We start from the raw sequence: 48,275 nt of genomic DNA on the forward strand, positions 1-48,275 counted from the left end.
TCCGCCGCCGAGCACGTCACCCTCTACCCCGACGCGAGCGTCTCCTGCGCCGGCCCGCCGCGCCCCGGCCCCACCACCGCCGACTGGCTGACCGGCCCGCTGCACGACGGCGGTTACGCCGCCCGCCGCGACCAGGGCCGCTATCTGCGCCACTTCTTCGAGACGGTGACGGCCGGGCGGCCCTCCTCGGTCCGCCTGTACGTCCACCGGGCCCGGGCGATCGACCTGCGCCGGACGCCGGTGGACGGTGCGGCACCGGGCACCCGGCAGCAAGTGGTCCTCGACTCCGCCGAACCGCCCTTCCTCGCCGACCGGGTGGTCCTCGCGCAAGGACATCCGGACGTGCGTACCGGGCCCGCACCGTCCGGCCTGACCCGCATCGGGCCGGGCCCCGCCGACCCCGCCGCGCTGGCCGCGATCCCGCCCGGCGCGCCGGTCGTCGTCCGCGGCCTCGGCCTGGTCTTCATCGACTGCCTGGCCCTGCTGACGGAGGGCCGCGGCGGCCGCTTCGACCGCACCCCGGACGGCCGGCTGCGCTACCTGCCCTCCGGCCGCGAGCCCCGCCTGTACGCGGGCTCCCGCCGCGGTGTCCCGCTCCCGCCGAAGCCGGCCCGCGCCGCCGCACCGTCCCGTCCCGCCGCCCCGCGCTTCGCCACCGCCGAGGCCTGCCGCGCCCGGCTGTCCCGGCCCGGCGCCACCTTCGGCCGCGACATCTGGCCGCTGGTCCTGGCCGAGCTGGGCTGGTGCCACTACCGCGCCCTCTTCGCCGACCAGCCCGCCCGCACCCGGATGACGTGGGCCGACTTCGACGCCCAGTACGCGCTCCTGCTCACCGACGCCGACCGCCTCGCCAAGCTCGCCCGCGAGGCCGTTCCGGACCCCGCCGACCGCCTCGACCTCGACCGCCTGTCCGCCCCGCTCGCCGGCCGCCGTTTCCCCGACACCGACGGCCTCCAGCGCTGGCTGCACACGCACCTCGCCGAGACCCACCACCACCGCACCGGCCCGGCCCGGGCCGTCACCACCGCCCTGGTGGACGGCCTCCAGCGCACCGGCGCGGTCATCGAGGACCTGTGGCGCTCCGGCGACCTGGCCGGTGACCAACTGGCCGACGCGCTCACCCGGTTCGCCCTCGGCACGTACCTCAGCTCCGGCCCCCCGCCCCTGCGCGCCGAGCAACTGCTCGCGCTGGCCGAGGCGGGGGTGGTGGTGTTCGTGGGCCCGGAGATGCGGGTGGAGACCACGACGTCCGCCACGGACGCCACCGTCCCGGTCTTCCGCGCCACCAGCCCCGCCGTGCCCGGCGCCGCCCACGAGGCCGCCCTCCTCCTCGACGCCCGGTTGTCGGCCCCCACGCCGGACCGCATCGCGGACCCCCTGCTCCGCGCCCTCCTCTCCCGCGGCGAACTCACCGAGGCCCGCGCGGAGGACGGCACCCCGACCGGCGAACTGCGCCTGTCCGGCCCGGACCTGCACCCGGTCGATGCCGACGGTGTCGTGCATGCCGACCGCGTCATCGTGGGGCCGGCGCAGTTCCCCCGCCCGGGGACGGACGCGATCTTCTTCCGGCAGAACGATGCGATTGCGCGGCGCTTGCTGGCCGACGGTTGACGTCCCTGCGTACTCGGCTGCAGCGCCGCGGTGGTTGCTCGCCGTTGCGCTTTGCGGCGCCGCTTACGTAGCCGGCTGTCCCGGCGCGGGTGTTGCTCGCCGTTACTCCCCCACTGCCTAAAGGGCGTGGGAGGTACCCCCAGCGGCGGGCGTTTGTTGTCTGGGTGCGGTGACAGCCCTCCGGACTTCGTCCTCCGGTCTGTCCCCTCCCGTTGGGGGTGGGGAGGGGCCGGTGGGGGTGCAGGTGATCCGTCCACCTACTGCGCGGGTGCGGGGTGGGCGCCGGACGGCCATTGGGTGTCGGGGAAGGCGGCGACGTCGGAGTCGGTGTCGGGCATGAGGCTGGTGAGCATCTGCTGGGCGGTCTTCGCGTTCTCGGTGGCGCGGGGCAACATGACGCTCTCGTAGGCGTCGAGGGCCTGGTCGAGGGTGGGGTGGCCGATGACGGCCCGGGCGAGTTCGGCGCCGTCGAGCAGGGCGAGGTTGGCGCCGACGCCGACGGGCGGCATCAGGTGGGCGGCGTCGCCGAGCAGGGTGATGCCGGGGACCCGCTGCCAGCTGTGGGGAACGGGAAGGACGAACATCGGGCGGTTGACGAAAGCGCCCTCGTTGTCGCGCAGAATGTCCAGCAGGCTCTCGTCCCAGCCCTGGTACTGGGCAAGGAGGCGGGCGCGTACGGCGTCGGCGTCGGCGAGGTCGAGGCCGTCGTGCCAGTCCTGGGGCCCGCGGAAGATGACGTAGCCGCGGACGTGCCCGTTGCTGTTGCGCTGCAGCACCAGACTGCGGCGGCCCGCCTTGGCCGACATGGTGCCGGCGCCGACCAGGCGGGCGATGCCGGGGTGCCGGTGGTCGACGTCGTCGAAGTGGATCTCCACCATCGTGATCCCGGCGTAGGAGGGTTGGGCGTCGGAGAGCGCGGGGCGTACCCGGGACCAGGCGCCGTCGGCGCCGACGACCAGGTCGAAGTCCTCGGTGGTGTGGTCGTGGTGGTGCAGGCGGGCGGTGCCGTCGGGCAGCGGGGTGACGGCGCTGACGCCGTGGCCCCAGCGGACGGTGCCGGGGGCGAGGGAGTCCAACAGGAGGGCGCGCAGCCGGCCGCGGTCGATCTCCGGCTTGCTCAGATCGCCCTCGCCGGCCCGGTCGTGACGTATCAGCGCCGCGTGCCGGTCGTACAGGCGCCACTGCTGGCCTTCGGGCCGGGACAACGCGAGGAACCGGTCGAACAGGCCGGCTGCGCGCAGGGCGACCTGGCCGGTCTCTTCGTGGATGTCGAGGGTGCCGCCCTGCGAGCGGGAGTGGGGGTCGTTCTCGCGCTCGAAGACCGTGACCGGCACGCCGTGCCGCTGCAGGACACGCGCGCAGACGAGACCACCGGGACCGGCGCCGACGATCGCGATGCGGGGGGTGGTGGACGTGATGGACGTCGAGGACTTGCTGGACATGAGGGCCAAGCTCCGTTCCACGGATAGAGAGGGTGCGTGCTGCCAGCCCCGGGCTCCGGCAGTGAGGTCCGTTCCGGTGGCTCACCCGACCCACAGAAGCACAGCAGCTCCAAAAGTACAACCGCTCCGATTTCCGATCTGACTGCCTTTCCAATCGAATCCCCTTAGGTGGGGTAGGGTGGGAGCCATGGCCGAGACGACGACCGGGCGCCGTGAGCGCAAGAAGGCCCGGACCAGGCAGGCGCTGGCGGATGCCGCACTGCGGCTGTTCACGGAACGCGGCTTCGACAACGTCGGCGTCCGCGAGGTGGCCGAGGCGGCCGACGTCTCGCTGAGCACGCTCTTCAAGCACTTCCCCAGCAAGGAAGCCCTCGTCTTCGACCTGGACGCGGACATCGAGAGCGCCCTGGTCGCCGCCGTCCGCGACCGGGCCCCCGGTCAGCCTGTCCTGCACGCCCTGCGCGACCACCTGGTGCAGACCCGTACGGCGCTGCGGACCGACGACCCCATGTTCGTCCTCGTCGAATCCACCCCCGCCTTGCGGGATGCCGCCCGGCGCATGTGGTCGCGCCACGAGAAGGCACTGGCCGCCGCTCTCGCCGACGCCACCGGGCTGCCCCCGGACGACCTCGCCATCACCGGCCTCGCCCGCTTCGCCCTCGAAATCCCCAGCCTCGCCAGCACCAGCCCTGACCCGGCCCAGGCCGTACGCGACCTGTTCGCCCTACTGGAACAGGGCTGGGCCACTACCCCTCTGGCACGCGGGGGAGAGCACGGCGGGGAGGGGAAGGGGTAGGGGCGGCCTTGCGCTGCGCTGCGCGGCGTCGCGTACGTAGTGGGCTGTTCCGCCGCGGTTGTTGCTCGCCGTTGCGCTTTGCGGCGCCCCGTACGTTGTCGGCCGTCCCGCCGCGGGTCTCGCCCGCCGTTGCGCCTGGCGGCGGGCGTTTTGTGTCGGGTGCGGTGCCAGCCCTACAGACTTCGTCCTCCGGTCTGTCCCCTCCCGTGAGTGGGTGGGAAGGGGCCGGTGGGGGACACGTGATCACTTACGCGCGCGCCGTGGGCGGAGGGCTCGCGCCTCAACGGGCGGCAGGCCGGTAGCCGCACCAGCGTGTGCAGCTCCCTGCGGCGTACGTGGGCGGGTAGAACCGCGTGCGCTGAGCAAGCGCTCCACCCCCACCACCCACCCCTACCATTCGGTCAACGATGTATGGGACCGGGTCAGTAAGGTGCTCGCATGATTCGGGCTGTGGTGTTCGATGTCGGGGAATGTCTGGTCGACGAGACGCGGGAGTACGGAACGTGGGCCGACTGGCTCGGTGTACCCCGGCACACGTTTGCGGCGATGTTCGGTGCAGTCATCGCGCAGGGCCGGGACTACCGGGAGACGTTCCAGGAGTTCGCGCCCGGGTTTGATCTTTACGAGCAGCGGCAAGCCCGGGCGGATGCCGGTCAGCCGGAGCACTTCGACGAGAGCGACCTCTACCTGGACGTGCGGCCCGCGCTTGCGCAGCTGCGCGCAGAGGGGCTGTGGCTCGGCATCGCAGGCAATCAGACCGTACGGGCGGGAAAGATCCTCCGGGAGTTGTTCGCGGAGGATGTCGACCTGATCGGCACATCGGACGACTGGGGTGCCAGTAAGCCGGACCTGCTCTTCTTCGAGCGGGTCGCCGAAGTCGTGCCGTACGAAAGCTCCGAGATCCTCTACGTCGGCGACCGGGTGGACAACGATCTGCGGCCGGGCGCGGCGGCGGGGATGCACACTGCGCTCATTCACCGCGGCCCGTGGGCGACGATCCAGTGGAACACGGCGGAGGCTCGCGATCTTCCGACGTTCCGAATCGAGTCTCTTGCTGACTTGTCAGAGCTGATCGCGAAGTTCAACGGGCAAGAGCACTGACCGTCGTGGTCCACCCGTAGAGCCGGTCGTCCAGGTCCCGGACGCACTGCTCGTGCTGGTGTGCAGCCAGCGCCCGGCGCACTTCCCGGACCCGGTCCATGCCCGTCGCGTACCAGGTCGTTTCCAGCTGATCGAGGGCCAGACAGGCATACCGGCAGGCTTCCTCCGGCTGGCCGGCTGCTGCCTCTACAGCGGCCAGATCGCCGTAGACAACGGTGCGTTGTTTGTCCTCGGAGGCCGGCAGCTTCTCCAGGACGCTGAGCAAGGTGGTGCGCGCTTGAGGCAGGTGCCCTGCCTTCAGCTGGGTGTTTCCCTTGAACGCTGCCAGTCGTACCGGGCTGAACCAGTCCATCCAGGCCGGTGTGGGGTGCTCGGACCCGGCTTTGAGGGTGTCCTCGGCGTGGTTGATCAAGTGCAGAGCCGTGCGTGCATTACCGCACCTCGTCTCGCACTCGGCTTCAACGGCGTCGAGCCATGCCAGGAACTCGGCCGAGGCCGGGCCACGACGGGCGTACGTACGAGCGGCCACCATGCGCTCTGCCGAGGCCTCGCGGTTTCCGGCCCAGCCGGGGATGAAGGCGGCGTGAGCGAGGATCGCTGCGCCGAGCAGGGCGTCGTCTGCCTCGCCGGCAGCTTGCAGCGCCCGAAGTAGCGTAGCGCCGGCTTCTTCGGGTTCTTTGAGGTCGAGGTCGAAGAACTCGATCCGGCCTGCGAGCAGCCATGTCTCCGCCAGAGCGGCGGCCACGGTGCGACGTGTCCGGCCGGCGGTTTCGGTGAGCAGGGAACAGCCGAGCTCCGCGTGGGCAACGATGCCCGCGTGCAGGGCAGCTGGGGCTAGGGACCAGTACATGCGACGGTGAGAACGGGTGATGCTTTCGAAGTCGACCGCCACCGAGGCAGGCTGCATCGGCACGGGGGACTGGGAAGGAACGACCGGTCGGTGGCTGCCCCAAGACCGCAACGGGAGAGGCTGGAGCCGCCGTTGCCCGTGCGGGTGGTCACGGCCGGTGGGTGGAGTGAAACCGAGAGCTTTCACGTCCTGGCCGGTGAGGTCCGTGAGGCGCTGTTGCATGTCCGGGTGCGGCCATGGTGGTTTCTGGGACTCCCAGCGGCGGACCTGTCGGACGTCGACGCCGAGCGCCTCGGCGAAGGCCTGCTGGGTGGGGTAACCAGCCGCCAGACGGGCGGACTTGAGTCGGGAGTTTCCTGCGGCACGCGGCACAGTGCACCTCCATCGTGGGTGTGAGTCAGTGTCCCTCTGGAGTCCTCGTGCTGGCCACTCATCACCCGTTCAAGGGAACGTAAGTCCCCTTTGCCGCAAGCAAAAGTCCTTTGGAAGTCCTCGATGCGCGGTGCCAACAGGACGATTCTTAAGGGACGTTGAGCCGAACGACGGTGCGCCCAGGAGCCGCTATGCCTTCCAGTCGAAATATCGCCCCGCCCGGTGACCGAGCACCGCTGGCGTTCGTCTACGACCGGTGCACGAGCCGTGGGGTGCGCGCTCGCGATGAGTTGGACATGCGTCTGACCGGCTGCCACACCTATGCGGACGGCATGGGGTGGGTGCTTGCGAGCCGCTGGGTGGACCTCGGCGCCGAGGCGATGCGAACGGAGCGACCGCAGCTCGCCGTTTTGCTGGACGCCATGCGGAAGGAGCGCGGGCGCCGAGAGGTGCTGTGTCTGGTCCACACCTGGGGCCGGCTGGCGACCGATGACACCCACCGGCAGTTGCTTCAGCGGCGCATCGTCGAGGCTGGCGGCTGGACGTGTACGACGTTCGGCGAGAGCGACCATCACAGTGCCCGCGCCGCGCTGGTGGACAGGCTCGCATGACGCCGTGTCAGCGTGCGATCGCAAGGATTGTCACGCACGTGACATACCTGGCTGCTCTGGTGCTCGTGCTCGCCGTCGGCATCACCGGAGGCGGACGGTGACCGACTCCGCGCGCTGCGACTGCGGCAGCACGGTCGATCTGCGGGACGTCATTATCGACACCGCTACCGGCCCCTGCGTCATCAAAACCCTCTGCGGGAATTGCGCTCCCCGGCTCAGTGCGGACGTAGCGGAGACCGTTGCTCGCGTCTTCGGCCGGCGCGCTGGTAACCGCGGTCAGTAGGAGACCCCCGTCCCGGCGGAATTCCTTGGCCGGACAGCTCGACCGGGACGGGCACGGGCCTCACCGAGAGGCATCACACCCCACCGAAGGAGAACCACATGGGTAAGTCTGCCCGTTCCTTACTGCGCCCTGACGAGTTTGCGTCCGTGTGCGCCACCTTCCGCACCGACAATCCCGACGTTGAGGCGGATGACGCTCCGGCGATCGTGGCCGAGGCGTTGGCGTTCGTCGCTGCCTGCGCCCAATTCCCCACCGCGCGCCTCGTACCTTCCCGCGTGGTCGACGCCGGCTGGCATGCCCTCATCCTGCACACGAACACCTACGCCGATCTGTGCCGATCCCTCGGCTGCTTCGTTCACCACAGGCCCGAGTCGCCGGACCCCAGCCGCTACAACAAGGACGCCATCGGGCGCTCCACGGCCCTGATCGAGGAGGCCGGATACAGCGTCGACCTCGATCTCTGGGGCCCGCCGGACGACGACCTGGTGGCCGTGGCCGCTTCCTGCCAGCATTCGGACGACAGCGGCCCCATCGTTCCGATTCCGAAGCCCAAGGGTTAGGCCGCCAACCCCCGACGAAAGGAACGCCATGGAGTGGACCCGTCCTGAGTACGCCGATCTCGTGGCCGCCATGAAGGCCGCGGAAGGTGCGGTCGGTGGTGAGGATCGGCCACCGTTGCGGGGCTTCATCGTCGGGGAGCCGGCGTCCGAAGAGGACTGACAGCCCGAGACCCGACGAGGCGAACGGGTGTGGGTGAGGGCGCGAACCAAGGAAGTGAATCCGGCCGCGGGATAGGGCGGGCCCCAGCCCCCACCGGCCTCCTCCCATCCCCCAACGGGAGGGGGCAGACCGGAGGACGAAGTCTGGAGGGCTGGCACCGCACCCGACACCCACCCAGCCCGCCGCAGGCGCTACGGCGAGTGAGCCCCGCGGCGGGACGGACAGCTACGTACGCGGCGCCGCAAAGCGCAACGGCGACCAAGCCCCGCGGCGGGAAAGCCAGGTACGTGCGGCAGAGGCCGGAGGCCAGCGGCCAGCCGCTAGAGGCCCTGTTGTTGGGCCAGGATCGCCGCCTGGACCCTGCTGCGGAGGTTCAGTTTGGACAGGATGCGGCTGGTGTGGGTCTTCACCGTGCCCTCGGCGAGGTTGAGGGATGCGGCGATGGCGCTGTTGGGGAGGCCGCGGGCGATGCAGGCGAGGACTTCGCGTTCGCGTTTGGTGAGGGTGTCGAGGGCCTGGGTGGTGCCGTGCGGCAGGGAGGGGCGGGCCGACGGGGGGCGGTGGGCGAATTCGGTGATCAGGCGGCGGGCGATGGCCGGGGTGAGGAAGCCCTCGCCGTGGGCGACCTCGCGTACGGCGCCGACCAATACGGTCGGCTCGGCGTTCTTGAGGATGAAGCCGCCGGCGCCGGCGCGCAGGGCGCCGAAGATGTACTCGTCGATGTCGAAGGTGGTCAGGACGAGGACCTCGGCGAGCTGCCGTTCGACGATCCGGCGGGTGGCGGCGACGCCGTTGAGCAGCGGCATCTGGATGTCCATGAGCACCACGTCGGGGCGCAGCTCGGCGGCCATGCGGACCGCCGCCTCGCCGTCCCCGGCCTCGCCGACGACGGTGATGCCGGGGTCGGTCTGCAGGACGAGGACGAGGCCGGACCGGACGGCGGCCTGGTCGTCGGCCACCAGGACCCGGATGCACGACGGCCGCTCGGGCGCGTCCCGCAGCTCCTCCGCTGCCACCAAATCCTCCACTAGATCCTCCACTGTCGGTCCACCTCTCGTCCTCCGGATCTCGCGTGATCGCCCCCGTTGCGGTTCGTTACGTGTTCTGGGTCAGCGGGAGCACCGCGCGTACCCGCCAGCGTCCCGGGGCGGTCCGGTCGGGGCCCGCGTCGAAGATGCCGCCGACCAGGGCGGCCCGCTCGGACATGCCGGTGAGCCCGGCGCCCGCGCCGTTGGTCAGCGGGGCCACCGGGCGCTGCCGGGTGCGTCCGTCGGACGGGGCGTCGGGTGGGGCCAGCGGGCTGTCGACGGAGATGGTGAGCTGCTCGGCGCCGGCCTCGCAGCGGATCCGCACCCGGCCCGACGAGGCGTGCTTGAGCACGTTGGTCAGCGCCTCCTGCACGATGCGGTACGCGGTCACCTCGATCACCGATGAGACCTCGGGGAAGCTCTCGGGGAATTCGGTGTGGAGGGTCAGCGCGGCGGCGTCGGCGGCCGGGCGGGCCTGTTCGACCAGTGCGCCCAGGGCGTTGAGCTGCGGCCGGTCCCAGTCGTCGTCGACGCCCCGGTCGGAGCGGAGCAGCACCACCATCCGGCGCATTTCGGCCAGCCCCTGCACGCTGTTCTCACGGATGACGGCGAGGGCGCGCAGGACCGGGTCGTCCTCAGCGGGGGCGGTGGGGGCCGCGGTGGCGGTGGTGCTGGGCCCGGCCGTCCCTGCTGCCCCGGTAGCCCCGGCCGCCCCTGCGGACCCGGCCGCCCCTGCCGCCCCGGTGTCGCCGTTCTCCGCCCGCCGGGCCTCGGTCAGGGAGAGCACCGCGCTGGAGTGGATGGCGATCGCGCTGAGGTGGTTGGCCACCAGGTCGTGCAGCTCGCGGGCCATCCGGGTGCGTTCGGTCTGCAGGACGGTCTTGCGGTCCAGTTCCGCGAGCCGGTTGATCTGTGCGGCGCGCTCCCGCTCGGCGTCGGCGCGCTCCTTGTGGTTGCGTATCAGGATGCCGGTCCATACGGGGGAGATGAGCAGCATCGCGACGATGACGCCGGTGGTCACGCCCTCCGAACGGTCGCTGAGCGCGATCAGGGTGATGGTGGTGGCGACGGTGACCGCGACCGTCCCGAACTGCAGCACCCGGCACAGCCAGGGCGCGCCGTACAGCGCCGCGGCGTAGAGCAGGTCGGTGTAGACCAGGACCGGGCCGAGGCCGCCGCTCGACGTCATTTCCACGAGGACGGTGACGGTGCCGACCGAGACTGCGGCCGTCGGCAGGGTGCTGCGGAAGGCGCTCGCGGTGCACAGCACCACCACCGGCAGGACGGCCTGCCAGACGGGGATGTCGCCCATCACCCGGGACCCGCCCAGGACGTAGAGAATCAGACAGGCGGCGAAAAAGCCCACGGCCAGCCTGAGGTCACGGAGCGGCAGGGGAGGGCGGCGCGCGTTCGTACCTCTGAAAAGACGTAACCACACACGAGGACAGTACTTCCGGGCGTTGCCCGTTCTCTTGGCCCTGGCGCCCGAATTTGGGTCGGTCTCCCGTACATCGAAGTATGTAGCCGGACATCAGCAGGAGGGATGACTCGAAGGATCCGGAGGATCTGCAAACCTTGGGCTGTCTGTATCGATCGATGTAGGTGGAATAGGGGGAGACTCCAGCTGTTTGACCGGCTGCCACTCACCCAGGGCAGTCTTGGCACCGCTCACCAGTGGAGGACGGAAAGTACGTGGAAACGAACGCCGCTCTTCTCGAACTCTGTCCGGGGCACCTTGACCAGGATGTCCCCGGCCGCCCGCACCACCCCGCCCGGCCCCGCCTGGCGCCCCTCGCCCCCGTCCCCATATTCATCGTCCCGATCGGCGAGGACGGCCCCTCCCCGTCGTCCCCGTCCTCCCTGCGCCCCTCCCCCTCCCTGTCGTACCTGCCTTCCTCCCCCTCCGCCGCCGGCTCGCCCGCCGCCCTCCGCGGCTCGGGCAGCGCGCTGTCCCCGGACAGTTGCCTGGGGCTCAACGGCCATTCCGCGGCCACCCTCGACGACGCCTCCCGCCGCTGGCTGCTGGCCGGGCTCCCGGCCCGGGTGAGCACCGCGATGGCCGAGGCCGGCTACTGGGAGCTGTACGGAACCCGCGGCCTGCTGGTCGTGGCCTGCGGGGAGGACGCCCGGCAGATGGGCTTCTCGGTGGAGTCGGTGCGGCGCGGGAGCCCGCCGCCGCCCACCCCGTACGAGGTGCTGACCGCCCGGGAGCTGCACGCCGCGGACCGTTTCCCGGAGGCCGAGCGGGAGCGGATGATCACCCGCTTCTGGGTCCGCAAGGACGCCGCCATGCAGGCCGCCGGCGGGGGGCTGTCCATCGCTCCGGAGCGCATCGAGGCGGGCTTCCCGGCCGATCACGGCACGGTCACCGTGCCCGGCCCCTATGGCGTCGACGTTCCGGTTTCGGTACGGAACTTCACCTTCTCCCCCTCCTACGAGTTCGCGGTGGCGACCCCGGAACCGCTGCCGCTCGCCCCTTCCTTCGCCTATTCGGTCAGCTGAATGCCCGTTCCCACATCCGGGCCGAATCCGGCCGGTGTGGAATTCCGCCACTGGCCGGAATTCGGGCCATAACGCGGGCGGGCGTGGGCGACGGCACCGGTAAGGGACCGCTACGGAACCGGTACCGGACGGGCAATGGACCACCCGGGTGAAACTCGCGCATGTCGCACCCGCCGGGCATGCCGAAAACCATATTGCCGGGTTACTTGGTGCGTGCCCACCGGTCGTGGCGAGTACCGCGTCACGGCACAGCCGGAGCACAGCGGAGGAATCCCGTGATGCCGTCGCCCCTCGCCGAGCGGTCCGCTCATGCCCTCCTGTCCGTGCTGCTCGCCGTGCTGGCCGTCGTCGGCCTCGCTGTCCACCGGGCCACCGCGGCGGCGCCGTCCGGGTCGCCGGTGCCCGACTGGGAGCGGATCGCCGACTGCGAGAGCAACGGCCGCTGGCACATCAACACCGGCAACGGCTACCACGGCGGCCTGCAGATCGACCCCGCCACCTGGCGCGCCTACGGCGGCACGCGCTACGCCCCGCGGGCCGACCTGGCCACCCGCTCCGAGCAGATCGCCGTCGGCCGGCGCATCGTCCGCGACCGCGGCCTCTCCGCCTGGCCGCGCTGCGCCTACACCCAGCAGTCCCCCCGGGCCACCTCCTCGGGCCAGCAGGCGCCGCCGGCCTCCGTGCCGGACCAGGAGGCCCCGCGGACCTCCGTGCCGGACCAGGAGGCCCCGCGGACCTCCGTGCCGGACCAGGAGGCCCCGCGGGCCTCCGTCCCGCCGCAGCAGACGGCCCGGACGACGGCCCCGGACCAGCAGGTGCCCGCCGACGCCGGGCAGGAGGCGCAGCAGACCCCGCCGGCCCGGCCCCACGCGTCCGTCCGTGCCGCGGCGTACCACCACCCCAACCGCGCGAGCTACGTCGTCCGCACCGGCGACTGCCTCTCCGTCATCGCCGAGCGGCACCACGTCCCCGGTGGCACCCAGGCCCTCTACGAGCTCAACAAGCACAGGCTCCCGCACGGCCCGGACCACATCCACCCGGGCCAGCGGCTGCGCCTTCGGGCGTAGCGGTCCGGGACGCGGAGTGCCGGCAGGACGAGGGCCGTCACGGTGAATCCAGTGGTCGGAGAGGGTGAATGCGGGGGACGGGCCGTTGCTCAGGCTTGGTGCAGGCGGGCCCGCCCGGTAGCAAGACCGCGGGTTCATCCACCGCGAAGTGCAGGAGCGCACAGTGAAGAAGAGAACGCGTGTCAGCATCGTGATCGCAGGAGCGTGCGGCATGCTCCTGGCCGCCGGCGGGGTCAGCCCCGCCATGGCCTGGGACGGCGGGTACGGGGGGTTCGGAACGGGCGGCAACGTGATCGACAGCGACGTCTGGGCCTCCTTCCACTCCATCATCCGCTGCTCGCCGCGGTCCAGGGTCTGCGTCAACGGACCGGTCAACTCCGGTAATACGAAGAACTCGCAGAACGTCCACATGTCCGGCAACAACAGCGACAGCGGCAGCCCGACCAACAGCAACGGCAACACCAACGTCGACAGTGGTGGCACGACGGGTGCCGAGAACCACACCGGCAACGACATTCAGCACAACGGTCCCGGATCGACCAAGATCTGACGGCCAACTGCGGCGGCCCCGCTTCCTGGTGCGTACCGGGAAGCGGGGCCGCTGTGTGAGGTGCGGACGGGTCAGGGATGCAGCTTGAGGATCTTCTGGATGGTGTTGCCGCTGCCCTGGGAGGCGCCCGCGACCGAGTCGGCGCTGTTGGTCGAGCCGTTGGTGTTCGCGAAGTTGCCGCTGTTGTTCGGGTTGCCGTGGTTGATGAAGTTGCCGCTGTGCAGGCTGTTGCCGCTCTTGACCGGCCCGTTGATGCAGGGCTGCGGCGACGGCGAGTTGACCCGGGGGGACTTGTAGTGGAAATCGGCGAGGCGGTTGTTGCACACCACCCCCGAAACCATGCCGGTGATGGTGCCGAGATCGGCCCCGACCGCCGCCGACAGCAGTGATTCACCCGGAATGGTCACGGCCTGGGCGGTGTTGGTGCTGAGCAGCACCAGCCCGCACGCCCCGATGACGGTGCCCGCCTGCGCAAGTCTTCTCACGATGCTCCCTCGCCTGTTCATCGTTCCGATGCCAGACGTATCGTGCTGCGCCCGCCGGTCCGCATCCCCCTTCAACCCGCAGGAGGTAAAACGCTCGTCGGCCAGAATCAGCCGGGTGGCCCAACAACTCGGGCCGGGGTGCCGCCGTTGAGGACGGGCCTTCCCCGGGACCTCGTCCGGGAACGCGCCACGGCCCGCCCCCGGTATCGGGCCGGCACGGCCCCCGGGGACGGCCCGCCGAACGCGCCCCGGCTCAGAGCACCAGCCGCTCCGGCATCGGCTGCTTGACCCCGTCCAGCTCCAGCGTGCAGCGCGGCACGGACGGCACCAGGTGCGGTTGCCGCAGCAGGACCCGGAAGGGGTGGACGGGCTCGTCGGGCAGCTCGCCGGTCAGCACGTTCATCCCCGGCGCGTGGTGCTTGCGGTACGCGACCACCTTGCCGTCGACGAGGAGCTCCAGCTCCCCGTCCCGGCCCGGGCCGACGTTCACGGTGATCGAGTGGCCCCCCTGATCAAGGTGGAAGTGATGGCTGTGCCCCATGGCGCACCTCCGGCAGAGCCCGGTACGGACGGCGCGACCGCGCTCGCGGCCGTACGACCAGCGTAGGACGTCCGTCCGGCGAAGTCCGTCCGGCGGGGAACGCGGCCCGCGAGCGACAATGGGCGTGGGAGACGGCGATGAACGGCTCGGTGCGTGTCGGACAGGTAGCCGGGGTACCGCTGCGGATGCACTGGAGCGTGCCCCTGCTGGTGGTCATGTTTGCCTACGGACTCGGCCGGCAGGCCCTGCCCGCCTGGACCCCGGGCCGTCCGGACGCGGTCTACGCCCTCGCCGGGGTCGTCGGTGCCGCGCTGCTCACCGGCAGCCTGCTGCTGCACGAGACGGCCCATGCCGCGACCGCCCGCCGGAAGCAGATCTCCGTCGAGGACGTGACGCTGTGGGCGCTGGGCGGGATGACCCGGATGGGCCGGCCGAAGACCGCCGCGGCGGCCTTCCTGGTCGCCGTCAGCGGCCCGCTCACCAGCCTGCTCATCGGCGGCGCCGCGCTCGGCGCGGGCATCGGGCTGCACCAGCTCACCGGCTGGGCGGAGGTGCCCGCGGTGGTGCTGATGTGGCTCGGCTGGGCCAACCTCTTCCTCGGCGTCTTCAACCTGCTGCCGGCCGTCCCGCTCGACGGCGGGCGGGTCGTCCAGGCCGTCCTGTGGTGGCGGACCGGGGACCGCGAGCGGGCCGACCTGGCGGCCTCCCGGAGCGGTCAGGTGCTCGCCGTCCTGCTGGTGGCCGGCGGCTGGATCTCCGTGCTGCGCGGGGCGCCGGGCGGACTGTGGATCGTCTTCGTCGGGCTCTTCGTGATGGTTGTGGCCGGTGCGGAACACCGCCGCGCCGCGCTCCACACCGAGCTGCGGGGCCTGCGGGTCGCGGACGCCATGACGGCCCCGGTGACCAGCGGCGCCGACTGGCTGAGCGTCCAGCGGTTCATCGACGAGGTGGCCGTGCCCGCGCACCACTCCGCGCTGCCGCTGCTGGACTTCGAGGGCCGCCCCAGCGGGCTCGTGCAGCTGCGCCGGCTGGCGGCCGTACCGGTGGCCGAACGGGACACACTGCGGGTGCGCGAGGCGGCGGTGCCGCTGTCGCAGTGCGCGGTCGCCGCCCCGGACGAGGAGCTGAGCGAGGCGATCGACCGGATCGGTCTGCGCACCGGCCCGCGCATCCTGGTCGTCGACGGCGGCCACCTCGTCGGGATCGTCACCGCCAAGGACATCACCCGGCTCCTGCGGCGCCGCACGCTGGGCGGCACCGTCGGCCAGGGCTGACCACGGCCGGCCCGCGCCGGCCGCCGACAGACGGGACCCGCCATGCCGTACATCACCGTCACCGCCCTCAGCCATCCCGGGCTGCTGCGCGACCACAACGAGGACAGCCTGGTGGCCGGGCCGTGGACGCTGTGCGGCACGGTGACCGAGAACCCGCAGACGCTGGTGTTCCCGCTGGGCACCCCGCTGGTGGTCGCGGTCGCCGACGGCATCGGCGGACAGCCGGCCGGCGAGGTGGCCAGTGCGCTGACCGTCCGGCAACTGGCCGCGGTCGGCCCCGGCCTCGGCAGCGAACAGGCGGTGCGGGAGGCCCTGGACGTCTGCAACCGGGCGGTGTACGCGGCCGCCGGCCGGGACCCGGAGCTCGGCACCATGGGTACGACGGTGGCCGGTGCGGTCGTGCTGCGCGAGTCCCTGGTGGTCTTCAACGTCGGCGACAGCCGGGTGCTGTCCGTGACCGAGGAGGGCCTGCACCGGATGAGTGTGGACGACAGCCCGCCGCTCGCCCCGGGCCACCGCACCACCTCCCTGGTCACCCAGGCGCTCGGCGGCACCCGGACGTACAACGAGATCACCCCGCACGTCACCACCGCCCCGCTCACCCCCCGCAACCGCTACCTGGTGTGCACCGACGGCCTGACCGACCCGGTCCCCGAGCCCACCCTCGCCGACCTCCTGCGCGCCCACGACACCGGTCGGGCCGCCTTCGAACTGTGGAAGACCGCCATCGAGGCCGGCGGGCCGGACAACATCACCCTGGCGCTGATCGGCATCGGCGACTGACGACCCCGGCGACGGCCCGGACCGTTGCCCGGACCGCCGGCAGAGCCGCAGGGGGAGCCGCAGTGGGGGATCCCACACGCCCACCCCGTACGGAACCCGCCCCCGCCCGGTGGCGTCTTCGGCCGTGGTGCAAACGGTGACGGTCCGTGGAGGAACCCGGTGGAGCGCAGGATGTTGGGGCAGCGTTACGAGCTGGTGGAACAGCTCGGGCAGGGCGGGATGGGGACCGTCCACCGGGCCGTCGACCACCGGCTGCGCCGCACCGTCGCGGTCAAGATGCTCTCCGCCGAGCTGGCCCGGCAGCCCGAATTCCTCAGCCGGTTCCAGCGCGAGGCGCGGGCCGCGGCCGCGCTCAACCACCCCGGCGTGGCCACCGTGCACGACGTCGGTGAGGACCCCGCCGACGGGTCCACCGAGCCCTACCTGGTGATGGAGTACGTCGAGGGCCGCACCCTGAGCCGGGTCCTCGACGCCGGCCCGCTGCCCCTGCCGCAGGCCGTCGACCTCACCTGCCAGGTGCTGGACGCCCTCGACCACAGCCACCGGCACGCCATCGTCCACCGCGACATCAAGCCCGCCAATGTGATGCTCACCGACGCCGGCACCGCGAAGGTCGTCGACTTCGGCATCGCCAAGGCGCTCAGCGAGGTGGCCACCCGGCTGACCGGTACGGGGGTGGCGGTCGGCACGCCCGCCTACCTCGCGCCGGAACAGATCAACGGTGCCGAGACCGACCACCGCACCGACCTCTACGCGGTGGCCTGTCTGCTCCACGAACTGCTGACCGGCCGCCCGCCGTACACCGGGGACTCACCGTTCTCCGTCATGCACCAGCACCTGGCGGCCGACCCGGTCCCGCCGTCCCGGCTCCGGCCGGAACTGCCGCCCGCCCTCGACGCGGTGATCGTCCGGGCGCTGCACAAGGACCGCGACGGCCGGTACCCGAGCGCCGCCGCGATGCGCGCCGCCCTCACCGCGGCCGCCGCCCCTGCTCCCGAGCCGGTACCGGCTGCCGCACGCATACCCGCGGCCGTCCCCGCGGCCGCACCCGCCGCCGTCCCGACCCCCACCGCGCTCGATCCGCGGGCGGCGGCCCCGGCCGGGCCGGCCCCGTCGCAGGATCCGGCCGCCTCGGGCCCGGCCGCCGTGCCGGAACCCGCAGGGGAGCCCGCCCCGGAGCGCGCCGCGCGGCCGCAGCGCCGGTGGTTGCCCGGCCGGGTGGTCTTCCGGCCCACCGCCGAGGGCGCGGTGGCGCTGCTCGGCTGTGTGCTGGCGCTGGTCATCTCCCGTTCGCAGGTGATCGAGGTCGGACAGTTCTCCCGGGTCGCGCTGCTCGCCGCGGTCGCCGGTGCGGTGCTGCTGCTCTGGTCGGCGCGGCTCGCCTGCGCGGTGGTGTGGGGACCGGTCGCCGAGGCCGTGGCCGTATGGTCCGAGCTGGCCCGTGGCTATCTGGACTGGGACACCCACTACGTCGTCATCGCCCTGCTCCTCGCGGTCGTCGCCGCGCTGTGCCTCGCCGCCGGCTACCGGGACGAACGCTCCGGCGGATTCGCGCTGGTGGCCTTCTGGTTCACCGCCCTGACCGCCATCTGGTTCTTCCTCGACGACCTGCGCAAGATAGGCGTCTTCTACGTCCTGCTCCTCGCCGTGACCCTCGCCATCGGCACCCAGGTCCTCAAGTCCCGGACGCGGTCGGCCACCTGACCCCGTCCGGCCCGCCCGGACACGTGCCGTCACAGCCGCCTTACCACCGGTGCGGCGCGGGCACCGTGCCGGTCGGTCTCACCGAAGCTGGTGATCGTCCAGCCGCCGGCCTCAACGATGCGCCGCTGGAGCACCTGCCGGTGGGTGTCATCGGTCGCCAGCCGGCCCCAGGTGTGGATCAGGCACAGCACATCCCGGCGGCCCGCCTCCGCCCGCATCGCGTCCAGCAGGATGCCGAGCTGGGGGCGGTGGGTGCCCATCGAGTGGTCGCCGAGGTCGAGCCAGTGCCCGGCCAGCACCCACCCCATGCGGTCCGCGTAGGCGTGGCAACCCGTCAGCCGCATGTCCAGCTCGCTCCGGGCGCGCAGGCCGCGGCTCGTGCACCGGTCGTAGACGAACGCCAGCGGGGCCGGAGTCATCGCCAGTCCGCCGCGGTGTGCGTGGCCAGCAGGTACTGGCAGTCCCGCGTGAGGTGCCCGATCTGTACGTGTGCGGCGAGCACGTCGGGCCGGAGCTCCTGTGCGGCCCGGTGCTCCGTACCGTCGAGGCGGGCCGCGAGCTCACGCGCCTGGGTCTCGTCCCCGCGACGGCGGAGACGGCGGGCCTCCCGTCGGGCGAGGGGGATGAGGAGGGCGAGGTGTCCCTTTAACTCCTCCTGGGCCGCTGCCAGCTCGGCAGGATCCGGCCGCCCACTGCCGAGGCGCAGCGCCCGCCGGATCGTCTCGCTGATCGTCTCCACGTCGATCGGATCGCAGCCGAGGACGGCAGATGCCGCAAGTTGTTCACGCTCGGTGTCCATGTTGTGACGGTAGAAGCGTGTGACCAGCGCCTCAATGGTAGTTTCTCGGCCCTGGTGCCCGAAGTGCCAGCGCCTACAACGGGACTGACAGGGCGTCCGCCAACTCCCGCATCCGCGGGGTCAGCGTCCGGCGCTTCTGTACCACGTCGCCCAAGATGTCCCGGGCGTATCGCTGGCTGGCCAGCCACTCGGGCGCGTTCGCGTGCACGTCGGCCAGTACGTCGACGGCTTCCCCGTACTGCCTCATCATCGTGTGCGCCTTCGCCACGTCCAGCCTGTGTCGGTGGTACTCCGTCGACACCGCCAGTGCCGGCCGCTGTCGAGCGTGTGTGTGGCGGGGCCGCTTCGCCGCGCGCAAGACCTTGTCCGGCTCGTCAAGGACGATGTGCCGCTCGGCCGCCTTGTAGCGCACGGTGGTGGGGCCCCACGTCGTGAGCCGTTCGGTGCCGCGCGGCAGCTCACGGCCGAGCATGACGGATACCGACTGCGCGAGGCGCATGGTGTCGGCTGCCTCGCCACGCCGGTTGTCTCGTAGGTTCGCGGCCGAGGCCTGCATCAGAAGCCAACCCCATGCTGCCAGCTCCTCAGGCGTCGCCCTCGACATGCGTGGCTCGACGTCATCGGCCCAACGTGTCGCCAGCTCCCGGGCTTCTTGCAGTCGGCCTTGGCGGACGAGAAGCCAACTCCAGGTGGTGACAACCGCCGCTGCGCGCAAGCGGTCAGGCGCGTCGTCCAAGGCGCGCTGCAGTGCGGTCTCCGCAGCGTCGAATTCGCGCACCTGCGTCAGGACCGACCCGGCAATCTGCAGCAGATGGGCACGGACCCCGCGGGCAACGGCCGAGTCCCCCAGCGCATCAGCATCGCGCAATGCCGGCGCCAGGAGTGCCGAGAGGTCGGCGAGACGGTTGGTGAAGTACGCACTGCGCACGCTGGGCAACAGTGCTTCCACGCCCTTCACCGTCGGCGGTTCCAAGGGGTCCCCAGCGCCGAGCTGGACGGCGAGTTGGAGAGAACGCCACTGCTCGGCAGGTTCGACTCGGGGCTGATCGTCGCGCTCCCGCAGTGTCGTGGTGGTGACACGGAGAGCGGCCGCGAGTTTGTGGGCAGTCTCCATGCGTGTGCCTGGTGCCGTGCCCTGTTCCAACTGCCGGATGAGGGATACGGACACCCCGGAGGCACCTGCAAGTTCTCGCTGCGTCAGTCCACGGCGCTTCCGGATCGTGCGGACGCGGGCGCCGATGTGCATGTCGGCGTGCTCGGACATACGCGACTCCGTTCTGACTCGACACCAGAACGGTACCTCCGGCAGCCGGGGGTGAGCGATCGAACGGCCCCCGCCTCGACGGGGTCCTTCGCGTGAATGCCGTGCGCGGAGGGGCAGTTGTGGCGCGTCAGCTCAGTGGGCCGCTCCGGCCGTTCGTGCGCCGTCCTCGCCGTCGGGCCGCTCGCCGTCGTCCTCCTCGTCCAGGCTGCGCGAGTGGTCCAGGCCGCCGCCCGAAAGCTGGGCAGGAGCGCAGCACCGCCGCCCGCGAATTGGTCTATTCCTGTCTTGGTCCAGTCCATTGACGGACCGTCGTCCACCGGGCTATCCCGTATCCCATGCCAACCACCGTGACGGGAACGGGAGTTGGCGGCGCGTCCCCCTCCTCACCCCCTTGGACGGACATGAGACGTATGCGCTCCTTCCGGGCGGCTCTCGCGGCCGCCGTCACCGCGGTGACCGCGGCCGGCCTGACCGCGCTGGGCGGCGGCACCGCCCACGCGGCGAGCCCCCTTCCGCACCGGGTCTTCGCCCCCTACTTCGAGTCGTGGACCGGCGAGAGCCCCGCCGCGCTGTCCGCCGCGTCGGGCGCGAAGCACCTGACCATGGCCTTCCTCCAGACGGAGGCCAAGGGCTCGTGCACGCCCTACTGGAACGGCGACACCGGGAAGCCGGTCTCCCCGGCCGCGTTCGGCGACGACATCAAGACCCTGCAGGCCCGCGGCGGGGACGCCATCCCCTCGTTCGGCGGCTACGCCGCGGACACCACCGGCACCGAGCTCGCCGACAGCTGTACGGACGTGAGCCGGATCGCCGCCGCCTACGAGAAGGTCGTCACCACCTACGACGTGGCCCGGCTCGACATGGACGTCGAGGTCGACTCGCTGGACAACGCCGCCGGCATCGACCGCCGGAACAAGGCCCTCAAGCTGGTCCAGGACTGGGCGGCGGCCAACGGGCGCACCCTGGAGATCTCCTACACCCTGCCGACCACCACCCACGGCCTCGCCGACAGCGGTCTCGCGGTGCTGCGGAACGCGGTGAGCAACGGCACGCGGGTGGACGTCGCCAACCTCATGACGTTCGACTACTACGACAACGCCGCCCACGACATGGCGGCGGACACCAAGACCGCCGCCCAGGGCCTGCACGACCAGCTGGCCCGGCTCCACCCGGGCACGCCGGACGACCGGCTGTGGGGGATGATCGGCGTCACCGAGATGCCCGGCGTCGACGACTTCGGCCCGGCCGAGACGTTCACCCTGGCCAACGCCCCCCAGGTCTACGACTGGGCGGTCGCCAAGGGCCTCAACACCCTGTCGTTCTGGGCTCTCCAGCGGGACAACGGCGGCTGCCCCGGCGGCAAGGCCGCGGACAACTGCTCCGGCATCCAGCAGAGCACCTGGGACTTCACCCATGTCTTCGCGCCCTTCACGGGCGGTACGGGCGCCCCGGCCGACGACTTCTCGGTGACCGCCGCGCCCGCTGCCGGTTCGGTCGCCGCGGGCGGTACGGCCACCACCACGGTGCGGACCGCGGTGACCGCGGGCGCCGCGCAGCCGGTGAAGCTCACGGTCGGCGGCGCCCCCGCGGGCGTCACCGCCTCGCTCAGCCCCGCCTCGGTGACCGCGGGCGGTTCCTCGACGCTCACCCTCGCCACGACCCCGGCGACGGCCTCGGGCACGTACACCCTCACGGTCACGGCTACGGGCACCACCGGCAGTCACACCACGACGTACGCCCTGACCGTCACCGGCGGCAGCGGCCATCAGTGCACCGCCGCGGCCTGGTCCGCCGGCGCGGTCTACACCGGCGGCCAGCAGGTCTCCCACCGGGGCCACACCTGGAAGGCCAAGTGGTGGACCACCGGCGAGGAGCCCGGCACCACCGGCGAATGGGGCGTCTGGCAGGACCTCGGGGCCTGCTGAACGAGGGCTCCGCCGGTCAGAGGCAGACGACGCCGAGGACGCAGATGTGGGACGGCGAGGTCGGCTCGGTGGACGGCGAACTCGGCGACGTCGACGGCTGCTGCTGCGTCGGGGTCGTCGAGGACGAGCCCGAGTCGGAGCCGGAGCCGGCGGGCTGCTGCGCCGAGGAGCCGCCCGAGGCCGGGGCGGACTGCCCGGAGGAGGCCGGCGCGGCGGCCGCGGGTGCCGTGTCGGTGTGGGCGGCGTGCCGGCCCGGGGCCGGTGCGGCCGCGGTGTGCGGTGCGGCGCCGGGGGCCGGGGCGGAGTGTGTCGGGGCGGCGGAGGGCTGCTGCGCGGCCGCCGGGGCGGAGGAGTGGTCGACGCCGGCGTCGGGCTTGCGGTGGCGGCCCAGGGGCGCGCGGTCGCCGGGGTGCCGGGAGGCCCGGCCGTCCGGCTCCTCCGAGGCGGTCGGGGTGCCGGGCGCGGAGACGGTCTCCGGGTCCGGTGCCGCGGACGCCTGGGCGTGGGCGGTGGCGGGCCGGTTGTTCTGCAGCAGCGTCGCGGTGACCGTGCCGCCGACCAGCGCGAACGCGGTCGCGGCCACGGCCCGGCGGCGGTACTTCTTCCACCGGGCCAGCTGCCGGCGCCGCGCGGCGCGGCCCTGGCCGGTGCCGGTGGCGGCCGGGACGTCCGTGCCTTCGGAGGCCGCGAGGCCCGCCTCCGGGGCGGTCGCGGCAGCCGTCTCGGCCCGCGCCGGCGTCATGGCGTCCTCGTAGAGGGCGGCCGGGGTTTCCGGCGCCTGCCAGGACTCCCACAGCGCGGCCGCCTCGGCACCCGTACGGGCCTGGCGGTGGGCGGGCGGGGCTATGTCCGGGGCGTAATCACCACAACCCGGGCACACGAGTGCCCCGTTGAGGTTCCGGCGGCACGAGGAGCAGTAGTCCATCTGCGAGCTTTCTGTGCTGTCGCGCCGCCAGGGACGCCGGAGACCAATTCACTATCGCACTCGGGATCGAGCGACCAGCAACGCTAACGGCACCCCTCGGACGCGATACGAAGAGGTTGTGACGCTTCCGTGCAGATTCCCCGGGCGCGGGCGCCGCATGACCGACAAGGCCTGATGAATCCGGTACGGGCAGGCTGGACTTCACGGCGCCGCTGTGCGACGCGGCTCACAGTCGGCCCGCGCGGTACCGCCGCGGGCCCCCGTACGGCCTTCCCTACGATGGGCCTTGTGAGCATCCGCGAGCCCGCGTCCGCCCCGCAGCCGAGGCTGCGGCTGAAGGCGCTGCTCGTCCTCACCGTGCTGGCGGGCCTGCTGGGCATGCACGGACTGGCGAACACCGGTGCGCTGCCGACCACCGCGTCCCCCGCGCACACCGCCCACCAGATGCGGCCGACAACGGCGATGGCCGCCCCGGCACCGGCCCCGGCGCCCACCTCCACCCCCGCCTCCGCTTCCCGCGACCACGGACAGCACGGCTGCTGCCCGGGCCACGGCGACGGCGCTGACGACACCGGCGGAGGCAAGGGGCACGCCCACCACGCCGACCCGACGTGCGCCTCGGGCGCGCTTCCCGGCGCTCCGGCCCTCCCCGCGCTGCCCGCCGCCCTGACCGGCACCTCCGACCGCGTGGTGCTGCTCGCGGACCGGTTGGCGGACGGCACCACCGGGGCCCGCGCCCCGCCTTCCCTCGCCCAGCTCCAGGTCCTGCGGATATAGGACGCGCCCGCCCGGCGCAGCGCCGTACGCCCTCATGGCCGGTCTGCGCCGCGGACGAGCACGCCTTCCATCCACTGATCACAGGAGTTTTGCGTCATGCACGCGACCCGTAATGCCCGAACCGTTCCGATCCGTCGCGCCGCGCTGGCGGCGGCCGCAGTGACCGCGGCGGCCCTCACCCTGTCCGCCTGTGGCAGCGACGGCGGCAGGACCGACGACGCGGCCCCGAGCGGCCAGCCGTCCGCGACGGCGGGCCCGTCCGCGGGCAAGCACAACGCCGCCGACGTCACCTTCGCGCAGGAGATGATCCCGCACCACCGCCAGGCCGTGGCCATGGCCGACCTGGCCGCGACCCGGGCCGGCTCGGCGGACGTCAAGGCGCTCGCCGCCACGATCAAGAAGGCCCAGGACCCGGAGATCACGACCATGTCCGGCTGGCTGAAGTCCTGGGGCGAGAAGGTCCCCCAGGACCACGACATGGCCAAGATGCACGGCGGGACGCACGGCATGGAGGGCACGGACGGCATGGCGGGCATGGACCACGGGGGTGCCAAGGCCATGCCCGGCATGATGAGTGCCCAGGAGATGGCGACGATGAAGAACGCCACCGGGAAGGCGTTCGACGCCCAGTTCCTGAAGCTGATGGTCAAGCACCACCAGGGCGCGGTCGAGATGGCCGGCACCGAGCGGAAGCAGGGCGGGTACGGCCCGGCCAAGAAGCTCGCCGGTGACATCATCACCGCCCAGAACGCGGAGATCGCCCGGATGCGGAAGCTGCTCGGCTGACGCCTGGTCGCCACCGCATCCACGGAACGGGGCGGGCACCCGGGACACCGGTGCCCGCCCCTTCGCTCACGCTTCTTCGCTCATACCTCTGCGTTCACGCCTCTGCGCTTGTTCCTCTGCTGCGCTTATTCCTCGTAGAAGTTGTTCACCACGACGTCCGGTTCGTCGTCGTCGAAGGCTTCGTTGAGGAGGGCGCCGCCGACCAGTCCGGCCGCGCCGGCGCCGATCAGCGCACCGGTGCCGAACCGCCGGCCGCCGCCCTGCTGGTGGTGGTCCGGCTGCTGCGGGTAGCCCTGCTGCACGGGCTGCGGGTAACCCTGCGGGGTCCCTTGCGCGTACGGATCCGGGTAACCGGCCTGCGGCGCGGTGTAATACGGCGGCGGCGTGGTCCGGACGCGCTGGGCGCAGCCGGGGCAGGCCTGGATCTGGCGCGGGACGCCCCACTGCGGGGACCAGGTGACGGGCGTGCTGCCGGGGCCGTGGCCGGGGTCGAAGAAGCAGGTCATGGGGGAACTCCCGGTGGGTGAGGGGGCGGTGGAGGCGTGCGGCACCGCGGGAGCGACGGCCGGCGGGGCCGGCGGCTGGGGCCGGAGGACGTCGACGCCGAAGTCCTGTGCGATCCCGGCCAGCCCGGAGGCATAGCCCTGCCCGACGGCCCGGAACTTCCACTCCGCGCCGTGCCGGTACAGCTCGCCGAAGACCATGGCGGTCTCGGTGGCCGCGTCCCCACGCAGGTCGTAGCGGGCCAGTTCGGTGCCGGTGGTCTCGTCGACCACCCGGATGTGGGCGCGCTGAACCTGACCGAAGCTCTGCCCGCGCTGCTCGGCCTCGTAGAGCGAGACCGGGAAGACGATCTTCTCGACCTCGGGCGGGACCGTGGTCAGGTCGACGTGGATCCGTTCGTCGTCCCCGCCGCTGCCGCCGACCGGTTCGCTGCCCAGGTGGCGGACCGATCCGTCCGGGCTGCGGAGGTTGTTGAAGAAGACGAAGTGGTCGTCGGAGAGGACCGTGCCGGACCGGTCGCACAGCAGGGCACTGGCGTCCAGGTCGAAGCCGACCCCGCCGCCGGCGCCCACCTGCCAGCCCAGCCCGACGCTCACCGCGGTCAGGCCGGGCGCCTGTTTGCTGAGCGACACATTGCCGCCCTTGGTCAGGGCCACACTCATCTGCTCCTCCACAACTCTCGGGCGTGCAGCATCCGTCGGCTTCAACGCGGCGCGCGGGCCCGTGGTTCCTGAATTGCGCAATCAGTGAAGTGAGCAACCAGTGAAGTGCTGAGCCCTATCGCTACGGTGGCGCGCCGGCGTGTACGGCGGAAGGCGATACGCAACGCTCCCACCCGTATAGGGGGTTTCATTCCCGGCCTTGCGCTATGGGCGTTTTCCGGGCCGGGGCGCGGAGACGTTACCGGGCGAGTGTGCCCTCACCTTCAGGAGGAACCATGCGCATCCGTACCGCAGTTGCCGCCACCGCCCTGACCGCCGCCGCCGTCCTGGGAGGAGCCGGTGTCGCCGCCGCCGACTCCGGAGCAGGGGGTGCTGCCCTGCATTCACCAGGTGTCATCTCGGGCAACAACATCCAGATCCCGATCCATCTGCCGATCCATCTGTGCGGCAACAGCATCGACATCATCGGGCTGGTCAACCCGGCCGTCGGCAACACCTGTATGAGCGACTGACCGTGACACGGCGGGGCCCCGGCCGGGAAACCGGCCGGGGCCCCGCCGTTGTCGGTCAGGCGAAGATCAGCACGATCGCCAGGAGGACCACGATCACGCCGACGCCGGTGCCCACCACGCAGCCCGGACTGTTCGTCAGCTCGGAGAACCGGCTCCCGAAGGCGGGTGGGTCCGGTGCGGCCGTGGCGGGAGCCGGGGCGGACGGCTGGGTGGTGGCCGCCGGTGTGGTGGTGGCGGGGCCCAGGCTCTTCTGGTGCACGTCCCGGACGATCTGCTGCCAGAGGTCGGCCGGCAGGTCGGGGGCGACGCCGTTCGCCGGGGCGATGATGCTGTCCCAGAGCCAGTTGCCCGCCGCGGGATGACGGTCCCGGCACATGCGGTGCAGCAGCTCCCGCAGATCGGGCAGGAAGCGTGCGTCCCTGGTCAGCGGGGCGACGGCCCAGAGGTAGAGCTCGGCCGCCCGGCGCGCCATGGCCGTCCGGGACGCCGACTCCGGGTCCAGCCCGTTCGGCTCGAAGTACAGCCCGTTGTCGAGCACTTCCCGGCACAGGTCGCGCTGCATCTGCGGCCGGCGCTCCCGCACCCGCCGGGCGTCCCCCAGTTCGTCCAGCAGCAACCCCAGCGACTCCGGCGGCAGGCCACCGGAAGTCAGCACCTCCAGGAGCGACTCGTCGGGCAGGCCGCGCAGCCGCTCCTTCAGCCGGTCGCGCTGCAGGGCGTTCCGGGAGAGGGGGTTGCGCAACTGCTCGCGCACGGACGCCACTTCGAGGGCGCCGGGTGTCTGGGGGGTGGTGGACGCCCGGGGGGCGGGGGGCGACGGCTCGTGCACCGTGGGCGGCTCGTGAGACGCGGGGGGTGCCTGGGGCTGGGGCGCGGCAGGGGGTGGCGTCTCCCGGGCCGGCGGTGTTTCGCGGGCCGGGGGCATCTCCCGGGCCGCGGATGACGCTTCCCGGCTCGGCGGCGGGGCTGCCAGGTTCCGCACCGGCGGTGGTGTGTCCCGCTCCCGGACCGGCGGCTCTTCCCGCACCGGTGGCATCTCCCGCACCGGTGGCGTCTCCCGTACCGGCGCTGTCTCCTGTACGGGCGGCGGCAGGAGCGTCGGCTCGGGTAGCTGCGCGGGCGCGGGTGCGGGTCCCGTCGGCGGTACGGGGTCCGGCTGGGGGGCCGCGGCGGCCGGCTGGGGGCCCGGCGGGCGGTCGGCGGAGAGGAAATCCTTGAGCAGGGCCTGGCGTCGCGGCCAGTCCAGCGTCGCGCCGTTCCGCAGCCCGTCGATCAGCTGCGGCAGGCCGGGGCTGCCCGGCGGGTGTGCCAGGAGGTGCTTGACCAGCCGGTTCGCGGCCTTGTGCTCGACCTGCGGCTGGACCGGTGTGCGGACGTCGACCCGGGCCAGCGGGCCCGGCCCGCCCGCGTCCGGTTCCCAGCGCGGTACGCACATCAGCCGCAGCGGATGGCTGTCGACCGTGTCGTACGTGGCGAACGTCCACTCGCGCCCCAGCCAGGAGCCGAAGAGCAGGAACAGGCCCAGGTAGACCAGTGGCGCGGGGTCCGGGCCCGGCTGGCCGGGTGGTTCCTCCTCCTCCATGAGGAGCGAGATCCGCTGGGCCGGGTCGCGCAGCCACTCCGCGGCGATCAGGATCAGCGGGCGCTGGACCGTCGGCAGCCGTCCCTCCATCTCCGGCAGCCACCGGCGGGCCAGCGCGTCGAGCTCCTCGCACGCCACCGGGCGCAGCTGCCCGGTGGCCTGTTCGGCGGACTCCCGGGGGCTCCAGCCGCCGTACGCGAGGCCGAGGCTCTGACGGGTCTTCAACGTGCCCGGCGCGCCGATCAGGACGTGGCTGACCGTGCTGGGGCGGCCGCCCCGGTCGGTGGTGGGCCAGCGCTGGACGAGCATCACGTCGCCGTCGCGGGAGACCGTGCGGACGACGCTCGGCCGGGGCGCGGCCGCACCGGACACCCACAGCAACGGGCCGAGTTCCCGGCCCAGTTCCTCGGCGCGCTCGGCCGTGCAGGAGTGGGCGACGGCCTTCATGCCGGTGCCCTGGCGTCCTTGGTTGCCGTCCCACCGGAAGACCACCTGGTGCACCGTGTCCACGGCTCCACCGCCGCCGGGGCCACCCGTGAGGCCCGGCCCGCCCGTGAGGCCCGGCCCGCCCGTGAAGCCCGGCCCGCCCGTGGAGGACGGTCCGCCTGTGAAACCCGGTCCGCCCGTGAAACCCGGTCCGCCGGTGCCGGTGCCGGTGCCGGTAGCCGTTGGCCGGTGCGGTGGTCTCCGCTCCGTGAAGTCGCTCACTCCGCTTCCTCTCCCCCTGATCCGCTGGCTTCCGGCGGCGCCGATGGCCGCGCGGCCGCCCCTCCGACGGCGAACGCCTCGGCGCCGCCCGGCACTTCGATCACCCCGTGCATCGCCAGCAGCGACACCAACGGCGCCAGCACCCGCCGGGGGCCCACCCCGGTCGGATAGCGGCCGTGGTCCTCCTGGCCGCCGGTGGCCGACGCGACGTGCAGGGTGCACCGGCGGATCGCGTCGAACGGGCGCAGCCACGCCTGGCCGGCGTGCCGGCGCAGCAGGCCGTGGACATCCCGGCTCTCCTCGCGCACCCGTGCGGGGTCGAGGGCGGTGGGCGGTGCCTCGCCCAGCCACCGGTCGACGGGCGGCTGGAACCGCAGCAGGTCGGCCTTGCCCAGCACCATCGCGGCCGCCACGTCCAGATAGGGGCCGTTCTTCGGCAGCCGGTCCAGGACCGTGCCGAAGGCGAGATCGCCGTCCCGGTTCACCTCCAGGCCCCAGCGTTCCCTGGCGTGGTCCAGATGCGGCAGCGGGAGCGCCAGCGCCGGGTCGACGACAAAGACCAGCGCGTCGACCCCGAGCAGGAAGCGGAGCGCGGCGTCGGTCCGTACCAGGTCCTCGCCGCCGAGGTCGAAGAAGGCGACCGGCCGCACCTGCCCGCGGGCGTCGGTGATCAGCAGCGACTCCACGAAGCGGGCGAAGCCGTCCAGCCCGATCCCGCCGGTGTGGTCGAGGACCTTGCCGTTGCGCAGCGGCTGCACCCGTTCCCGTACGAACCGGGCGTGCTGCTCGGGGTTGACGGACTGCCACTTCAGGCCGAACGGCTCCAGGCCGCCGTCGGTGATCTCGGCGATCATCTGGGTCAGCAGATGGCTCTTGCCGGTGGAGGACTGGCCGACCATCGCGACGGTCAGCGGGCGGCCGTAGGTGAGGTAGGGCACCGGGATGAAGTGCTCGGGGAAGTCCGGGTCCGCGGTGCACTTCTGGACGGCGGACCGCATCACGTCCTGCCGCCGCAGGGCGTTGGTGATCCCCTTGACGTCCAGCTGCTGGTACTGCATCCGGCTGTCGGTGACGTACAGCGCGGTGAGGTCGAGCTGGATGGGCTCCAGGCAGTAGGGGCAGAGGACTTGGCCGGTGTCCCGCCCGCCGCCGTTCCCCGCCCGGGCTTCGGCGGCGGGGGCCTGCCGTTTGAGGCGCAGGGCCTGGTCGAACGCCTCCCGGTCCGGGCGGTACTCGTCGTCGGCGGGCCCGGTGAGCGTGAGCTGCCGGGCGGCCCCCGGGGCCAGGAGTTCGAGCAGCCCGGCCGGCGTGGGACGGTCGGCGGCCCGCGGGGCGAAGGCGCCGCGCAGCGTCTCGGCGAGCACCCGGTGCGCGGCGAGGTCGTCCGGTGCCCGGTCGGCCGGGCCGGGCCGGCCGGTCACCAGCTGGTAGAGCACCTGGGCGGCGCTCCACACCGCGTCCCGGGAGTCCACGAACCCCTCTCCCCGGCGCTGTTCGGGCGGGCAGTAGGGGGCCCGGCCCCACCGGGTGCGCGGCCGCCCGACGGGGGCCACCCCCTCCAGCCCCCAGAGCTGCACCGAGGTGCCGTCCCAGAGCACGGTGGCCGGTGAGATGCCGCGCAGCACCAGGCCCTGGCCGTCCAGCAGGCACAGCGCCCGCAGCAGGTCCCGGGCGAAGACCCGCTGGTCGCTGGCGGACATCACATGGGTGCGGGCGGCGGCGGTGCCGCGCGGCGCGGCGTACAGCAGGAACGGCTCGGCGGTGTCGAGTTCATAGCCGATGATCTGCGGGAAGAGCGCCGCGTGCTCCGGGTCGTCGAGCACCCGGTGCAGCCGCAGCGCGGTGCCCGCTTCGGCGTCCAGCAGGGCCCGGGCCGCCGGGTTCGCCGCGTCGGCCGCGGTCAGCCGAACCTGGACGCACTGCTGGCCCTCGTCGTCGAGCAGTCCGTTGCGGATGCGCTGCGGCAACTGCGGATCGCGGCGGGACTCGCGGCCGAAGCGGACCGGGGCGACCCGGCGCCGCCCCGAGGGGACGGTGAAGGCGAGCGTGGCCCGCCGGGTACCGTCCGGCTGCACCACGTGGGGGTGCGAGGTGCTGGTCACCAGAGGTCGCCGTCCCTTCCTTCGTACGCGTCGACCTGGGGGGACCCGTCGGCCCCTGGGCTTTCCCGGGGCCGGACGGTGTCGACCACGCCCATCCGCAGCGGGGTGAGCCGGATCAGCCCGGCGTACCGCCCCGACGACGTCCACAGCGCGTCGGCCGGCTGGCCCGTGCCGCCGGTCCGCCAGGCCTTCTCGACCTCGCCGCGCACCGCCTCCGGCGCGAATCTGAGCCACACCGCGGCCGCCGGGTCGCGGTTGAGCAGCGTGCCCTGCTCGGGCGAGGACAGCTGCACCACCGCCCGCCGGTCGGCCTCCGCGCCCACCAGTTCGGCCACCCGCTGCGGGTCGGTCCCCAGGAGGTTCGCCGAGGTGGCGCGGGCGCGGTGACCGGCGGCGAACGGCGGTGCGGCCAGCACCCCGTTGGTCCGGAGGTGCCGGCGGGCCGCCGAGAGCAGCTCGCGGACCCGTTCCTCGGTGCGCCGGACGGCGAGCGCCCCGGCCTGGCCGCGTTCGACGGCTCCCCAGTACGGCGCCATCGCGACCATGGCGGCGTCCGTCAGGTCCCCGGCCAGGGTGGCGACCAGCTCCGGCCCGCCCTCGCCGCTCTCCCGGTCCAGCCAGCGCGGAGCACCGGCGGCGCGGTCCTCCCAGGGGTCGGCGGGCCAGGCGGGCTGCTGTTCCCCGGCCGGTGCGGCGGGTTCGTCCCAGGAGGGCTCGTCGTCCCAGGCGTAGGCGCTGGCCCAGTCGCCGTCCCCGTCGTCGGCCACCGCGAAGGTGCCCGTCTCCAGGGCCGAGGCGCTGGACAGCCAGTCGTCCGCGGCCGCCGGCTCGGTGCCGGACGGGCCGGTGCCGGCCGGCCGTTCGGGCTCGGGAGCCGCCTCGGCGTCCGCGGCGGCCGCGGTCGCCCGCAGCATGCCGGCGACGGACCGGGCCGCGTCGGCGCAGTACAGCCGTTCGTCCGCGGCCCAGTGCTCCCGGACCGCCTCGGCCAGCAGCGCGTCCAGCCCGGCCAGGGACCGGCGCAGCGCGAGGGTGCCCTGGTCCGCGCCCCAGGTGTCGGCCGCGGTGCGCCACAGCCGGCGCGCGGTCTCCGCCGCGGCGCCGATGCCCACCAGCGCCGCTGCGGTGCTCAGCCACGGCGGCGGGTCGGTCGCGTACGCCACCGTCACTCCGGCCGCCGCGCCCACGACCGCCGCGACCCGGGGGCCCACGGCCCACCGGCCCGGCCGCCCCGCGCCCCGCAGCCGGGTCGCGCCGAGCACCGCCAGGCCCTGGAAGGCCACCGGGACGAGCAGCGCCAGGGCCATGAACGGCCACTGCCACAGCCCGCCGAGCAGCCCTGCCGCGCCCGCCGCCAGCACCGCGGCCGGGGCGACCGGCAGCGGGCCCGCCGCCGCCTGGGACCGGGCCGCCGCGTCGGCGACCGGCAGCTCGGCCAGCCGCGGCAGCAGTGCCGAACCCGGCACCGGTTCCACCCGCCCGGCCAGCGCGGTGAACCGCCGGGCCACCGCGCGCAGCGCCAGCCCCTGTCCCAGGAGCTTCCCGGCGAACTCCCGCAGCCCCTCACCGATCCGCTCGCCCACGCCCTCGGCCGAGGGCACCCGCAGACCGAGGGCCGCGAGCCGGGCGGTGGCCTCGGCGGCAGAAGGCGCACCCGAACTGCCGCCGCTGTGCAGGGCGCCCGCGACCAGCTCCCGGTAGTCGACCAGCGCCTGGTGGGCGCGGTCGAGCTCGGCCTCGAACGTCCCCCGGTGGACGGGCCGCAGCAGGCCGAGGACGGTCCGCAGCCCGGCCAGTTCCTCCTCCGCGTCGTCCAGCGCCTCCGCGCACGCGCGGTAGGCGTCGTCCGCCACCCCGCCGGTCTCGCGGTGCCGCAGGTCGCGGCCGCCGCGGCCGGCCACCAGACCGCGCAGCGGCTCCGGCAGGTCGACGCCGGACCGGGTGGCCGGCAACTCCGGTACCTGGTCGGAGTCCTCGCCGGCGAACCGGCTGAGCGCATCGCGCCAGGCCCGGTCCCGTACCTCGGGCGGCAGGTCCTGCTCCAGCAGCCGTACGCCGGGCGCGGCGACGGTGTCGGGCAGCGCCCCGAGGTCGTCGAGCACCCGCTGGAAGACGTCCGGCACCGACAGCAGGTCCACCAGGACCGCCAGCGCCGCCGGGTCGTCGGGCGCCGGCTGCTCCAGGGCGGTCCGGGCGGAGCGCAGATCGCCCGCCCACAGCAGCGCGGTGCCGGAGCCGCGCAGCACCGCGGGCCGCACCAGCCGCCGGTCGGGCGGCAGCACCTCCTCGTCGCCGGCGTACGCCCCGGGTGCGCTGCCCACCAGCAGCACCAGCATCCGGACCTCGCCCAACGCCCGGTAGGCGGCGAGGAGTTCGTACTGCCGCTGGTGCTCGGTCAGTCCCGCCGGGGTGTCCACCACCAGGAACAGCGGGTGGTCGGGCTCGGGCAGCCCGGCCCGGCCGAGCTGCCGGGCGACCGCGGACCGCACGGCCGCTGCCGTGTCGAGCTGCGCCGCCTGCGTCCGCAGGTCCAGGTGGACGACGGCGGTGGCCTCCTCCGTGGTGGTCACTCCGCATCACCGTCCCAGGGGTTGCGGCGCGCACGGTCCCGGCCGCCGTCGTCGGCGCCGCCGGACGAGCGGTCCTCCCGGGCGTCGTCGTCCCAGGGCGCCCACGGCCGGCCGTCGCCGGCGGAGTGCCCGTTGAGCCGGTCGCGGTCGCGGCCCTCCTCCCGGTCCCGCTCGCGGTCCTGATCCCGGTCGCGGTCCCGTTCCCGGTCCGCGGACGGGCGCCGGTCGCCGGTGCCGTACGAGCCGCCGCCGGACGCATCGCGCCCGTAGGAGTCCTCGCCACGCCCGTACGAGTCCCCGCCGCTCCCGTACGGGTCCGCGTCGTACGCGTCGTCGTCCCCGTACGCCCCGCCCGAGGACCGTGGCGCGGTGCCCCAGTCGTCCTCCTCGGTCACCCGGCGCCGGGGCTCGGGGGACTCCTTGCGGGCCCGGGGCTCCGGCGTGCCGCCGCGGACGTGCTCCAGCAGGGTGCGCAGGGTCGGCTGGATGGCGCGCTGGTCGCCGAACTCGGTGTCCAGCGCGGCCGGCAGGGTCTCCGCCCAGAATTCCCACAGCGGCCGGACCCAGCCCTCGACCCGCTCCCCGCCGCGCTCCCGGCGCTCCTCCAGCAGCCTCAGCTGCGCCGGCGCGATCTTCTCGACGAGTTCGACGAAGAGCGGATGCGGATCGCTGCCGCTGCGGGCCAGGCCCTGCGGCTGGGCCCCCATCAGCTCGCGGCAGTAGTCCTCGACGATCCGCTCGTCGTCGAGGACCGTCCAGCGCTCGTACGAGCGGAGCAGCTCCGCCCAGCTCGACACCCCGCCCGGGAAGTCCCCCAGCCGCAGCCGGACCCCTGGCACGTTCTCGCCCTTCTCGGGGAACAGCCGCAGCCGCACCCGCTCCGGCGAGGACGTGTCGCCGTCCACCACGTCCACCTGGCCGTTCCACATGCAGCACAGCAGCCGGTGCAGGATGGCGCGGCGGTCGTCCTCGCAGCTCACCATCCAGCTGTCCCGGTAGCCGAGCCGCTGCCGCCACCGCAGCACGTCGTGCGCCTGTTCGCTGTCCTTGGCCCGGGCCCACTGGCGCAGCACCTTGCGGGCCTCCGGCACCTGGGTGAGGCTCATCTCGCTGCGGAACAGCACCACCGTGATCGAGTCGCTCTCCACGCCCCGGTACTCCACCGAGTTCTTCGCGTCGGAGGGCAGTCGCAGCGCCTTGCCGAGGAACTCCTGCACCTCCTCCACGGCCTGGACGCGCGGGTAGGTGACCAGCACCCGCAGCGGGCCGGTGCCCTCCGGGGTGAAGCCCACCGGCAGCAGCCCGGTCAGCTTCCGGCCGAACAGCTCCAGGGCTTCCTTGCTGACCTGGTCGGTGGCGTCCGCGTCGCCCGCCGCGGCGGCCAGCAGGGTGCTCATCGGCGGCAGCAGCGGCCGCTCCTCCAGGTGTTCGCCGCTCTCCGCGAACAGCCGGGTGATCCGGCCCTCCAGCTGGGCCTTGACGGCCGCCACCGCACCGTCCGGGTTGCGGCGGCTCTGCGCGTGCACGGAGCGCCAGGTGTCCCCGTCGATCATCTTGAGCAGCAGCGCGGCCTCGTCGTCGTGCTCGCGCAGGCCCTCACGGCGGACCAGCCGGGTGACCAGGTCCTCGTAGAAGTGGTTGAGGGTGCGCTGCGGCGGCAGCAGGTACGAGATGCCGGTGCGGTCCTCGTAGAGTTCGAGGCCCTTCTGCGCGGAGAGCTTCCGCTCCTGCTCGGAGTGCTTGCGGAAGGCGTTCACCAGCCGCCCGAGGTCGGTGCCGGCGGCGTCCGCCTGCGGCTGCCAGCGCTGCTGCTGCTCCCGCCACGCCTCGTGCCAGACGATCCGGCTGCGCCACTGGTACCAGGCGTCCTGGGCCTGGAGGGCCGCCTGCACGTCGTCGTCGCCCCAGCGGGCCGGTGACATACCGGCCAGCCGGCCCTTGATCCGCGGTGTCTTGGGCGGCTGGTCGGTGACCCCCGCCGGGCGTGGGGGAGCGACCGCGCGGCTGTTGAGCATGCCCAGGAACCCGACGCGGGCGATCGGTTCGTCGCTGTCCGGGACCCCGCGCACGACGCGTTCGGCGAGGAACGGGTCGACGCTCTGCAGGAGTTTGTCGATGGCGGGGCGCGGCACGAACCGGTCGGCCATCGAGGCGGCCTGGCGGTCGGCGACGGACTGCAGGTCGGCCAGCAGCCGCTGCATGTCCGCGACCCGTTCGCCCAGCGCCGTCTCGATGGCGCGGCTGCCGCGCGGCAGCGGCTCGGGCTCGGGGACCGGCAACTGCCGCCGCTCCCACAGCTCTTCGAGGCCGGAGTCGGCGAACAGCTGCCGGATCATCGGCACCGCGCCGTCCCGCAGCGTGGCCCGCGGCCGCTCGACGAGGTCGGTGACCGCCTCGCGCAGCAGCCGGCCGGCCACCAGGTCGGCCAGCTGGTCCATCGGCGCGGTCATGGAGGCCACCAGGCTGGTGGAGACGCCCTGCCGGCCGATGCCGGTGGGGGACATCGCGCTGCGGTGCACGCCACGGTTGATGAAGCTCGCGGCGAAGGTCTGGTAGTCGTCGTCGGCCGCGGTCGTCCGGCCCCGGGACCGGCCGTCGCCCAGCTCGGTGCCGATCAGCGACATCACCAGGGAGACGATGGAGCGCCGCAGGTCGTCCTGGCGGATGCCGGCGGTCGGGCTGAACAGGAAGGCGGTGGGCAGGATGCCGGTCCGCAGCCGGATCGGGGTGGTGCCGGGGTAGCGGATGCCGAGCCCGGAGGAGTCGTGGTCCAGGTCGCCGATCTCCGCGCCCTCGGTCGGCGCGTTCTGCCCGTCCACCAGCCGGAACAGGTCGACCAGCGCCCGGGCCGCGTTGAGCTCCGCCTCCCGCCCGCCGCCGGAGGCCGAGGAGAACGAGGACGGCATCACGACCAGCGGGTAGATCTTCACCCCGTCGAACCGGCGCATCTTGAACGCCTGGTTGATCAGGTGCAGGTAGTCCAGGAAGATCCCGGCGCCGGTGCCGCCGGCCACCGAGAAGGCGACGAACACGTCGCAGCCGTTGACCTTGCCGCCGCCCAGTTCGCTCAGCTCACCGGCAGACTTGGCGATCGCGTCGATCGCCTGGAGCAGCGGCTCCAGTACGGGGGCCAGGCTGTGCCGCAGGGTGGCGAACAGGGCGGCGCGGCCGACGGTGGGCAACTGGCCGGCGCCGTTGTGGAGCGGGGTGACCTTCGGCTCGTCGATGCGCGGCGGCAGCCAGTCGGCGACCTCGTCGCGCAGGCTCGCCCGGAGCATCTTGGTCACTTCCGGCGAACTGTCGAAGTTCGGCAGCAGGTTGTGGGTGGCCCGCGAGGTACGGGCGTACGCGGCCCGCAGCGACGGGTCCACGTTGAACTGCGGCAGGCGCTGGAGGTCGGTCTCGCTGTAGTCGGCGTAGACGAACTGCAGGCAGTCGGGGAGCTGGTAGGGGGCGTGGCCGCTCAGGTGGCTGAGCGCGACGCCGTCCGGACCGCACAGCTCGGCCCGCAGCCGGCGCTCCAGTTCGGCGCCGACCAGGCCACCGGTGCCGCCCAGGCCGACGAAGAGCATCGGCTGGAAGATTTTCATGGGTTCCTCCCGTTGCGGCCGTACCGGCGGCCGGTCGTTCGATCTGTGCGGTGCGCGCGGCCCGGCGGCCGCGGGGTGGTGCGCCGGGGCGGGCCGGTGCGCACCGGCCCGCCCCGCGCGTCACCGGTACGACTCGTAGGTGCTGGTGCCGTCGTCCTCGGTGCTGACCGTGGGGGTGGTGGAGGTCGTGCCGGTCCGGGTCCGCGAGCCCCAAGTGGGCCGGTTCCGGCGGGACTTGGCGGACCGGGTCTCCTCGCCGAGGGAGAGGCTCAGCCCGTCGCTCAGCGGGACGGTGCCGTTCGCCGGCAGCCGGGTCCGCCCGGCGCCCCGCTCGCGCAGCCACGCGCCGCCCTCGGGGCTGCGCTGGATCGCGTACCGGCCGTGGTTGCGCCGCTCGATGCGCGGGCTGCGGTGCGGTTCGACGACCGCGAACTCGTACCACTGCTTGTGGCCGTGCCCGGCCGGGTGGGTGGCGACCACGTCGCCGTCCTCGGAGACCAGTTGCAGCATCAGGCCGTACGGGTCCCGGCGGCCGCGCCGCTGCCGCAGCCAGGCGAGGACCGCGGCGACGGCGGCGGCGAGCACCGCGGCCGCGATGAGGAACGCCCACCAGTACGCGTCCCAGATGCCGGGCTCCGGCGTGACCGTCACCGACAGCGCGGACCGCACCACCGTCCGGTCGTGGTCGGTGGTGTCGACGGCGGTGACGGTGCCGCCGAGCTTCAGCCCGTCGTCGTCGAGGCGGTCGCCGAAGGCGTCGGCCGGGCCGAGGCGGACCGTCACCGTCCTGGTGCCGGAGTCATCGGGCTTCAGCTCGATCTCGGCCGGGCTGACCGACACCAGCCCCGGCTGGAGGTCGGCGACCGACAGCCGCAGGGTGTGCGCGGTCCTGCCGGTGTTGTGGACGCTCAGGGTGCCGGTGACCTCGTCCCCGGGGTGGGCGTCCGCGGCCGGCAGCCGCAGCGTGCCGGACACCGGCAGTACGTCCGGCGCGACCAGGCCGCTCTCGCTGCGGGTGTCCGCGCTCAGCCCCGAGGCGGTCAGTGTGCCGCTCACCTTCAGTGCCCCAGTGGCGCTGTGCGGGATGGTCACGGAACCGGTGAACGAGCCGTCGCTCGCGGTGGGGTCGGGCCCCTTCCCGTCGTCGGTGAGCTGCACCGGCACCGCGGCGAAGCCGTCCCCGGTCAGCTCGCTGCGGACCCGCAGCCCGGCGTAGTCCCGGGGGTCCTTGATCTGGTAGCCCTCGCGGGTCTGCAGCCGCATGGTCACCGTGGCCTTCTGGCCGGCCTGCGGCGACGGCGGGTCCATGGTGATCGCGCCGCGCAGCTCGCCCTGCCACAGCACGCTGACCCCGACCGGCAGCGAGCGGTGCCCCTCGGGCGCCTCCGCCTTCACCTGCCACACCCCGGGCACCGGGTCGACGATCTTCAGCGCCTCGACGGTGTCCCCGGCGCCCGCCAGCTCGAAGTGCGACTTGCGGTACGACCCGGTGGTGGGCACCTGGTGGCCGTTCGGGTCGATGTAGGTGATCGTCACCTTGGGGTCGCTCTTGTCGACCACGATGCTGCCCACGGTCGCCAGCGGCGAGATGCCGACCTCCATCGTGGCCGGCGGCCGCTGGGGGCTGGTGCCCGGCTGGTAGCGCAGGCAGTGCGCCGCGGCGAAGATCTTCTCCAGCTTCGGGCCGAGGTCCTTGGCGCCGGAGACCTTCTCGGCCTTCGGCAGCGCCGAGGGCAGTTCCGTACAGCCCTTCTGATAGCCGCCGGCGGCCATCCGGTCGAGCTGGTCCTTGTCCGGGTCGGGCCCGAAGCCCAGCGGCCAGATCTGCACCCCCTGCGCACGGGCGTTCTTCAGCTCCCGGTCCAGCTGCCGCTCGCCCTCGTCCTTGCGGTGGGCGGGGTCGCCGTACTGCGGGCTGCCGGTGACGTCCATCTGCCCGTCGGTGAGCAGGAACAGCACCCGTGGCACGGACGGGTCGGTGCCGGAGCTCAGTTCGTGCACGCCCTGGCGTATCGCGCTCGGGAAGTCGGTGCCGGTGCCCTCGCTCTTCTTGCGGCTGCGCAGCTTGCCCACGCACCCGCCGATCGAGTCCCGCCCGGCCGCGTCCAGCGTGGTCCGCGGGCACACCGGGTCCACCGCACGCTGGTCGTTGGACTCGGCGGCGGCGAAACCGAAGACCGTGACGTGGGACGCCGAGGAGACGTCGCCCAGCGCGATCCGGGCGGCGGCGGCCTTCTCCGCCGTCATGTCGTCGGGCGCCAGGCTGGCCGACTCGTCCACCGCCACCGCGTAGTTGACGGACTTGAAGGCCGGTTTCGACGCCGCCGCCGGCACCGGATCATGGGCGGCGGGCGCGAGCAGGGATATGAGCACCGCGGCGCCGCCCAGCACACGGACCGCGCCGCGCCGCGCCCAGCCCCTTCCGTTCCGCCGTCTTCCCCTCACTGTTCCCACGGCCGTCCCCTTATTTCGTTTCTGCGTCGTGTGCTTGGTGGTGCGCCGCCGGTGGCGGCGCCGGGCCGGCCGCGGGTCAGCGCGCGGTCAGGCTCCAGGACAGGGCCAGCGCCGCCGAAGGGGCCAGCGCGCCCACCGCCCAGCGGATGGCCCGGTATTTGGCGGACAGGATCGAGCTGACGTCCACGGCCTGGATGAGCAGCCACCCGGCCGGGTCCCGGCCGGCCGCGGCGATCTCGGCGGCCAGCCGGGGGAGGTCGTGGGGGGCCAGCAGATCGCCGAAGAAGGTCACCCCGTCCTGTGTGCGCAGCGTGCCGGTACGCGGCAGCAGCGCCCGGACCAGTGCGGTCACCGCGACCGCCCAGAGCACCCCGGCGGCGACCAGGGTGAGGTCGGCCGGACCGCGCCAGTCGGGCGCGCCGTGCCACCCGATCAGGAACGCCGGCAGCGCCAGCGCCCCGGAGAGCAGCACGGCCGCCTTGGAGTCGGCCCGGCCGAGGTCCTCCCGGACCGTGTTCAACAGCCGTTCGGCGATGCGTTCCCCCGCCCGGTCGTGGCCGTGCCGACCCCCGTCCGGCACCGGCACGACCGGGTCGGGGGAGTCCGTGGTCCCCCTGCCCGCCGTCCCCCCGTCGGCCGTCATCAGTCCTCCTCCGCCCAGGACCATCCGTCGTCGCGGCTGCGCCGGCGGCGGCGCGGCGGTTCGGGCTCGGCGGCTCTCGCGCCGTCGTCGGCCGGGTCGTCCTTGTCCAGGTGCGACGGGCGCCCGGTCCGGGTCGGCGGGTCGTCCGAGACCCAGTCCGGGGTGAACGGCTCGGACGTGCCCGGGCCCAGCTGCGGCGTCTCCCGGCGGGCGGGCAGCGAGCCGATGGGCCCCTGGACGCGGTGGCGGCCGCGGTTGAGGAGCTCCAGTGCCTGGGCCTCCACCTCGTTGGAGTGGATCTGGCCGCTGTCGACCATGGCGAAGAGCCGGTCGATGCGCTCCTTCTCGTCGGCCCGGCCCTCCTGGCGGATCTTCTCCAGGAAGTCCTTGGCCGCCTCGGGCTCGGCCGCCAGCATGTAGCTGAGCTGGTCCAGTTCGCCGCCCTGCAGCATGTCTCGGAACGTGCTCTGGTGGACCCGGGTCACCTCCGCCGAGGCGTGCGCGTCCCGGATGTCGTCCATGTGATGGATCGTCCGGTCGTCCACCCGCAGCCGTACGTACAGCCGCACCCGCAGCCCGAGATCGGCGCCCAGGTCGTCCCAGCGCCCGCCGGCGCACTGCCGGGTGATGGCGCGGTCGGCCTGCTCGGCCTGGTTCACCGGGAACTCCGCGGAGACGTCCCGGAGCCGCTCCAGTGTCGGCGCGGTGAGTCGCTGGGCGACGTCGGTCACCACCTCGGTGGCGGCCAGATGGGGATCGCTCACCGTCCAGTGGATCTCCACCTCGGCCTTGAAGAACGTGGTGCCCCCGGCGGCCGGCAGCTCCAGCTGCAGTGTCGTGACGAACGTGCCGAGCGCGATCTCGCAGATGGTGTGCGGCCGGGCCAGCGCCCGCTTGTCGTGGTGCTGGATGCCGCGGACGGTGGCCACGCTGTAGCCGCCGTTCCGGTAGAACAGCACCGACGCCGTCCGCGCGCTCGTGTGCCGGAACGGGCCCGTCGGCGCGTACTCCCGCAGGAACGGACCCGCGGGCCCCGGGCCGGCCGCCCCGCCCCCCGCCACGCCCTGGTCGTCAGCCATGCGTTTCCTCCTGGTACCTCTCGCCCGTCCGGTCCCGCGGCGGGACGGCGAGCCACCACAAGGAGCGCGCCTGCGCGTCGGGGAGCGGATTGTCCGGATCCTTCATCATTCGGCGCAGCAGCCAGTCCAGCCGCCGCCGGTCGTGCTCCTCGGTCGCCAGCGCGGGCAGCAGCGCCGCCAGCCCCGGCCGGGTCCACTCCCTGCCGTCCTTGCGCACGGCCGTGCGCAGCAGGGCCTCCAGCGCGTCCAGCGCCACCTCCTGCGACCGCGCGGTGTTCAGCGCGGTCCACATCAAGTCGGCCATGGGAGCGACGAGTTCGGGGTGCGCGACGGCGAGGGCGAGCGGCAGCGGCCAGTCCCCGCGGCCCCCGAGCCCGGAATCGGGCTCGGCGTCCAGCACCTCGTCCACCTTGGTCACCGCGAGCCGGACGGTGGTCACCAGACCGAGGTCCTGGTACGGCTCGCGCCGGTGGTGCGTCCACTCCGCCATCCGCCGCAGCACCGTCGCCCCGTCCGGCAGCGCCAGCAGCCGGACGACGTTGAACGAGGCGACCGCCAGCTGCTCCCCGTCGTCCCGGACCCCGATCCGGGCCAGGGCGTCGAGGGAGTCGTCCGTGGTGGCCGCGGCGTTCCCGTAGCCCAGCGCCATCGCCGCGGTCCAGCGCAGCGACTTGTTGCCGTACCGGCTCCAGTCGTCGACCAGCCGCCGCACCGCCTTGCGGTGCGAGGCGTGCCCGGCCGCCTGGTCCATCGTGGTGGCCGCGAAGATCCGCCGGCGCGGCGTGCCCGCCTCGGCGAGCGGCCGGATCAGCTCCGCGTAACCGTGGTCGAAGTCCCGTACGCACAGCTCCCCGGCGGCCACCGCGGCCCGCATCCACACCTGGGGGCGGGGGTCGTCGGCCAGCAGCCGCAGCCAGCGCACCACCGGGCCGCGGACCGGGAAGTGCCGGTCCCAGACCTCGCTCAGCACCGCGCCGGGCAGCGCCGCCCCCCGGTACCAGATCAGCTGGGCGGGCACCTCGGTGCCGGCCACCTCGACCTCGCCGTCGGTCAGTTCGGCCCGCGACAGCGCCAGGTCGGACTCCGGGTCGTCGCAGAACAGCGGCCGGGCCGGGGTGTGGTCCGGATCGCACTGGACGGACAGTTCCCAGGTCAGCAGGTGTGCGGCGGAGGCCACCGCGCTGTGCGAGGCGCCGCCCAGGACGGCCAGCGCGATCCGGAACGCCACCGGGTGGAACAGCGCCGCCGTCCCCGGCCGCCGCCCCGCGCTCCCCTCCGCGGCCGGCGGCGGCGCGGCCAGCGCCCGGTCCACCCCGGCGAACCACTCGTGGGCCTGGCCCGCCGCGAGACTCCGGCAGCCGGTCAGCAACTCCTCGTAGGAGACGCCGTCCAGCAGGTGCCCGGCCAGCAGCGAGGCGAGCAGTTCCGCCTCGGCGGGGCGCAGGTCGTTCAGCCCGACCGCGTCCTTGACGTCCGCCTGCTCGGCCAACTCCTCGGCACGTGCGAGGAGTTCGGCCACCCGACCCCCGGCGTCCGGCCCGTCGTCCCCGGCCGCCGCGACATGCTCCTCCAGCCGCTCCCGCAGCCGGGCGGTGCGCAGTTCCTGCGTGGGCACCGGCGGGCAGAGCATCCCGTACCGCCCGGCCAGCAGCGGGTTCGCCGCCGAACCGACCGTCACGACGATCACCGCGAACGACTCCCGCTCGTCCAGCGCCGCGGCCAGCCCGTCCAGGTCCATCGCGTCCGGCGGCAGCGCACCGGGCTTGCCGAGCGACAGCTCCAGCAGATAGCCGGTGCCGTGCCGCTCCTCCAGCGAACCGGCCAGCTTCGGTACGCCGCCGTCCGTCTCGACGTCCACCCGCAGCACCCGCGGCCCGGCCCCGGACTCCTCGCCGGGGCCGTCGCCGCTGAGGGCGGTGACCTCGTCGAGGAGGGCCAGCGCGGTGCTGGTGCGCCCGGTGCCGGGGGCCGCGCCGAGCACCAGCAGCCGGCGGGCCCGCAGCGCGTTGCGCAGCCGTAAGTACCCCTCCGGTTCGACGTGCACCCGCCGGAGCCGGCGCAGCTCGTCGTCCGGCACCGGCCCGCTGCGCACCCCCACGGCGGCCTGCCGGGCGTCCATCCGCAGGTGGATGTCCCCGATGTGGGCGCTGCGGATGTACGAACGGTCGAAGCTGTTCAGGTCCCGCCCGGTGTCGAACAGCATCCGGGTGGCACGGCGGGCCCGCGACGCGGCGGCGAGGTCGGTCGGGTCGTCCTCGCTCTCCTCCCCGGCGAGCGGATTGCCGGTGTGCTCCTTGAACCGCCCCGCGGCGCGCTCCCGTTCCCGCTCCCGCTCGGCGGCCTCGCTGTCGGCGTCCCCGTCCCCCTTGTCGTCCGCCCCGCGCGCCCGGTCGTCACCGTCCTTGCCCCGGGCCTGGTGCGCACCCTCCGGGGACGCTCCGCCGGCCGCCTTCGGGGCCTCGGGCTCGGCCGGTCCCCCCGCCTGCTCCTCCTCGGCCACCTGCCTCAGCCCTTCCGCCGCTCGGCGTCACCGGTGATCCGCCCGATGTGCACGCCCTGCTGGTAGACGTTGTCGTGGTGCTGGGACATGTCGCCCCGGACGACGTACCGGTCACCGCCGGACCTGCCGCCCCGCGCGTCCCCGCCGCGGTCGCCGTCCTGGTCCTCGCCGTCGTCCCCGTCGTCGAGGTCGGCGGCGTGGTGGCCCGAGTCGTCGTGGCCGCCCGCCCCGGCCGCCTTGCTCGCCGCCCCCCATGCGTCCGCCGCCGTGCGGTCCCGCCCCTCACCGGGATCGAGGCCGTCCGGTATCGCCGGTGCGTCCCGGCCGGGAAGGTGGAACCAGGCGTTGACCGCGCCCTCCTTGAGCGCCAGCCGGGCCCGGGAGTAGCGCGTCGGCTCGATGAACTTGCCGCCGCTGCGGACCACGTCCTCGTACAGCGACTCGGACACCACCAGCACGAGGTCCGCCCGCTCGGCGTCCAGCAGCTGCCGCCCGACGGGGGAGTCGGCCAGCCGGCACGCCAGGTCGACCGCGCGCCCGCTGACCCCCATGTCGTCGCGCCGTACCGGGCCGACGTGCATGCCCACCCGCAGCCCCAGGGGGACCCGCAGGCCGCGGTTCTCCTCCCGCAGGTTCTCGCGCACCTCGACCATCCACAGGCCGAGCAGCCGGGTCACCGAGACCCGGCCGGCCACCGACAGCAGTACGCCGTCGCCGCGGTCCTCCATGTGGACCGCGTCCCGCGCCACCTTGGCGTGGCTGAACGCCGTTTCCAGGACCCGGTAGATCCGGGCGCGCATCTGCGGCTTCTCCACGTCGTCGTACTCCCCGGAACGCCGGGCGTCGACGCTGATCACCAACTCGTAGTGCGCCTCCGCGGCATCCCTCGCGTCCTCGTCCACCCCGAGCCCCCTGTCCTGCCGTTCTGTTCGGTTGCCGTCCCCATCAGCTTCCGGCCCGGGACCGAGGCCGTCTGTAGCCGTTTACACACGCCGGGCGTGCGCTCTTCCCGTCATGTCCGCGCCCCCTGCCGCGCCCGTCCCGCCGCGCTCCTGTGCGCCGCGCTCACTCCTGGTGGCCCTCGGCGAGGAGGGCGAGCAGGGCGGGGTCGAGGATCTCCACCATCCGGTTGCCGGTCCGCACGACCTTCTGCGTACGCAGCAGCCGCAGGGCCTTGGCGACGGCTTCGCGGGTGGCCCCCACGGTGGCCGCCAGCTCGTCCTGGGCCAGGTGGACGACGGTCCCGGGTCTGGAACGGCCGGGGACGGGCGGGGCGTAGGGGCCGGCGGGCTCGACCCGGGACAACTCGCGCAGCCGGGCGGCCAGTCGCTGCAACACGGTGAGCGAGGCGAGCGCGGACCGCTCCTGGTCGGCGCTGCGGAGCCGGAAGGTGAGCTGGCGGATCACCAGTCCGCTGACCCGCGGGTGCAGGGCGAGGAAGCGACGGAACGCGTCGCCGGAGATGACCTGGGCCTCGATCGGCCCCAGGGCGCGCACGGTGGCGCTGCGGGGATGGTTGTCCAACGCGGCCATCTCCCCGAGGAGTTCACCTGGGCCGCGCAGGCCGAGTATCAGCCGGGTGGCACCGCGGTCCGTGACCACGGAAACGGTCACCCAGCCACGCAGAATGATCATGACGTGACTGGACCGGTCGCCCTCCGTCAGGAGATGGGCGTCGGCCGCATAGCGCTTCCGGCTTCCGAGGGCCATCACGCTCTCGTTCTCCTGGGCCGTCAGGGCCCGCGCAAAAGCCAGCTCGTCGCCGAGCAGCCCCATGGCCACTCCCCCCACGGCAGTCCGTATGGCCGGTTTTTCGTAGGCGTTGATGGTCGCAGAGTGACGCTTTGGGTCGAGTGAATTACGCCACACCCCGCATACTCGGCAGTACTCCCCGAACCCCCAGGTGAACCGCCCCACCCCGAGTCGCCCGCACTGCCCGTACCCCTCACCATCCAGCCACCGGCCCCCACCCCTCAGCCAACGATCCGGAGGTCAGACCCCCGCCCACCCGAGCGGCTCGCGCCGCTCCTGATTGGCCAAAACTCGGGTTTCCGCCAATGGATCGGTAATTCCATTCCACACAAGAGGAGTCACTCCTTCCCCCATGCCACCACGCCCAAGATCGAAAAAGCCCGAGTTTCCGCACTTCACCGCCCTGTCCGCGCTCACCCCACGAGGGTTCCCCGCCACATGGCGAGTATGTGACGTAGCGCACACGGCGTACAGGGGGCAGCCGGGATTCGGTCGTGGCGCGGCGCCGGTCCCCCGGCCCGGCGGGCCGCGCCGGGCGAGCGGCGCGATCCGGTCACCGGGGTCGAACGGCTGATCCGCCGGCTCGTGGCGGCGCCGGCGGATCAGCACATCGAAAACTTCGGGGCGCACTGCCGGGCGTCATCGGCGTCCGCCGGCGGGAATTCTCGGGTCAGAGGCGGCGTATCCGCGCGGCGATCCCGTGGCCGAGCAGCAGGTAAATCACCGCGGGCAGACCGAAATTGAGGAATACCCGCAGTCCTTCGGTGTCCATGGTGAAGATGTCCTGGGACCAGCCGGCGAGCCACTCGGCCAAACCGTGCACAAATCCGACGAAGACATTTCCCCGGTTGGCCTCCAGCAGGTACAGCAGGATCCACAGTCCCAGAACACCTGCGGCGATGTCCGCGATCGTGTGGATGACCAGGGCTGTCCGGTTTGCTCCGGAGCCGTCCCGGCTGCGCCGGTGGATGTCGGGATTAACGTTATAGGGGCCGTAATTGTCGTTTACCGGAAGGTGTTCATGAGGGCTGTTCATGCCCCCTTACTTGCCTCACCCGGGTACCCAAAACCTCGCTTAAACCTGCGATTTCATATCGATTCCAAGATCCCTCTGGGCGCGGGCCGAACTACCTTCTTCCGCCGCCCATTTCACTGTTTATGGTCGACCCGCTCATTCGCCTGTCGTGTCCCGTTGGACGGCAGGCATCTTTCACACGGACCCCAGGGAGCCGTAGCCGGCCGCCGGTGACCAGCAGCTGGTCACCGGCAACCGGCAGGACGTACGGGCGCGGCGCCGGATCTCCCTCGTCACACCCGGCGCCACGCCCCTACGGGCGGAACGGCCGCACGGCAGTCGGGCCGTCGCTGACGTGCAGGATCGCGTCAGCCGCGTCGATGCTCGCCCGGTCGAGCGGGAAGTACCCCTGCTGGGGAGTGGTATCGGTCCGCGTACGGAGGGGAGTCGCCGTGGTGGCAGCGGTGACCGCACCGGCCGCGGTCAGCCCCCAGCCGGTGGTCCGGCCCTGCAGCACCGCCTCGTAGGTGTCCGCCGCCGGCTCCCCCAGCCCGAGGGTTTCGCTGCTGCCCAGGCTGCTGAGGACGACGGTGTACCGCTCGTCCAGCAGGGACCCCACGATGGCGCCGGCGGAGAACCAGTCGAGCTCCATGTCCGCCATCCGCATGGTGCTCGGGTTCCTCTGCAGATGGACGTTGTGCGCGAAGACCAGGGTCGGTCCCCGTCGGGCCTCGATGCTCCGGATGTCGAGGAGGTTCTGCGCCATCAGCGCGTCCCGGGTGGCGAGCAGCCGGGAGATCCGTGCGCTCGCGTCGATGCGCTGCGCCGACTGCTTGTGGTAGCGCAACAGGCCGAGACCGGCGGTGAGATGCGCCTTGGCCCGCCACCACTCGGCACGTGAGGTCGCCGCGATCAGCTCCGGGGCGCGCGCATGGAGCGAGACGAGCATGTCGTCCGCGAGCGTCCGCAGCCGCTCGGCCTCGGCCGTGTCACCGACCGACATCGCCGGGTCCAGGATCGCCTCCGCGCGGCTCCACCGTTCGTCCTCCCCAGTGAGGCGCGCGAGGTCATCGCCGAGGTCGAGCTTCAGGTAGTCGCGGGCGTACTCGAGATAGCGCCGCGGGCTGGGTGCGCTGGTGTTCTCCATCTCGGCGTCGACGCCGTGGAAGGCCAAGCGCTCTGCTTCCGGCCGGTTCTCGTTGTACTCGCGCATCCAGGCGATGAGTTGCCGGTTGGCGAGCAGCTCACCGAAGTCGGTCGAGAAGCCCTCCCTCATCACCGCGTCGAGGGTGCCGGCTCCGCCCTGGACGAAGTCGTTCACGACGAGGGCGGTCACCCGGTCGATCTCCAGGGCGATCGACCGGAACCCCTGGTCGGCCAGCTGACTGAACAGCTCGTTGCGGATCCGCCCGAAGGCGGGCTCAAGATGCGTCGGCTCACCGAGCGCCAGCAGCTCACATGACGTACTCACGAAGTCGCGTAGGTCCTGACTCATGAGCCTCAATCGTATCCTTGAAAGCACGGTTGAGACTTGCCACGCTCCCACCTGCCCACTGGGCGATAGGCTTCCTCCAAAGTCTCAAACAGGAGAGAGCCATGCGCCCCTTCGACCTCGCGCGCGAGCACGGCATCTCGACCCAGGCGGTCCGCAACTACGAACGGGACGGCTTCCTCCCGCCCACACAGCGCACGGCCAGCGGCTACCGCATCTACACCGAGGCGCATGCGGCAGCGCTCCGGGCCTTCCTCTCCCTCGTCCCCGCCTACGGGCACGCGACCGCCGGCCAGATCATGAACGCACTCCACCGCGACGCCCTCGACGACGCCCTGGTGCTCATCGACCGCGGCCACAGTCAGTTGCTCCGCGACCGGGAGACCCTCGACGCGGTGCGGAAAGCGGTCGACCACCTGACGGCCGAAGGGGACGCCACCACGGACGCCTCGGCAGCCCCCGCCCCCCGCACCATCGGCGAACTCGCCCACCAGCTCCGCGTCACCCCGGCAACCCTGCGCAACTGGGAGGACGCCGGCATCCTCACCCCCGCCCGCGACCCGGTCACCGGCCACCGCAGCTACGGCCCGAGCGACATCCGCGACGCCGAGTTCGCCCACCTCCTCAGGCGCGGCGGCTACCTGCTGGACCACATCTCCACCGTGGTCCAGCAGATCCGAACGGCCGGCGACACCGACACTCTGGCCACCGCCCTGGACGACTGGCAGCACAAGCTCACCACCCAGGGCCTCGCCATGCTCACCGCGGCCACCCACCTCAGCCACTATCTGCCCCTGCTCACCGCCGTTGTCGTCAACGGCGTCCGGTGAACTGCTGCCCGACGCCGAGCCGGCGCAGGTCGGTGAGGACCTTGGGGTCCTGGGCGTCGAGCCAGTCGCAGAGCTGGCGGAAGG

The 48,275-nt window shown here is 73.0% G+C and carries 40 protein-coding genes (1 of these 40 cut by a window edge); 17 read left to right on the forward strand and 23 right to left on the reverse strand.

Features of this window, described 5'->3' with window-relative positions; all coding sequences use genetic code 11:
• Positions 1-1,611, forward strand: partial view of an FAD/NAD(P)-binding protein gene (locus ACGF4C_RS03035; RefSeq protein WP_393562734.1) — the 3' portion only. 204 nt of this gene lie to the left of the window's left edge; 1,611 of the gene's 1,815 nt are visible here — the last part of the coding sequence; the start codon falls outside the window, past its left edge; its stop codon occupies positions 1,609-1,611.
• Positions 1,612-1,868: 257 nt separating this feature from the next.
• Here the strand turns inward: ACGF4C_RS03035 and ACGF4C_RS03040 are convergent, their stop codons facing one another.
• The gene (locus ACGF4C_RS03040; RefSeq protein WP_393562735.1) at positions 1,869-3,053 is read right to left on the reverse strand and encodes an FAD-dependent oxidoreductase; all 1,185 of its coding nucleotides are present in this window, start codon (positions 3,051-3,053) and stop codon (positions 1,869-1,871) included.
• A 187-nt stretch (positions 3,054-3,240) separates the two neighbouring features.
• Between ACGF4C_RS03040 and ACGF4C_RS03045 the strand changes: the two genes are divergently transcribed.
• Positions 3,241-3,849 (forward strand): TetR/AcrR family transcriptional regulator, encoded by a 609-nt coding sequence (locus ACGF4C_RS03045; RefSeq protein ID WP_393562737.1) that lies wholly within the window; start codon positions 3,241-3,243, stop codon positions 3,847-3,849.
• A 438-nt stretch (positions 3,850-4,287) separates the two neighbouring features.
• On the forward strand, positions 4,288-4,950 hold the full coding sequence (locus ACGF4C_RS03050) for an HAD family hydrolase (RefSeq protein ID WP_393562739.1): 663 nt from the start codon (positions 4,288-4,290) through the stop codon (positions 4,948-4,950).
• On the opposite strand, the gene ACGF4C_RS03055 is transcribed toward ACGF4C_RS03050, so the two are convergent.
• Positions 4,931-6,172, reverse strand: coding sequence for a helix-turn-helix transcriptional regulator (locus ACGF4C_RS03055; RefSeq protein ID WP_393562740.1), 1,242 nt, complete (start codon positions 6,170-6,172; stop codon positions 4,931-4,933). The genes ACGF4C_RS03050 and ACGF4C_RS03055 overlap by 20 nt on opposite strands.
• A gap of 191 nt (positions 6,173-6,363) precedes the next feature.
• Here ACGF4C_RS03055 and ACGF4C_RS03060 point away from each other — a divergent pair, with 191 nt between their 5' ends.
• The 3 genes from ACGF4C_RS03060 to ACGF4C_RS03070 all read left to right on the forward strand — a co-directional run bounded on the left by ACGF4C_RS03060 (position 6,364) and on the right by ACGF4C_RS03070 (position 7,786).
• Positions 6,364-6,783, forward strand: coding sequence for a recombinase family protein (locus tag ACGF4C_RS03060; RefSeq protein WP_393562742.1), 420 nt, complete (start codon positions 6,364-6,366; stop codon positions 6,781-6,783).
• Between the two features lie 381 nt (positions 6,784-7,164).
• Positions 7,165-7,626 (forward strand): glycine-rich domain-containing protein, encoded by a 462-nt coding sequence (locus ACGF4C_RS03065; RefSeq protein WP_393562743.1) that lies wholly within the window; start codon positions 7,165-7,167, stop codon positions 7,624-7,626.
• Between the two features lie 28 nt (positions 7,627-7,654).
• Positions 7,655-7,786: a hypothetical protein gene (locus ACGF4C_RS03070; protein ID WP_393562744.1), complete on the forward strand. Its 132-nt coding sequence runs from the start codon at positions 7,655-7,657 to the stop codon at positions 7,784-7,786.
• A gap of 320 nt (positions 7,787-8,106) precedes the next feature.
• On the opposite strand, the gene ACGF4C_RS03075 is transcribed toward ACGF4C_RS03070, so the two are convergent.
• Positions 8,107-8,802, reverse strand: a complete 696-nt coding sequence (locus tag ACGF4C_RS03075) for a response regulator (protein WP_393562746.1) — start codon at positions 8,800-8,802, stop codon at positions 8,107-8,109.
• Positions 8,803-8,881: 79 nt separating this feature from the next.
• Positions 8,882-10,180: a sensor histidine kinase gene (locus ACGF4C_RS03080; protein ID WP_393562748.1), complete on the reverse strand. Its 1,299-nt coding sequence runs from the start codon at positions 10,178-10,180 to the stop codon at positions 8,882-8,884.
• Positions 10,181-10,506: 326 nt separating this feature from the next.
• On the opposite strand from ACGF4C_RS03080, the gene ACGF4C_RS03085 reads away from it, so the two are divergent.
• The 3 genes from ACGF4C_RS03085 (at position 10,507) to ACGF4C_RS03095 (ending at position 12,933) form a co-directional block, all read left to right on the forward strand.
• Positions 10,507-11,316, forward strand: coding sequence for a hypothetical protein (locus ACGF4C_RS03085; RefSeq protein WP_393562750.1), 810 nt, complete (start codon positions 10,507-10,509; stop codon positions 11,314-11,316).
• 278 nt (positions 11,317-11,594) lie between these two features.
• Positions 11,595-12,383 carry a transglycosylase family protein gene (locus tag ACGF4C_RS03090; protein ID WP_393562751.1) on the forward strand — a complete coding sequence of 263 codons (789 nt, stop codon included), beginning with the start codon at positions 11,595-11,597 and terminating at the stop codon, positions 12,381-12,383.
• A gap of 211 nt (positions 12,384-12,594) precedes the next feature.
• Positions 12,595-12,933, forward strand: coding sequence for a hypothetical protein (locus ACGF4C_RS03095; RefSeq protein ID WP_393562753.1), 339 nt, complete (start codon positions 12,595-12,597; stop codon positions 12,931-12,933).
• 71 nt (positions 12,934-13,004) lie between these two features.
• Here ACGF4C_RS03095 and ACGF4C_RS03100 read toward each other — a convergent pair whose 3' ends face one another.
• Both ACGF4C_RS03100 and ACGF4C_RS03105 read right to left on the reverse strand, forming a co-directional pair.
• Positions 13,005-13,418 carry a hypothetical protein gene (locus ACGF4C_RS03100; RefSeq protein WP_393562755.1) on the reverse strand — a complete coding sequence of 138 codons (414 nt, stop codon included), beginning with the start codon at positions 13,416-13,418 and terminating at the stop codon, positions 13,005-13,007.
• A 253-nt stretch (positions 13,419-13,671) separates the two neighbouring features.
• Positions 13,672-13,959, reverse strand: a complete 288-nt coding sequence (locus ACGF4C_RS03105; RefSeq protein ID WP_030411441.1) for a hypothetical protein — start codon at positions 13,957-13,959, stop codon at positions 13,672-13,674.
• 137 nt (positions 13,960-14,096) lie between these two features.
• On the opposite strand from ACGF4C_RS03105, the gene ACGF4C_RS03110 reads away from it, so the two are divergent.
• The 3 genes from ACGF4C_RS03110 to ACGF4C_RS03120 all read left to right on the forward strand — a co-directional run bounded on the left by ACGF4C_RS03110 (position 14,097) and on the right by ACGF4C_RS03120 (position 17,720).
• Positions 14,097-15,233 (forward strand): site-2 protease family protein, encoded by a 1,137-nt coding sequence (locus ACGF4C_RS03110; RefSeq protein WP_393562756.1) that lies wholly within the window; start codon positions 14,097-14,099, stop codon positions 15,231-15,233.
• A gap of 42 nt (positions 15,234-15,275) precedes the next feature.
• Complete coding sequence (locus tag ACGF4C_RS03115; protein ID WP_030411439.1) at positions 15,276-16,016, forward strand: PP2C family serine/threonine-protein phosphatase; 741 nt, start codon at positions 15,276-15,278, stop codon at positions 16,014-16,016.
• Positions 16,017-16,175: 159 nt separating this feature from the next.
• Positions 16,176-17,720, forward strand: coding sequence for a protein kinase (locus ACGF4C_RS03120; RefSeq protein WP_393562759.1), 1,545 nt, complete (start codon positions 16,176-16,178; stop codon positions 17,718-17,720).
• Positions 17,721-17,749: 29 nt separating this feature from the next.
• On the opposite strand, the gene ACGF4C_RS03125 is transcribed toward ACGF4C_RS03120, so the two are convergent.
• The 3 genes from ACGF4C_RS03125 to ACGF4C_RS03135 form a co-directional block, all read right to left on the reverse strand.
• Entirely contained in the window at positions 17,750-18,139 is a 390-nt protein-coding gene (locus ACGF4C_RS03125) for a hypothetical protein (RefSeq protein ID WP_393562760.1), read from the reverse strand.
• On the reverse strand, positions 18,136-18,519 hold the full coding sequence (locus ACGF4C_RS03130) for a DUF6415 family natural product biosynthesis protein (RefSeq protein WP_393562762.1): 384 nt from the start codon (positions 18,517-18,519) through the stop codon (positions 18,136-18,138). Before ACGF4C_RS03130 ends, ACGF4C_RS03125 begins: the two co-directional genes overlap by 4 nt.
• A gap of 73 nt (positions 18,520-18,592) precedes the next feature.
• Positions 18,593-19,783: a helix-turn-helix domain-containing protein gene (locus tag ACGF4C_RS03135; RefSeq protein WP_393562764.1), complete on the reverse strand. Its 1,191-nt coding sequence runs from the start codon at positions 19,781-19,783 to the stop codon at positions 18,593-18,595.
• 401 nt (positions 19,784-20,184) lie between these two features.
• Between ACGF4C_RS03135 and ACGF4C_RS03140 the strand changes: the two genes are divergently transcribed.
• Positions 20,185-21,708: a chitinase gene (locus ACGF4C_RS03140; RefSeq protein WP_393562765.1), complete on the forward strand. Its 1,524-nt coding sequence runs from the start codon at positions 20,185-20,187 to the stop codon at positions 21,706-21,708.
• 16 nt (positions 21,709-21,724) lie between these two features.
• On the opposite strand, the gene ACGF4C_RS03145 is transcribed toward ACGF4C_RS03140, so the two are convergent.
• Complete coding sequence (locus tag ACGF4C_RS03145) at positions 21,725-22,633, reverse strand: hypothetical protein (RefSeq protein ID WP_393562766.1); 909 nt, start codon at positions 22,631-22,633, stop codon at positions 21,725-21,727.
• A gap of 288 nt (positions 22,634-22,921) precedes the next feature.
• Between ACGF4C_RS03145 and ACGF4C_RS03150 the strand changes: the two genes are divergently transcribed.
• Together ACGF4C_RS03150 and ACGF4C_RS03155 are read left to right on the forward strand one after the other, a co-directional pair.
• Positions 22,922-23,410 carry a DUF6153 family protein gene (locus tag ACGF4C_RS03150; RefSeq protein WP_393562768.1) on the forward strand — a complete coding sequence of 163 codons (489 nt, stop codon included), beginning with the start codon at positions 22,922-22,924 and terminating at the stop codon, positions 23,408-23,410.
• A 96-nt stretch (positions 23,411-23,506) separates the two neighbouring features.
• Positions 23,507-24,196 (forward strand): DUF305 domain-containing protein, encoded by a 690-nt coding sequence (locus ACGF4C_RS03155; RefSeq protein ID WP_393562769.1) that lies wholly within the window; start codon positions 23,507-23,509, stop codon positions 24,194-24,196.
• Between the two features lie 125 nt (positions 24,197-24,321).
• Here the strand turns inward: ACGF4C_RS03155 and ACGF4C_RS03160 are convergent, their stop codons facing one another.
• On the reverse strand, positions 24,322-25,362 hold the full coding sequence (locus ACGF4C_RS03160) for a TerD family protein (protein WP_393562771.1): 1,041 nt from the start codon (positions 25,360-25,362) through the stop codon (positions 24,322-24,324).
• 275 nt (positions 25,363-25,637) lie between these two features.
• On the opposite strand from ACGF4C_RS03160, the gene ACGF4C_RS03165 reads away from it, so the two are divergent.
• The gene (locus ACGF4C_RS03165) at positions 25,638-25,874 is read left to right on the forward strand and encodes a chaplin (protein ID WP_393562772.1); all 237 of its coding nucleotides are present in this window, start codon (positions 25,638-25,640) and stop codon (positions 25,872-25,874) included.
• Positions 25,875-25,929: 55 nt separating this feature from the next.
• Here ACGF4C_RS03165 and ACGF4C_RS03170 read toward each other — a convergent pair whose 3' ends face one another.
• The 12 genes from ACGF4C_RS03170 to ACGF4C_RS03225 form a co-directional block, all read right to left on the reverse strand.
• Positions 25,930-27,966, reverse strand: coding sequence for a hypothetical protein (locus tag ACGF4C_RS03170; RefSeq protein WP_393562774.1), 2,037 nt, complete (start codon positions 27,964-27,966; stop codon positions 25,930-25,932).
• 194 nt (positions 27,967-28,160) lie between these two features.
• The gene (locus ACGF4C_RS03175; RefSeq protein WP_393562776.1) at positions 28,161-30,266 is read right to left on the reverse strand and encodes a hypothetical protein; all 2,106 of its coding nucleotides are present in this window, start codon (positions 30,264-30,266) and stop codon (positions 28,161-28,163) included.
• Positions 30,263-32,836: a hypothetical protein gene (locus tag ACGF4C_RS03180; RefSeq protein ID WP_393562778.1), complete on the reverse strand. Its 2,574-nt coding sequence runs from the start codon at positions 32,834-32,836 to the stop codon at positions 30,263-30,265. Before ACGF4C_RS03180 ends, ACGF4C_RS03175 begins: the two co-directional genes overlap by 4 nt.
• Positions 32,833-36,426 carry a tubulin-like doman-containing protein gene (locus ACGF4C_RS03185; protein WP_393562779.1) on the reverse strand — a complete coding sequence of 1,198 codons (3,594 nt, stop codon included), beginning with the start codon at positions 36,424-36,426 and terminating at the stop codon, positions 32,833-32,835. Before ACGF4C_RS03185 ends, ACGF4C_RS03180 begins: the two co-directional genes overlap by 4 nt.
• A gap of 120 nt (positions 36,427-36,546) precedes the next feature.
• On the reverse strand, positions 36,547-38,880 hold the full coding sequence (locus ACGF4C_RS03190) for a VWA domain-containing protein (protein WP_393562780.1): 2,334 nt from the start codon (positions 38,878-38,880) through the stop codon (positions 36,547-36,549).
• 76 nt (positions 38,881-38,956) lie between these two features.
• On the reverse strand, positions 38,957-39,523 hold the full coding sequence (locus ACGF4C_RS03195; protein ID WP_393562782.1) for a Pycsar system effector family protein: 567 nt from the start codon (positions 39,521-39,523) through the stop codon (positions 38,957-38,959).
• Positions 39,523-40,602, reverse strand: a complete 1,080-nt coding sequence (locus ACGF4C_RS03200; protein WP_393562783.1) for a hypothetical protein — start codon at positions 40,600-40,602, stop codon at positions 39,523-39,525. Before ACGF4C_RS03200 ends, ACGF4C_RS03195 begins: the two co-directional genes overlap by 1 nt.
• Entirely contained in the window at positions 40,595-43,102 is a 2,508-nt protein-coding gene (locus ACGF4C_RS03205; protein WP_393562784.1) for a hypothetical protein, read from the reverse strand. Before ACGF4C_RS03205 ends, ACGF4C_RS03200 begins: the two co-directional genes overlap by 8 nt.
• Before the next feature lie 5 nt (positions 43,103-43,107).
• The gene (locus ACGF4C_RS03210) at positions 43,108-44,004 is read right to left on the reverse strand and encodes a hypothetical protein (RefSeq protein ID WP_393562786.1); all 897 of its coding nucleotides are present in this window, start codon (positions 44,002-44,004) and stop codon (positions 43,108-43,110) included.
• Between the two features lie 163 nt (positions 44,005-44,167).
• A complete protein-coding gene (locus ACGF4C_RS03215; protein WP_393562787.1) occupies positions 44,168-44,878 on the reverse strand; it encodes a Crp/Fnr family transcriptional regulator in 711 nt (236 codons plus the stop codon).
• Positions 44,879-45,524: 646 nt separating this feature from the next.
• Complete coding sequence (locus ACGF4C_RS03220) at positions 45,525-45,890, reverse strand: hypothetical protein (protein ID WP_393562789.1); 366 nt, start codon at positions 45,888-45,890, stop codon at positions 45,525-45,527.
• Between the two features lie 292 nt (positions 45,891-46,182).
• Entirely contained in the window at positions 46,183-47,364 is a 1,182-nt protein-coding gene (locus tag ACGF4C_RS03225) for an erythromycin esterase family protein (RefSeq protein WP_393562791.1), read from the reverse strand.
• A gap of 101 nt (positions 47,365-47,465) precedes the next feature.
• Between ACGF4C_RS03225 and ACGF4C_RS03230 the strand changes: the two genes are divergently transcribed.
• Positions 47,466-48,191: a TioE family transcriptional regulator gene (locus tag ACGF4C_RS03230; RefSeq protein ID WP_393562792.1), complete on the forward strand. Its 726-nt coding sequence runs from the start codon at positions 47,466-47,468 to the stop codon at positions 48,189-48,191.
• Positions 48,192-48,275: the final 84 nt, after the last annotated feature.

It is taken from the genome of Streptomyces sp. NPDC048197 (assembly GCF_043202395.1).
Classification (GTDB): Bacteria; Actinomycetota; Actinomycetes; order Streptomycetales; family Streptomycetaceae; genus Streptomyces; species Streptomyces siderophoricus.

Excerpts from the sequence above, each read along its gene's own strand:
- ACGF4C_RS03105 (WP_030411441.1), bottom strand. The coding sequence starts at position 13,959 with ATGGGGCACAGCCATCACTTCCACCTTGATCAGGGGGGCCACTCGATC.
- ACGF4C_RS03215 (WP_393562787.1), bottom strand. The coding sequence starts at position 44,878 with ATGGGGCTGCTCGGCGACGAGCTGGCTTTTGCGCGGGCCCTGACGGCC.
- ACGF4C_RS03140 (WP_393562765.1), top strand. The coding sequence starts at position 20,185 with ATGAGACGTATGCGCTCCTTCCGGGCGGCTCTCGCGGCCGCCGTCACC.
- ACGF4C_RS03070 (WP_393562744.1), top strand. The coding sequence starts at position 7,655 with ATGGAGTGGACCCGTCCTGAGTACGCCGATCTCGTGGCCGCCATGAAG.
- ACGF4C_RS03145 (WP_393562766.1), bottom strand. The coding sequence starts at position 22,633 with ATGGACTACTGCTCCTCGTGCCGCCGGAACCTCAACGGGGCACTCGTG.
- ACGF4C_RS03095 (WP_393562753.1), top strand. The coding sequence starts at position 12,595 with ATGCTCCTGGCCGCCGGCGGGGTCAGCCCCGCCATGGCCTGGGACGGC.
- ACGF4C_RS03090 (WP_393562751.1), top strand. The coding sequence starts at position 11,595 with ATGCCGTCGCCCCTCGCCGAGCGGTCCGCTCATGCCCTCCTGTCCGTG.
- ACGF4C_RS03200 (WP_393562783.1), bottom strand. The coding sequence starts at position 40,602 with ATGGCTGACGACCAGGGCGTGGCGGGGGGCGGGGCGGCCGGCCCGGGG.
- ACGF4C_RS03135 (WP_393562764.1), bottom strand. The coding sequence starts at position 19,783 with ATGTCCGAGCACGCCGACATGCACATCGGCGCCCGCGTCCGCACGATC.
- ACGF4C_RS03040 (WP_393562735.1), bottom strand. The coding sequence starts at position 3,053 with ATGTCCAGCAAGTCCTCGACGTCCATCACGTCCACCACCCCCCGCATC.
- ACGF4C_RS03165 (WP_393562772.1), top strand. The coding sequence starts at position 25,638 with ATGCGCATCCGTACCGCAGTTGCCGCCACCGCCCTGACCGCCGCCGCC.
- ACGF4C_RS03230 (WP_393562792.1), top strand. The coding sequence starts at position 47,466 with ATGCGCCCCTTCGACCTCGCGCGCGAGCACGGCATCTCGACCCAGGCG.
- ACGF4C_RS03125 (WP_393562760.1), bottom strand. The coding sequence starts at position 18,139 with ATGACTCCGGCCCCGCTGGCGTTCGTCTACGACCGGTGCACGAGCCGC.
- ACGF4C_RS03130 (WP_393562762.1), bottom strand. The coding sequence starts at position 18,519 with ATGGACACCGAGCGTGAACAACTTGCGGCATCTGCCGTCCTCGGCTGC.
- ACGF4C_RS03065 (WP_393562743.1), top strand. The coding sequence starts at position 7,165 with ATGGGTAAGTCTGCCCGTTCCTTACTGCGCCCTGACGAGTTTGCGTCC.
- ACGF4C_RS03045 (WP_393562737.1), top strand. The coding sequence starts at position 3,241 with ATGGCCGAGACGACGACCGGGCGCCGTGAGCGCAAGAAGGCCCGGACC.
- ACGF4C_RS03115 (WP_030411439.1), top strand. The coding sequence starts at position 15,276 with ATGCCGTACATCACCGTCACCGCCCTCAGCCATCCCGGGCTGCTGCGC.
- ACGF4C_RS03220 (WP_393562789.1), bottom strand. The coding sequence starts at position 45,890 with ATGAACAGCCCTCATGAACACCTTCCGGTAAACGACAATTACGGCCCC.
- ACGF4C_RS03185 (WP_393562779.1), bottom strand. The coding sequence starts at position 36,426 with ATGAAAATCTTCCAGCCGATGCTCTTCGTCGGCCTGGGCGGCACCGGT.
- ACGF4C_RS03155 (WP_393562769.1), top strand. The coding sequence starts at position 23,507 with ATGCACGCGACCCGTAATGCCCGAACCGTTCCGATCCGTCGCGCCGCG.
- ACGF4C_RS03050 (WP_393562739.1), top strand. The coding sequence starts at position 4,288 with ATGATTCGGGCTGTGGTGTTCGATGTCGGGGAATGTCTGGTCGACGAG.
- ACGF4C_RS03225 (WP_393562791.1), bottom strand. The coding sequence starts at position 47,364 with ATGAGTCAGGACCTACGCGACTTCGTGAGTACGTCATGTGAGCTGCTG.
- ACGF4C_RS03060 (WP_393562742.1), top strand. The coding sequence starts at position 6,364 with ATGCCTTCCAGTCGAAATATCGCCCCGCCCGGTGACCGAGCACCGCTG.
- ACGF4C_RS03110 (WP_393562756.1), top strand. The coding sequence starts at position 14,097 with ATGAACGGCTCGGTGCGTGTCGGACAGGTAGCCGGGGTACCGCTGCGG.
- ACGF4C_RS03160 (WP_393562771.1), bottom strand. The coding sequence starts at position 25,362 with ATGAGTGTGGCCCTGACCAAGGGCGGCAATGTGTCGCTCAGCAAACAG.
- ACGF4C_RS03195 (WP_393562782.1), bottom strand. The coding sequence starts at position 39,523 with ATGACGGCCGACGGGGGGACGGCGGGCAGGGGGACCACGGACTCCCCC.